Genomic DNA, 49,009 nt, shown 5'->3' with positions numbered 1-49,009 from the left:
GAGGCGTGCGGCGCTGTGCCCGCCGAGCGCGTTCCCGCGGTGCCGTATCCGGACCAGCGTTACCGGACCGTCCCGCTGTGGTGGGACACTCGGAGTTACCCCGCATTCGCCGAGGAATCGCAGCGGTCTCTCACGCAGGCCGAACAGGATGCGCTCGGCCTGCCCGCCGCGGCCGCGCCCGGCACGCGGTGCGGAATCGGCCGGGGGACGGAGGGTCGGCGCGGACATGGACGATGACCGGCCCCGAGTGGCGGACCACCGGCCACTGATCCTCGATCCGGCGGATCCGGAGGACGCTCGGATACTCGCCGCACTGCGCGCGGACCCGCACATCGAATTCCTCGACCTGCGTGCGTCGTTGCGCGCCGAGCGCGGCAAAATGGTTGCCGCGCCGGACATTCCGGAGGGGCCCGAAGCGGATCGCTGGATCTACTACCCGTGGCGTGCCGCGGTGGTCGGATTGCCGGGGCCGCGAACTTTCCGGGCGATTCGGCTGGACCGCAATCGGAACAAACTGACCAGAGCCGAACAGGATCGTCTCGCCGAACGCACCATCGGGATCATCGGGCAGAGCGCGGGGCATGCGATCGCGCATCTGCTCGCGCTCGAGGGCGTTTGCGGTGAATTACGCTTGGCCGATCTCGACGAAATCGAGTTGTCCAATCTGAACCGGGTCCCGGGAACGCTGTTCGATATCGGCGTCAACAAAGCGGTGGCAACCGCGCGCCGTATTGCCGAGTTGGATCCCTATCTGCCGGTGCAGGTCTTCGAAGCGGGTGTCGACGAGAATTCGGTGGACGATTTCTTGGACGGTCTCGCGATCGTCGTCGAAGAATGTGATTCGCTGGATATGAAGCTGGTGATCAGGAAGGCGGCGGCTCGGCATCGTATTCCGTTGCTCATGGAGACCAGTGACCGCGGTTTGCTGGACGTCGAGCGTTTCGATCTCGAACCCGAGCGCCCGGCGTTTCACGGACTACTCGGCGACATCCGCGCGGCGGATCTGCGCGGGCTCACCTCCAGGGAGAAGGCGCCGTTCGTGGTGAAGCTGCTCGGCGCCGCGGGGCTGTCGCCGCGGCTGGGCGCGAGCCTGGTCGAAGTCGGCGAGACGGTGACCAGCTGGCCGCAACTGGCCGGTGACGTCGCGCTCGGCGCCGCCGGTGTGGTCGCCGCCGTCCGCCGCATCGGACTGGGGACGAAGCTGGATTCCGGCCGCGTCCGGGTCGACGTGGAACGGCACCTCGACGAGCTGGCCGACCCGCCGCCGAACGACGAGCCGATCTGGGCGCAGGCCCCGCCCGAGCCCGCCGGCGGACCGATCGAAAGCATCCTGGCCTGCGCGCAGCGGGCTCCGTCCGGCGGAAACATGCAGCCGTGGTCGCTGCGAGCCGGGGAAAGTGAGATCTCGATCGAGCTGGCGCCGGAGCACAGCACGGCGATGGACATCGGCTATCGCGGCAGCGCCGTCGCGCTCGGCGCGGCTGTGTACAACGCGCGGGTCGCCGCGGCCGCGCACGGGATTCTCGGCCCGCACGAGTTCGTCGAGGGCGCGCCGGGGTCCGGTCGCCTTCTCGCCCGCTTGCGGCTGGGGAACGCCCGCAGTGCCGATCTGGCCGCCGACTATCCCGCTGTCCTGCGCCGCGAGAGCAACCGCAGGGTCGGCACCGGGGCCGGGCTGGCCGACGGGGTGCTCGACGCGCTCGATGCGGTCGCCGAATCGGCAGGCGCGCGGGTGCGCGCGGTGGTATCCCGGCTGGGCATTGAGGAAGCTGCGTGTTTGCTGGCGGATTCCGATCGCATTCGCTATCTCACGCCCCGGTTATACGAGGAAATGCTCGCCGAAGTTCGGTGGCCGGACGACGACCCGGACACCGGGATCGATGCCCGCAGCTTGGAGTTGACCGACGACGAATGGGCGGCGTTCGAGATCACCACCCGCGCCGACGTCATGGCGCAGTTACGATCTTGGTCGGGCGGCTCGGCGCTGGGGAAATACACCGCCGACCGGGTGCGGTCCAGCTCCGCCGTTCTGGCGGTCACCTTCCAGGCGACCGACCCGCAATTGACCGACTATGCCGAGGCGGGCGCGGCCGTCGCGCGGGTTTGGGTGCGGGCCGAGCGCCTCGGATTGTGTGTGCAACCGATTTCTCCGGTATATCTCTACGCCCGACGCCATGCGGAACTTGCTGCGATTTCTCCCGACTTCGTGGATACACTAGCGTCACTTCAGGGCCGTTTCCTGGACCTGCTGGAAGTGCCTGAGCATGAGACCATGGCGTTGGTGCTTCGCCTGAGCTACGCCTCCGCCGCCACCGTGCGCAGCAGGCGGCGTCCGGTGCTCGGTGTGGACACCAGTAGTTAGCGCGATCGGAGACAATGTGCCACGGCGGACACTCGACTCGTTGGTGACCCAGGTCGCCTCTGAGCTCATGGGTGTGGACGCCACGACCATGGTCGCCGCCACCGAACGCGTGCTCGCACAACTGGTCGCGTACTTCGACGTCGATTTCAGCTACGTGCGACACACCGACCGCGAACGTCGAGCGACCGTGCTCATCGCGGAGTGGCCGCACCGGCAGAACGTGCCCGATCCGGACCCGCTCGGCGTGATCTACTTCGACGGCGCCGACCCGGTGTTCCGGGCGCTGGAGAACGCCACCGAGCCGATGGTCGCGCGCCCGACCCCGGAATTCGCCGACTACCAGGAGACCGTCCGCCGCGGGTCCGGCATCGCCGGGGTGACCTCGGCGGCGGTGCCGCTGCTGTCGCGGGGCGAGCCGACCGGCGTGCTCGGGTTCGTCAAGTCGGGCGACCGCGAGTGGAGCAACCGCGAACTCAACGTGCTCACCGCCATCGCGGCGCTGTTCGCGCAACTACAGGCGCGGGTGGTGGCGGAGGAGCGGCTCCGATATATCGCGCTGCACGACGACCTGACCGGTCTGGCGAATCGACGCGCGCTGCTCGAGCACATGGAGGAGCGATTACGCTCCGGCAGCCCCGGCCCGGTGGCCGCCTTCTTCCTCGACCTGGACCGCTTGAAAGCCCTCAACGACTTCCTCGGTCACACCGCCGGGGACAACTTCATCCGCACGTTGTCGACGCGGTTGCGGGAGAACCTGGACCCGAACGACATGATCGCCCGCCTGGGTGGCGACGAATTCGTCATCGTTCCGGCCAAGCCGATGGACGCGGTGGCCGCCGAATACGAGGCCAACCGCATCCAGCAGTTGATCGCCCGGCGGGTCACCGTCGGCGGCGAGTCCGTCAGCCGGGGCGCCAGCGTCGGCGTGGCGCTCGGCTTCCCCGGTGAGACCACCGTCGCCGATGTGCTGCGCCGCGCCGACCATGCACTGCTGTCGGCGAAATCGGGTGGCGGCAACGGCGTCGCGGTGTTCACCGACACCATGCGCGCTCAGTTCGAACTCCAAGACGACGTGGAGCTCAATCTGCGCGGCGCGGTGTCGGACGGCTCGCTGCTGCTGCACTTCCAGCCCGAGGTGGACCTGCGCACGGGCCGCATCGTCGCGTTGGAGGCGCTGGTCCGCTGGCTGCATCCGACCAGGGGCCTGCTGCCGCCCGCCGCGTTCGTCACCGTCGCCGAGGCCACCAACCTGGCCGGTGAGCTGGGGCGCTGGGTCATCCGCTCGGCGTGCGCGCAGTTCGCCGAATGGCGCCGCCGCGGGCTGGCGGGCAACGTGGTGATGCGGATCAACGTGTCACCGGTGCAGCTGGTCAGCTTGGATTTCGTCGAGCGCATCGAGGACATCCTGCGCCTGTTCGGCATCGACGGCAGCTCGGTGTGCCTGGAGATCACCGAGCACGTCGTGGTGCAGGATCTGGCCCGCACCCAGGTCACGCTGCGCGGGCTGAAGCGGATGGGCGTGCAGATCGCCATCGACGACTTCGGTACCGGCTACAGCTCGCTGTCGCATCTGAAGGCGCTGCCGGTGGACGCGGTGAAGATCGATCGCGGGTTCGTGCAGCGGCTCGGCGCCAGCACCGACGACCTGGCCATCGTGAAGTCCATCATCGGCCTGGCCGGCTCGTTCGGGCTCGGCGTGGTCGGCGAGGGCGTCGAGACGGCGGTCGCCGCGCGCACGCTGGTGGGCCTCGGTTGCTACCGCGCACAGGGCTTCCTGATCGCGAAGCCGATGCCCGCCGAGCAGGTCGAGGCGCATCTGGCCGCGGGCCGGATCCCGCTCGACCTCGATCTGCCGAGGGCCGGGCGCGGGCTGCCCGCACACTGAGAGCGCGGCCGCAGCCGCCGGTTATCCGGTTCTTTCACGGCCGTTCACGCACCGTTGGGCGCGGGTAACCCGATCCGCTGCACGATCGGCCACGTGCGCATAGTTCAGCTGGCGAACTTCTACGGCCCGCGTTCGGGTGGGCTGCGCACGGCGCTGCACCACCTGGGTGAGGGGTATGTGTCCGCCGGACACGACGTGGTGCTGATCGTGCCGGGTCCGCGCCGCTCGGAGGAGATCCTGCCCACCGGGGTCGCGCGGATCACGCTGCCCGCGTTGGCCATCCCGGGGACCGGGGGCTACCGTGCCGCGGACCCACGCCGGGTGGCCGACGTCCTGAACGGCTTGCGTCCCGACGTGCTGGAGGTGTCCGACCGGCTCACGCTGCGCGGCTTCGGTCGCTGGGCGCGGCGGCGCGACGTGACCGGCGTGATGATCTCGCACGAGCGGCTCGACCGGCTGCTGGGCCAGGTGCTGCCCGGCCCGGTGGCGCGCCGCTGCGCCGACGTGGCCAACCGGCGCACCGCCACCGACTACGACATGGTCGTGTGCACCACCGAGTTCGCCCGCGAAGAGTTTCTGCGCATCGGCGCGGAGAACGTGGAGTTGGTCCCACTCGGGGTGGACCTCGACCTGTTCAATCCGCATCGACGCGATCGCAGGCTGCGCGCCGATCTCGGCGTGCCAGGTCATCCGCTGCTGGTGCACTGCGGCCGGTTGTCGGTCGAGAAGCGGGTGGACCGCAGCATCGAGGCGGTCGGCGCGTTGCGCGAGGCGGGGATCGAGGCGCGATTGGTCGTCGCCGGGGACGGACCGCGCCGTGACGCGCTGCAGCGGCGGGCTCGCGCGCTGTCCCCGCTGCCGGGCGGGGTGCCCGCCGTGCATTTCACCGGGTTCATCTCCGAGCGCGCGATGGTCGCCAAACTGCTTGCCACCGCGGATGTCTCGCTGGCACCCGGCCCGCACGAGACCTTCGGCCTCGCGGCGCTGGAAGCGCTCGCGGCGGGCACGCCGGTGGTGGCGAGCCGATCCTCGGCGCTGGCCGACATCGTGACCGCCGACTGCGGCGCGGTCGCCGCCGACCATCCCTCCGCGTTCGCGCGCGCGGTCAGCGACGTGCTGGCCATGCCGCAGGCCGGCCGGCGCCGAGCCGCACGCAGCCGCGCCGAGCAGTTCACCTGGCCACGGGCCGTCGCGGGCATGCTCGCGGTGCTGGGTCGTTAGCGGCGGCGCGGTCGGCGGCCGTCGGCTGGACTACCCTGCGGAGAACCGATTCGGCGATTCGAGATGGGATGCGCAGTGCTGGGTAGAGGTCGCGGGCGAGCGGGTCGAACAACGGTGCGCGAGGCGACGGTGCTGGTCACCGGGGCGGCGAGCGGCATCGGCCGGGCCACCGCGCTGGCCGCCGCCGGGCAGGGCGCCGAACTGGTGCTCACCGACATCGATGCCGAGGGCTTGGACGCCACGGTGAGCGACATCCGCGCCTCGGGCGGCCGCGTCGCCCTGGCCGATGCGCTCGACATCACCGATTACGACGCGGTGCGCGCCTTCGCCTACCGAGTGCACGCCGAGCTCGGCAGCCTGGACATCGTGATGAACATCGCGGGCACGTCGGTCTGGGGCACCGTGGAGAACCTGGAGCACAAGCACTGGCGGCGCATGGTCGAGGTCAACCTGATGGGCCCGATCCACGTCATCGAGACCTTCGTGCCGCCGATGGTGCGCGCGGGCAAGGGCGGTGCGCTGGTGAACGTGTCGTCGGCGGCGGGCCTGCTCGCGCTGCCCTGGCACGCGGCCTACAGCGCGGCCAAATACGGCATCCGGGGTGTGTCGGAGGTGCTGCGCTTCGATCTGGCGCAACACGGCATCACGGTGCACCTGGTGGCGCCGGGCGCGGTCAACACGCCGCTGGTGCGCAGCGTCGAGCTGGTCGGAGTGAACAAGGAGGACCCGAAGATCAAGCGGCTCACCGCGGCATTCGCCGAGCACGCGGTGCCGCCGGAGCGGGTGGCGTCGGCCATCCTGCGCGGGATCGAACGCAACCGGTTCCTCATCTACAGTTCGTTCGACATCCGCTTCGGCTACTGGTGGGCGCGCAAGTTCGCGTTTCCCTACGAGTTCGTCATGCGCCGCACCAGCGCGCGCTTCAGCAGGCTGCTGGCTTCGACGGGCAGTTGAGCTGCACATCCAGCACGCGGGCGCCGGGGCCCTCGGCGCCGAGCCGGTCGTGCTCGTTGACCAGGCGGCAGCTGCCCAGCGACAGGCAGCCGCAGCCGATGCAGCCGGTGAGGCTGTCGCGCAGGCGGATCAGCTGGGTGATGCGGTCGTCGAGATCGGCGCGCCAGACGGTCGAGAGGCTCTCCCAGTCACGCCGGGTGGGAGTGCGGCCCTCGGGCAGCTGATCGAGGGCCGCCCTGATCTCGCTCAGCGGTATGCCGACGCGCTGGGAGATGCGGATGAAGGCCACGCGCCGCAGTGTCTCGCGGGCGTATCTGCGCTGGTTCCCGCTGGTACGTCTGCTCGTGATGAGCCCTTCGCGTTCGTAGAAGTGCAACGCGGAGACCGCGACTCCACTACGCTCGGAGAGCTGCCCGGGGGTCAGCTCTTTCGCCCGCCAATCAGCTGCTGTCGACATGCACGCTCCTCCCTATCACCTAAACAATACTTCAGGTTAGGGTGTGCGGGGGCCGGATTCGGTGATCGGCATCCGAAGCCGGGAATCGCGTGCCCTCCGGGCCGTGGCGCACTACGGTCTGATCATGGGAGCAGATGCTGTGTCCGCGCAGGAGGGTGCGCGTTTGGCCGTGACGTCCGAAGTCGGCACGCTGCGCACGGTGCTGTTGCACCGGCCCGGCAACGAGCTGCGCAGGCTGACCCCGCGCAACAACGATCAGCTGCTGTTCGACGGGATCCCGTGGGTGGAGCGCGCTCAGCAGGAGCACGACATGTTCGCCGACGTCCTGCGCAGCCGCGGCACCGAGGTGCTGTTGCTGTCGAAGCTGCTCGCCGAGACGCTGGAGGTCAGCGGCGCGGCCCGGATCCAGGGCATCTCCGCCGCGGTCGACGCGCGCAGGCTCGGCCACGCGCTGGCCGACGAGCTGGCCGCCTTCCTGCGCGGGGTGCCCGCCGTAGAACTGGCCGAAATCCTGATGTCGGGTATGACCTTCGACGAATTGCCGTTCGGGCCCAACGCCACCTCGCTTGTCCGCCGCATGCACCACGGCGGCGACTTCGTCATCGATCCGCTGCCCAATCTGCTGTTCACCAGGGACTCTTCATTCTGGGTCGGGCCGCGTGTCGCGATCACCTCCCTCGCGTTGCCCGCGCGCGGCAGAGAGACCTCGCTGACCGACCTCATCTACGCCTTTCATCCCCGTTTCCTCGGGGTGCGCCGCGCTTACGAATCGCATACCGCTCCGATCGAAGGGGGTGACGTGCTGCTGCTGTCGGAAGGCGTGGTCGCGGTGGGCGTAGGGGAGCGCACCTCACCCGCGGGCGCGGAAGCCTTGGCGCGCAGTCTGTTCGACGACGACCTCGCGCACACCGTGCTCGTGGTGCCGATCGCGCAGACCCGCGCCACCATGCACCTGGACACGGTGTGCACCATGGTCGACGCGGATGCCGTCGTGATGTACCCAGCGGTGCGGGAGTCGCTGTGCGCCTTCACGATCCGCAAGGAGGCCGACTACGGCGGACGGCTCGGCAGCGGCCGGGTCAGCATGCGCGGGCCCGATCCGTTCCTGCCGGCGGCCGCGGAGGCGATGGGCATCGGCAAACTACGGGTCATCGACACCGGGCTGGACGGCGTCACCGCGGAACGGGAGCAGTGGGACGACGGCAACAACACCCTCGCCCTCGCTCCGGGCGTGGTGGTGGCCTACGAGCGCAACGAGATGACCAACGCCAGACTGGAGGACGCGGGTATCGAGGTGCTGCGCATACCCGGCTCCGAATTGGGTTCCGGCCGAGGCGGGCCCCGCTGCCTGTCCTGTCCGCTGTCCCGAGACGACGTGTGAGTCCGCCATGTTCACCATCACGGTCTCCCATGAATCGGCTGTGCCGCCCTACGAGCAGCTACGCCTGGGCATCATCGCGCAGGTGCGTTCCGGCGAGCTGACCGCCGGAACCAAGATCCCGACCGTCCGCGCCCTGGCTGCCCAGCTCGGCCTGGCCCCCAACACGGTGGCGCGGGCCTACCGCGAACTGGAGACCGACGGCGTGGTCGAAACCCGCGGCAGACAGGGCTCGTTCATCGCGTCGTCCGGCGACCCGACCCGCGACGTGGCAGGTCGCGCGGCCACCGCCTATGTCGCGACCGTGCGCAGACTGGGCTTGGACGACGCCACCGCCCTGCACTACGTGCAAGCGGCGCTGGAAGGTTGACCCCTTACTACCTCCAGCTGGGCAGCCAGAGGTGGTCGTGCCAGTTGCTCGGGGTGATGGGGAGGGCGGTGAGGATCGGCCAGAGCCAGATGAAGTTGGCGATCACCAGGCCCAGGTAGAGACAGACCGCGAGCAGTCCGAGGCTGCGTCGTTCGTTCGGCGGGGCGGGGAGGTAGGTCCCGGCGGGGCTGCGCGGGATGGTGCTGGGGCGCGCCGGGCCCAGCACGTCGCCGAGCGCAAGCGCCACACCCATCACCAGGAACGGGGCGATCGGTACGGCGTAGAAGTAGTACATCTGCCGGTCGAGGGTGGCGAACCAGGGCAGCAGCGCGGCGCCGTAGCCGACCAGCACCGTGCCGTAGCGCCAGTCGCGGCGCACCACGGCGCGCCACAGCATCCAGGCCAGTACCGGACCCGCGACCCACCAGATGGCGGGCGTGCCGATCAGCATCACGGCCTTCACGCATTGGGTCTGGCCGCAGCCGGTGACGCCGCCGTCGGCGTAGTAGTACAGCATCGGGCGCAGGCCCATGGGCCAAGTCCAGGGTTTGGATTCCCAGGGGTGGTGGTTGCCCGCCGAATTGGTCAGTTCCGTGTGGAATTCCAGCGACCTGGCGTTGAAGTACCACAGCGAGCGCAGCGCGCCCGGCGCCACATGCGACCAGAATCCGCCGGTGCCGATCGGGTCCGTCGGCGCCGACGGATTGCCCGGCATGTACCGGTACACGCCGGTCTCGCTGGCGAACCAGGCCCAGTAGCTCGCCAGATAGACGCCGAGGGGGACGAGCACCAGCGCGTACAGCGCGGGACCGACATCACGCAAGGCCACGCCGAGCCAGGGGCGGCGCACACCGTAGGTCCGCCGCGCCGAGAGGTCGAAGTAGACGCTCATCAGGCCGAAGGCGGCGATGAAATAGACGCCGGACCATTTGGTTCCGCAGGCCAGGCCGAGCAGCACGCCCGCGCCGAAACGCCACCAGCGCACCCCGAGGCGCGGCCCCCAGTCCGTCACGCCGATCCGGCCGTGGGCGTCCGCGCGCGCGAACCGGGCGCGGATCTCGTCACGGTCGACGATCAGGCAGCCGAACGCGGCGGTGACGAACAGCGCCATGAAGATGTCGAGCATGCCGATGCGCGAGGAGACGAAGGTGAGCCCGTCGGCGATCAGCAGGATGCCCGCTATCGCGCCGATCAGGGTGGAGCGCGCCAGCCGCCGCACGATCCGGATCACCAGCAGCACCAGCACCGTTCCGGCGACCGCCGCGGTGAAGCGCCAGCCCCAGCCGTTGTAGCCGAACATCGCCTCGCCGAGCGCGATGAACTGCTTGCCGACTGGTGGGTGCACCACCAGTCCGTAGCCGGGGTTGTCCTCCACCCAGCCGCCGGTGAGCATCTGCCAGGCCTGCGGCGCGTAGTGCTTCTCGTCGAACACCGGAGTGCCGGCGTCGGTTGGGTAGTTGAGCATCGTGAAGCGCGTCACCGCCGCGATCGCGGTGAGGAAAGCCGTCACCAGCCAGCCGCGCAGTCGGTCGGTGGGGCCGAAGTCGGGCGTCGGCCGCAGCGGTCCCGGACTCGACCAGGATGGCACGGTTCCGAACCGTGCGGTCGCGCGCTGGTCGGTCACCTGGGTCACGCCCCGATCGTATGCTGTGCCGCTTCTCCGAGTATTCAGGCCGTACGCGTTGGGCGGTCGCACGAGTCGCGTTCAGGTCCTGCGCACCCGGCCCATGGCCGGACCACGAGACCCGCCCGTAGTCGTCGCTGACACCGGAATACGCTACGAACCGGTTTCGTAAGTACATGGGCAACTCATCGGGTACGCCCAGAACTCGGGCGCACCCCGACGCAGGACCTGAACGCAGATCCTTCGGCGCCCGACTTGTACGGCCTGATCACTCCGGAGAGGTGGGACAGCGACAGTGACGACGGGCAGGCTGGTGCTCGCGGCGACACCGATGGGCGACATCGGGGACGCCTCGCAGCGCCTGCGCGAGGGGCTGGCCACCGCCGACGTGGTGGCCGCCGAGGACACGCGGCGCACCAGGTCGTTGGCCAAGGCGCTCGGTGTCGAGATCTCCGGCCGGGTGGTCAGCTTCTACGACCATGTCGAGACCGCGCGGATCCCGATGCTGCTCGACGAGATCGCCGAGGGCCGCACGGTGCTGCTGGTGACCGACGCGGGGATGCCGTCGGTGAGCGATCCCGGCTACCGCATGGTGGCGGCGTGCGCCGAGCGCGACCTCCCGGTGACCTGCCTGCCCGGCCCCTCGGCGGTGACCACGGCGCTCGCGCTGTCGGCCTTGCCGGTGGAACGGTTCTGCTTCGACGGATTCTCGCCGCGCAAATCCGGCCAGCGCCGGGAATGGTTGCGCACCTTGGCCACCGAGTCACGCGCCTGCGTGTTCTTCGAGGCGCCGCACCGGCTCGCCGATTGCCTGGCCGACGCGGTCGAGGTGCTCGGCCCGGACCGCCGCGCCGCCGTCTGCCGGGAGCTGACCAAGACCTACGAGGAAGTGGTTCGCGGCACCCTGGCGGAACTGGCCGCGTGGGCCGTCGAGGGCGCGCGGGGCGAGATCACGGTGGTGCTCGCGGGCGCCCAGCCCGCCGCCGCCGATCCCGCGGATCTGGTCGGCGCCGTCGAATCGCTGACGGCCGCCGGCGCTCGTCTGAAGGACGCCTGCGCCGAGGTCGCCGCCGTCCACGCCGTCTCCCGCCGCGAGCTCTACGACGCGGTTCTCACCGCGCGGCGCACTTCGTAGCGGCGCACCTCCCCGGGCCCGTGCGGTGCGGCTCCGCCGTGGGTGTTCGACCCGAGGTGGTGCGACGGGCATGATCAGCGGTATGACTTCTCTGGAGAGCAAGGCCACGACGTTTCTCGGATTGCACGTGCCGGGGAATCCGGGCGTCTTCCCGACGGTGTGGGATGCCTGGTCCGCGAAAGTCGCCGTGGCGGCGGGCTTTTCGGCCTTGACGGTCGGCAGTCATCCGCTGGCCGACTCGATCGGCCGCGGGGACGGGGAGCAGATGACGTTCGACGAGTCGATGACCCGGGTGCGGCAGATCACAGCGGCCGTGGACGTCCCGGTGTCGGTCGACATCGAGTCGGGCTACGGGCAGGAGCCCGCGCGGCTGATCGACGGGCTGCTGGAAGCGGGCGCGATCGGGCTGAACATCGAGGACACCGTGCACAGCGAGGGCAGGCGCCTGCGCGCGGCGCAGGAGCACGCCGACCTCGTGCACGGCCTGCGCAAGGCTGCCGACGCGGCGGGCGTGCACTTGGTGATCAACGCGCGCACCGACCTGTTCCTGCGCCGGGACGGCGACGACGCCGATCGCCTCGACCGCGCCATCGAGCGACTGAAGCTGGCCGCCGAGGCGGGCGCGGACGTGCTGTTCCCGGTGGGCCGCCACGCCGAGGCCGACATGCGCCGCCTGACCGGCGAACTGCCGCTGCCGATCAGCGCCACCGTGGCGCCGGATCAGGCCGACAAGGCGGCTCTCGCCGATCAGGGCGTCGCGCGGATCACCTTCGGCCCCTTCCTGCAGGCCGTGCTGACCAAGGAGATCGAGACCCTGCTCGGCCGCTGGAAGTGAGACGCGGCCGGTGCCCTACCGGACCACCCGGTGGGGTACCGGCCGCCCACGGTGAAAGGCCCTACGGCAGTCGCGGCCGGAACGCTGTCGCGGTGTTCAGGAGGGAACGGATAGCCCCAGGGCGGTCATGACGAACTGGACGAAGAGCGGCGCCATATCCGGCACCCGCGCGGGTCCGTCGGAGATGATGACCCGTCGCGTCCGCTCGCCGATCGCGTCCGGGATCAGGGCGATCAGCCCGTCGGAGACCTCCGGCAGCGTCGGGTCCGCCGCGCGAGCCTGGTCGTAGAAGATCCGATACAGCTGGGCGAAGCGGTCGACGGCGAGGTCGCGGTAGCCGACGGCGGCCTGGTTCACCTTGAACGACTCCACCAGAACCAGCCGGGCGAAATCCGGCTCGGTGGCGACGGTCCGGCAGAAGGTGACCACGATGGACTCGATCTTCGCGTAGGCGTCGGCGTCCGACGGCAGCTGGGCGAGTTCGTCCGCGATCCGGGTCGCCATGATGTCGACACCGGTGTGCACCGCCTCGGCGAAGCACTCTTCCTTGTTGGCGAAATGGTCGTAGAAGGTAGTGCGCGAAACCCGCGCGCGGCCGACGATGTCGGTGAGCGTGGTCGCCGGATAACCCTTGGTGTCCACCGACTCCACCATCGCCTCGACCAGCCTGCCGCGCTGCGACGTGAGCACGGCTTCGCGTGCCGCCCGATGCCGCTCGGCGAAGCCGGACCGCTGAGCGGATGCCGTCGCGTGCTGCTGGCCCATGTGTGCCCTCTCTGTGCCGGAACCGATCCCGAACGGCAGCGTCGTCGTACCGATCGCACACGGTCCGGGCGTCGCAGGGCCGCGAACCGGTGTTTCATTATCCGACAACGCATTCCACGACGGAAAGGCAGGTACGGCCCACCCCTGGGTAGCCCGGGACGCAAGACGGCGAAAGCATTGTGCGCCTTATGGTTCCGGCCCGCCGCGCGGCGGGCCGGACGGGTCATTCCTTCGGTTCGACGTACTTGGGGAACACCGGTTCCGGCGCGGGCAACGCCAGGCCGGGCTCGATCGGTGTCGCGATGTCGGCGAAAGTCCTGTGCTGTTGCCCCAGCTGGTCGAGGATGCGGCCGGCCGACCCCGGCAGCACCGGCTGCACCAGGATCGCGACGATGCGCAGCACCTCCAGCGTCACGTACAGCACGGTCGCCTCGCGGGCGACATCCTCCGGCGTGCCGGACTTCGCCAGCGCCCACGGAGCCTGCGCGGAGAAGTACCGATTCGTCTCGCCCAGCGTCAGCCAGATCGCCTCCAGCGCCAGATGCATCTGCTGCGCGTCGAATTCGGCGCGGCAGCGCTCCAGCAGGCCGCCCGCCAGGTCGAGCAGGGCTCGGTCGTCGTCGGTGAACACGCCTGGCGTCGGCACCGCGCCGCCGCAGTCCCGCGCGACCAGCTTGGTGCTGCGCTGCACGAGGTTGCCGAACTCGTTGGCCAGGTCGCTGTTGATCCGGCTCACGATGGCCTCGTGGCTGTAGCTGCCGTCCTGGCCGTAGGAGATCTCGCGCAGCAGGAAGAAGCGCACCGCGTCCAAGCCGTAGTTCTCGACCAGTTCCAGCGGGTCGACCACGTTGCCGACCGACTTGGACATCTTCTCGCCCTTGTTGTACAGGAACCCGTGCACGAACACGCGTTTCGGCAGCTCCACGCCGGCCGACAACAGGAACGCGGGCCAGTACACCGTGTGGAACCGGGTGATGTCCTTGCCGATGATGTGCACGTCGGCGGGCCAGAACCTGCCGAACGCCTCGGACTCGGTGTCCGGGAAGCCGACGCCGGTGATGTAGTTGGTCAGCGCGTCCACCCACACGTACATGACGTGGTCGGGATGGTCGGGCACCGGGACACCCCAGTCGAAGGTGGTGCGCGAGATGGACAGGTCCTTCAGACCCGCCTTCACGTAGCTGACGATCTCGTTGCGCCGGGTGGCGGGCGCGATGAATTCCGGATGCTCCTCATACAGCGCCAGCAGCTTGTCCTGGTAGGCCGACAGCCGGAAGAAGTAGTTCGACTCCTCGGTCCAGGTGACCGGCGTCCTGGACTCGGTGGAGACGCGGGTGCCGTCCTCCAGCACCGTGGTCTCCTCGTCGGTGTAGAACGCCTCGTCCCGCACCGAGTACCAGCCCGAGTAGTTGCCCAGGTAGATGTCGCCGCTGGCCAGCATCCGCTCCCAGATGGCGACGCAGGCGGCGTGGTGGTCCTCGTCGGTCGTGCGGATGAACCGGTCGAGGGAGATGTCGAGCGTCTTGTCCAGCGCCTCGAACACATCGGAGTTGCGGGCCGCGAGCTCTTCCACCGGGATGCCCTCGGCGGCCGCGGCCTGCTGCATCTTCTGGCCGTGCTCGTCGGTGCCGGTCATGAAGAACACGTCGTAGCCATCGAGGCGCTTGAAACGGGCGATGGCGTCGGCCGAGATGTACTCGTACGCATGCCCGATGTGCGGCGCGCCGTTCGGATAGGCGATGGCCGTGGTGATGTAGAAGGCGGGGCGGTCAGCTTCGCTCATGGTGTGTCTACTGTAATGCGCGTGCATTCTGTCGCTCGCGTGAATATGCCCGTCGCCGATTCGCGGACCGTGTGGTCCGTGCCGCGTGGTGGCCGCCGATGAGCGCCGGACGTCCCGCGCCGGAGTTGCCCGAGCCGCTGTCGCCGATCGTGGACGCGCACACCCACCTGGACGCCTGCGGGGCGACCGACGCGGCGTCCACCGCGGCGATCGTGGACCGCGCCGCTTCGGTCGGGGTCGGCCGGGTGGTCACCGTCGCCGACGACCTGGCCGCCGCTCGGTGGGCGGTGCGGGCCGCGCACTGGGACGATCGGGTGTTCGCCGCCGTCGCGCTGCACCCGACCAGGGCGAACGCGCTCGACGACGAGGCGAAGGCCGAGCTGGAGCGATTGGCCGACGACCCGCGGGTGGTCGCCGTCGGCGAGACCGGTCTGGACTACTACTGGCCGGGCAAGCTGGAGGGTTGCGCCGACATCGAGACGCAGATCGAGGGGTTTCGCTGGCACATCGACCTGGCCAAGCGCATCCGCAAGCCGCTCATGATCCACAACCGCGAGGCCGATCACGACTTGCTGACGGTGCTGCTGGACGAGGGCGCGCCGGACACCGTGATCTTCCACTGCTTCTCCTCGGACACCAACATGGCGCTGTCGTGTGTGGCCGAGGGTTACGTGCTGAGTTTCTCGGGCACCGTGAGCTTCAAGAACGCGCACGAGCTGCGGGAAGCGGCCAAGGTCGTGCCCGACGATCAGATCCTGGTCGAGACGGACGCGCCGTATCTGACCCCGCACCCGTTCCGCGGCGCGCCGAACGAGCCGTACTGCCTGCCGTACACCGTGCGCGCGCTGGCCGGATTGCGCGGGCAGGATCCGGTGGAGTTGGCGAAGATCACCACCGCCAACGCGCGCCGGGTCTACCGCATCTGAGCCGGGTGCGCGCGTACCCGAGGGCCACAACGGATGCCCGCAATATGCCGGGCTATGCGAAATGTGTGCTATGTCACATTTGCCGTTCCGTTTTGTGATTTACCTGCGGGGTCGATATTTGATCGTGATATTGAAAAGGCCCTGTTCCTGAGCTTGCTGTTGTCGGCGCCCGGCTCCCTCGTTATCGTGCTGTGACCATGTCCCCCTTCACGCGGATCAACCAGTCGCGTTCGCCGCTGCTGTATATCGCGGTCGCCGCGCTGCTGCTGACGCTGATCGTCGGCGCCGGGCTCGCGATCGTGAACCGCAAGACGGTGGCCGTCGTCGTGGACGGCGAGAAGCTGTTCCAGACGACCATGTCGCGTGACGTACGCGGTGTCCTGAAGGCCGCGGGCTTCGCCGTGACCGACCGGGACAAGGTGGCGCCCGCCCTGGCCGCGCACATCACAGACGGCGCGACCATCACGCTCAACCGCGCCCGCGAAGTCGATCTGTCCGTCGACGGGATGACGCAGAAGGTGTGGACCACCGGCGTGACCGCGGGGGAGGCGCTCGAGCAGCTGAAGATCCCGAAAGAGGTCTACGTCTCGCCCACCCGCGACGAGCGGCTCCCGCTGCAGGGCGCCACGCTGCTGATCGCGACACCGCGCACGGTCTCGCTGGTCGACGGGATCGGCAATCCGGTGGACGTGCGCGCCGCCGCCCCCACCGTCGGCAAATTCCTCGAGGTGTCCGGTATCCCGCTGGTCGAGCAGGACACCGTGGAGCCCGCCGCGTCCACGCCGCTGACGAACGGTCTGCGCGTCACGGTGACGCGCAAGCGGGTCGAACAGCACACCGAGACGTTGCCGCTGGATCCGCCGGAGAACGTCATCGAGGACCCGACTCTGAACATGAGCCGCACGGTGGTGGAATCGCCCGGCGCGCCCGGCGTGCAGAACGTCACGTTCGCGGTCACCATGGTCAACGGCCAGGAAGTGGACCGTCAGGCCGTCGGTTCCACGGTGACCGTGGCGGCGCAGCCGAAGACCGTCCGCAAGGGTGCCAAGCCGGGCACCGAGGTGCCGCCCGTACGCGACAGCGCGATCTGGGACGCGCTGGCCCGCTGTGAGTCCACCGGCAACTGGTCGATCAACACCGGCAACGGTTATTACGGGGGCGTGCAGTTCGACCAGGGCACTTGGGAGCGCCAAGGCGGCCTGCGGTACGCGCCGCGCGCCGATCTGGCCACCAGGGAAGAGCAGATCGCCATCGCGGAGATCACCCGGCAGCGGCAGGGCTGGGGCGCCTGGCCGGCGTGCACCGGCCGGCTCGGCATCAGCTGACGTTCACCGGACCCGGGGGCCGCCGCGGCGCGGTTGATAGATTCTCGAGGTGTCCGAACCTGAAATCTCCGCTCGTGGGAGCGCGGCCCTGCTCGGGCCCGCCGAGGTGCGGGTACTGGCCGAGCGATTCGGCGTGCGGCCGACCAAGCAGCTCGGTCAGAACTTCGTGCACGACGCGAACACGGTGCGCCGGATCGTCGCGGCCGCCGGGGTGGGGCGCGGGGACGTGGTGCTGGAGGTCGGGCCCGGTCTCGGTTCGCTGACCCTCGCGCTGCTGGACGTGGTGGACTCGGTGGTCGCGGTCGAGATCGATCCCGTGCTGGCGGGGCATCTTCCGGCAACCGTCGCCGACCGAGCGCCGGAGCTGGCGCAGCGTCTGTCGGTGGTCGAGGCGGACGCGCTGCGGGTCGCGGCCGCGGACCTGCCCGCCGAACCCACCGCGCTGGTGGCCAATCTCCCGTACAACGTGGCGGTGCCGGTGCTGCTGCATCTGCTCGCCGAATTGCCCGGCATCGCGGTCGCTTTGGTGATGGTGCAGGCCGAGGTGGCCGATCGGCTCGCCGCCGAGCCGGGCAACCGCACCTACGGCGTCCCCAGTGTGAAGGCGGGTTTCTTCGGCACCGTCCGGCGTGCGGGCGCGGTCGGCACCCAGGTGTTCTGGCCGGTGCCACGGGTCGAGTCGGGTCTGGTCCGGATCGATCGCTTCGACCAGCCGCCGTGGCCGATGGACGCCGGGCACCGCCGCCGCGTCTTCGAGGTCGTCGACGCCGCCTTCGCGCAGCGCCGCAAAACCCTTCGCGCGGCGCTCGCCGGCTGGGCCGGGTCGCCCGCCGAAGCGGAGCGCCGCCTGCTCGCCGCGGGCATCGCCCCCACCGCGCGCGGTGAAACGCTCGACACCGCCGCCTTCGTCCGGTTGGCGGCCCAGGCGTAGTGCTGCCCATAAAGCAGCGGCTCCGCGCATCGGCATCGGCCGGTGCGCGGAGCCGCGCTGGTGCGCGAAGGCCGGGTCAGACGGCGACTTCGTAACCGGCTTCGTCGACGGCGGCGACGATGTCGGCCTCGGCGATCGGCGCGGTGCTGTCGACCCGGACCGCGCCGCTGGCGAGGTCGACGTCGACGCTGGTCACACCGTCGATCTTGCCGATCTCGGTCTTGACGGAGCTGACGCAGTGCCCGCAGGTCATCCCCGTGACGGTGTAGGTGGTAGTGGGCATGTCCGACTCCTTCGCATCCAGATTCTCATACGAACCGGGGTAACCCGACAGGGGAAACATACCCCCTACGGGTATTGGTGTGCAAGGGTGGCGTGGCAGCGACCGACGGCGCGGCTCACACGCCGTCGGCCAGTTCCAGCCAGCGCTCTTCGGCCGTCTCCTTCTCCGCGAGCACCTGCTTGAGCTCCGCGCCCAGAGTGACCAGCTTGTCCGGGTCGGTGGCCGCGTCGGCCAGCGCGGTGTGCAAGCGCTGCTCGCGCTCGGACAGCTTGTCGATGGCGCGTTCCAGGCGGGTCAGCTCTTTGCGGGCCGCGCGGTAGGCCGCGGAGTCGGTGGCGGGGGCGTCGGCGGGCTTGGCCTCGGGGGCCGCGGCGCGCGTGCGGCTCGCGGTGAGGGTCGCGCGTTCGGCGAGATACTCCTCGATGCCGCCGGGCAGATTCGTGAGTTTGCCGTCGCCGAACAGCGCCCAGGTCGAGTCGCAGATCCGCTCGATGAGGTACCGGTCGTGGCTGATCACGACCAGCGTGCCCGCCCAGTTGTCGAGCAGGTCCTCCAGCTGTTGCAAGGTATCGATGTCCAGGTCGTTGGTCGGCTCGTCGAGCAGCAGCACGTTCGGCTCGGACATGAGGATGCGGGTCAGTTGCAGACGCCGTCGTTCGCCGCCGGACAGGTCGCCGACCGGCGTGCGCTGGCGGGCGGGTGTGAAGCCGAGTCGCTCGGCCAGCTGTCCTGCCGAGACTTCCTTGTCGCCCAGCATGATTCGCTGGGCGACCTGCTGCACCGCCTCCAGCACGCGCAGCTGGGTCGGCAGGTCGTCGAGTTCCTGGCGCAACCAGCCGATCTGCACGGTCTGGCCTTGGACGCGCTTGCCCGCGGCGAGTGCCGAACCGTTCGGACCGGTGTCTCCGGCCAGCGCGCGCAGCAGCGTCGTCTTGCCCGAGCCGTTGACGCCCACCAGGCCGACGCGCTCGCCCGGCGCCAGCCGCCAGGTCAGGTCCCGCACCAGCTCCCGGCCATCCGGGGTGGTGAGCGTGGCGTCCTCCAGCTCGACGACCATGCGGCCGAGGCGCTTGCGCGCGAAGGCGGCCAGCGAGACGCTGTCGCGCGGCGGTGGCACGTCGGCGATCAGGGCTTCGGCGGCTTCGACCCGGTAGCGCGGCTTGGACGTGCGCGCCTGCGGGCCGCGCCGCAGCCAGGCCAGTTCCTTGCGGGCCAGGTTGCGCCGCCTGGCCTCGCTCGCGTCCGCCTGACGGGCACGCTCGGCGCGGGCGAAGATCCAGTCGCCGTAACCGCCCTCGTAGCTTTCGACCTTGCCGCCGACCACTTCCCAGGTGTTGGTGGCGACGGTGTCCAGGAACCAGCGATCGTGCGTCACCACGACCAGGGCGCTGCGGCGGTCGAGCAGGTGCTCGGCCAGCCACTGCACGCCCTCCACGTCCAGGTGGTTGGTCGGCTCGTCCAGCACCAGCAGGTCGAGGTCGCGCACCAGCGCGGCGGCGAGCGCGACCCGGCGGCGTTCGCCGCCGGAGAGGTTGTCCACCAGGGTGTCCATGCCCAGATCCGCGATGCCGATACCGTCCATCACCGACCGGATCCGCGGGTCGGCGGCCCATTCGTGCTCGGCGACCTCGTCGGTCATGGCGTCGTCGGCCAGGCCCGCCAGCACCACCGAACCGACCGTCGCGCCCGCGGGCAGCACGCCGCGCTGGGTTACCACGGCCATGCGCAGGCCGCCGATCCGGCTGACCCGGCCGCTGTCCGGTTCCTCGATGCCGGTGAGCACCTCGAGCAGGGTGGTCTTGCCGCCGCCGTTCAGGCCGACGACACCGATCCGTTCGCCCGCGTGCACGCCGAGCGAGACGTTGTCCAGCAGCGGCTTGATCCCGAAGCTCTTGTGGACCTGTTCGAGATTGATCAGGTTGGACATGGATCCTTCCGTGTCTTGCGGAGGCGGTCCGATGATCGCCCCGAGTCAGCGTACCGACCGGGGCCGAGCGGCCCTCGTTCCGGCGAACAGCGGGCAGGCTTGCGGGACGAACGTTGTTCGTTTAGATTCGTGTCGAACGAACACTGTTCGTTCCATGAAACCGAATCGGCGCTCCCCAGAAGTACAGCCGCAGAGTGGGACGCCCGCCTCGCATCGAGGTGTCGGCGGGCGGCCACCGTTCCCATTCCGCTTGTCCTCTGGAGGATTCCCATGCACGTCGGCCTCGGCCTGCCCATTTCCGATCCCGCCGCCCTGCTCGACTGGGCTCGGCGCGCCGACGCGGGCCCGTTCCGCACGCTCGGCCTGCTGGACCGGCTGGTCTACGACAATCCCGAACCGCTCATCGCGCTGGCCACGATCGCCGGTGCCACCACTCGCGTCAATGTCCAGACCGAAGTGCTGCTCGCGCCGCTGCGCGACCCGGTGCTGCTCGCCAAGCAGGTCGCCACGCTGGACCGCATGTCCGGCGGCCGCCTGGTGCTCGGCCTCGGCGTCGGCGGCCGCGCCGACGACCATCTCGCCTCGGGCACCGACCTGCGTACTCGGGGCCGCCGCCTCGACGAGCAGATCGCCCTCATGCGCCGCCTGTGGTCCGGGCAGCCCTTCAGCGACGAGTGCGGGCCGATCGGCCCCGCGCCGCTGCGACCGGAAGGACCAGAAATCCTGTTCGGCGGCTTCCAGCCGGCCGCACTCGAACGCGTCGGCCGGTGCGGCGGAGGGTTCCTCGCCGCCGCCCCGCCCTCCTGGGCGGGCAAGCTTTTCGACACCGTGCGCCGCTCCTGGACGGACAACGGCCGGTCGGGTGCGCCGAGAATCGTCGCCCAGGTCAACGTGGCCCTCGGCCCCGACGAGGTGATCGAGGACGCCCGCGCATCGATGGGCGCCTACTACGCGTTCAGCGGCTACACCGACGGCATTGTCGCCGGAATGCTCAGCACGCCCGCGCAGATCCGCACGACCGTCGCCGAATTCGCCGATCTCGGCGCGGACGAGGTGATGCTCTACTGCTACGGCCGCGATGCCGATCAGGTCGACCGGCTCGCCGACGTGCTTTCCTGAACAACGCTGTAGACCACCGGTGCGCGGGTTCGATGTCCGAGCGGCGAGCAGGCCGCGACCACGGGCGGACGGCCCGCGCGCCGAGAGGCGCGGGGACCGCGAACGGACTCCCGTTCGCGCCGCCGCGCTGCATGTCGCCGCCGTGCAGCGTTCGCCCCGGCGGTCAGTGCTTCCCGGATGGGTCGCCGCTGAGGATGCGCGCACCCGGCACGGGCCCGCTGGCCGTCCGCACGCTGCGGCACACGCCCGCGCCCGCGAGTTCGGCGGCCACCGAGATCGCCGATTCCTCGCTCTCGCAGAGGAACGCGCACGTGGGCCCGGAGCCGGACACCAGCCCGGCCAGCGCGCCCGCGGTCACGCCCGCCCGCAACGTGCGGCGCAGTTCCGGCTTCAGCGACAGCGCCGCCGCCTGGAGATCGTTGCCGAGCAGGGGCGCGAGCTGCCGCGGGTCCCCGGAGGCCAGCGCCTGCATCAGCTGCTGGGGCTCGCCGAGCCGAGGCGGGTCGCCGTGCTCGCGCAACCGGTCGAGTTCGGCGAACACCGCGGGCGTGGACAGGCCGCCCTTGGCGAAGGCGAGCACCCAGTGAAACGAATTGCGCGACAGCACCGGCAGCAGCCGCTCACCGCGACCGGTGCCGAGCGCGGTGCCGCCGTGCAGCGCGAACGGCACATCGCTGCCGAGTTCGGCGGCCACCGCGCCGAGTTCCTCCCTGGACAGGCCCAGGTCCCACAGCTCGTTCAACCCGACCAGCGCGGCGGCGGCGTCGGCGCTGCCGCCCGCCATGCCCCCGGCCACCGGAATACCTTTGGCGATGGCGATTTCCACCAGGGGAGCGCGGCCGCCCAGGTGCGCGAGCCGGACCGCCGCTTTCCATACGAGGTTCGTCCGGTCGGTCGGCACTTCCGCGGCGCCCTCTCCGGTGACCCGCACGGCCAGCGAACCGGACGGGGAGATCTCCAGATCGTCGCTCAGGGACAGTGCTTGGAACACCGTGGTCAGGTCGTGGTAGCCGTCGGCACGCAGGTCGCCCACTCCGAGATGGAGGTTCACCTTCGACGGCGCCCGCACGGTCACGGGACTCGGCACTACTGACAGCACGGTGCACAAGCCTAATGGGAGTCGCCGGGCGACGCCGGTCCGTAGGCGCCGAAGAGGAGCGGGCGCGGGCGGAGCATTCCCGGCGTGTCAGAGCAGCCCGCCGCCGGTGGCGTCGATCCACTGCCCGGTCACCCACCGCGACTCGTCGGAGGCGAGGAACCCGACGACGTCGGCCACGTCCGCGGGCTGACCCACGCGGTCGAGCGGTGACATCGCCGCCACCGCCGCCTGGGTCTCGGCGTTGCGCAGCCAGCCGGCGTTCATATCGGTGTCGATGATGCCGGGCGCCACCGCGTTTACAGTGATGCCGCGTGCGCCGACCTCTTTGGCGAGCACGCTGGTGAAACTGTCGATCGCGGCTTTGGTCATGGTGTAGGCGATCAGCTGCGGCATGTACGCGCCGTGGGTCAGCCCGGTGGAGATGTTGACGATCCGGCCGCCGGTGCGCAACCGGTCCAGGCCGAGCCGGGTGACGAAGAAGGGCGCCTTCGCGTTGATCGCGAAGACGCGGTCGAACGCCGCTTCGTCGGTCCCGGAGATCGGCTCCCGGAGGCCATCGGTGCCCGCGTTGTTCACCAGGATGTCCAGTCCGTCGGCATGCGCGTCGAAGGCCGCCCACAGCGCCTCGGCGTCACCCGGCACGCCCAGTTCGGCGCGGATCGCGAACGCCGCGCCGCCCGCTGCCTCGATCGCGGCGACGGTGGCTTTCGCCGCCTGTTCGTCGGCGTTGTAGTGAACCGCGACGCGCGCGCCGTCGCGCCCCAGCCGTTCGGCTATCGCCCGGCCGATGCCCCGGCTGCTTCCGGTCACCAATGCCGTTTTGCCCGTCAGTGCGCCCATCGCGGGCCCCTTTCTCTAGCGGTCACTACAGAAAGGAAGTTAGCACATTCTCTAGTGAGCGCTATAAAATTGAGCCATGACCACGACCCGCGGGCGGCCCCGTTCCTTCGACCGGGGCGCGGCGCTGGACAAGGCGATGCGGTTGTTCTGGGAGCGCGGGTACGAGGCCACGTCGATCGGTGATCTGACCGCGGCGATGGGTATCGGCGCGCCCAGTCTGTACGCGGCGTTCGGGGACAAGAAGACACTGTTCGCCGAGGTCGTCGCGAATTTCGGCGCGCGCTACGGCGGATTCGTCGCGCGGGCGCTCGCCGAGGAGCGCACTGCCGACGCGGCCGTGCGGCGCATCCTGCGCGAGGCGGCGACGGAGTACACCCGGCCGGATTGCCCGCATGGCTGCCTGGTGAACAGCGCGGGCGTCAACACCACCACCGCCGAGATCGCCGACCTGCTACGCGACATGCGCAATCGGAATATCGACGCGTTCGCCGCACGCATCCAGGCCGACATCGCCGCGGGGGTCCTGCCGCACCATCTGGACGCGCGCACGCAGGCCCGCTACGTCGGCACGGTGATGCAGGGCATGTCCCAGGCAGCGCGGGACGGCGCGAGCCGGGCCGAGTTGGAGCAGGTGGCCGAACTCGCGCTGCGGGGCTGGGGAACCTAGTGCCCCGAGGCCCGTCCGTCCTGCACCACCACCGGCAGGCAGGTGCGCACGAAGTCCGCGCCGAAGTCGGTGAGCACCACGCTGCGATAGATCACCTTGGTGCCGAAGCCGGACCGCTTCAGCATCTCCCGCACCGGTGACTGCGCCTCCAGCAGTTGGTACCGGTTCGGATTGCCGACCGGCTCGCGCGCGTGCTCGACCAGGCCGAGCCTGCGCAGGTTGATCAGGTACTGCTGGATCCGGTTCGGGAAGCGCAGGCCGGCGTGCTCGCCGATCAGCGTGAGCATCGAGCCGAGGCGTTCGGAGCCCAGTGCGCGCGGGCGCCCGGTGCGGATGTCGATCGAGGGCTGCGGCCCGTCCAGATGCAGGAAACGCAGGATGCGCGCCTCGTCCGGGGTCAGCTCGGCCAGCATGCCCGCGAAGGCCGGGTGGTTGTCGTCCTCGCCGTGCGGGCTGGCCGACAATCGCAGCAGCGCGGCGCCCTGCTCACGCAGCGTCGGCACGGCGTCCTGCGCGGTCGGTTCCCCCGCGACCGGAATACCGAGCGCTTTGCGCATCGCGTCGCGAACCTCGGACTCGGCCTCGGCCAACACCTCTCGCGGCGGCGCTCCCTCGATGCTGCGCCGCACGACGGTCGAGGTGACCCCGACCGCGGTGCCGACACCCCAGGAGGTCACCCCGGTGACGGCGGTCCACGCGACCCGGGCGACGCCCGTCGCGGCACGCACGGTGGCCACGGGAACCGTTACCCGTCTGGATAATTCGTCGGTGCGAGCGATGTCCGAAGCCGGCCGCCGGGCGATCTCCTGCGATGGCTCGGCATTCGCCGCCGCCGCGTCGAGGTGCTCGACGGCCTCGATATCGCCGCCGTCCGGACCCGCTACAGCCATGATGTCGCCACTCCCGTTCCGAAGATCAGGATATGAGCGTATCCGGCGAAGAGCCCCAACACGCCGCCATGGACGAAAAGGAGCCATTCATCCTGCTTGATGGCCGCGCGCAACATGTCGACGAAGTCCGGCGGCGACAACATCGCCATCTGCCTGGCGATGTATTCGTTGATCTGCCTGCCCTGACGGACGTTGAACTCCGGGTCGGCGAACGCGATCGGCGCGATGGCCATCGCTTCGCTGGTGAACGTCGATTGCAACGAGTCGTATTCGCGGCTGCCGAGCATGAACTTGACGGCGGGACGCGCCGGGCCGAGCGCGCGGTCGGCGGCGGGGCGCAGCGTGTCCTCCAGCATCTGCATGGTGCGATCCGAGCGCGGGCCGTTGAGCAACTCGTCACCGATATTCGCCACGGTGATCACCTGACTGGAAACCAATTCCGCGTAGCCGTCGGTGATTTCGGACTTGCGTTTGATCAGCAGGCCCTGCCGCCACGGAACCCACCACTTCGGATAGGCGGGCGCGAAGATCATATTGATGCCGATCCAGTTGACCACCCAGCCGATGATCACGCCGCCGAGCGGCAGCACGACCAGGCTGGACCATCCGGTCAGATGCAGGGCGGCGACCAGCACCACGCCCATCGGCGCGCCGAAGTAGAAACCGAAGTTCTGCATGAATCGCAGTTCCTTCGCGCCGAGCACCTGGAACAGCGTGTTGAGCAGATGCGGCCGGGCCTGGAAGTAGCGGATCACCATCTGCTTCACATCGAGCAGCTGATCGATATTCGCGCCCAATTCCTCGGTCAGCTCGCGCAGGATCTCCGGCAGTTGCTGGCGCACCCGGGCGTGCACCATGTCGCGCACCTGGGCGGGCAGGTTGTACCAGAGCTGGGGATGCTCGCGGCGCAGGATGTCCTCGACGATGTCCTTGATCTGCTCGTCGGCGATGCTCGCCAGATGCTCGGCCAGCTTGTCCGGCTCCAGTTCCCGGTAGAAATCGGCGACGCTGCCCAGTTTGGCCAGGCCCTTGTCGACCGCGATGCTGGCCATCTTGTCCGCACGGGAGGGGACGATGCCCTGCCAGCCGAATCGGCCGTCGTAGCTCAGCAGGGGAAGAACTTGAATTCGCTTGGGAAGGAACGGATACAGTGCGCGCAGACCGGGAACTCGGACGCCGTGGAAGGCGACCGGCTTGAACAGCATGAGCACGCCGGTCCAGTTGGTGATGTAGCCGATCACGCCGGTGAAAAGCGGTATCGTCACGAGCTCGAGGAGGATCGTGGGGTGGATTCCGAATACGCTCTCTAACACGACACCCTCCTGCCGATACACCGGTGCTCGCCGCCTCACCGGCACCCAAAACTAGCACCCCCTCGGCAAAGAAACCTTATTGTGCGCCGCGTGCCGGTCGGACTGTCCGAGTCAGGCGGTGCGAATGACCCACGACACAAGGGGAAGTAATCTGTGGAGCGGATTCGTTCCCCCGGCGATATCGGAGAAAACGTGGCAGACGACAGGACCGGACAGGATGTGGCCAGGCCAGGTCCCCGCGCCGTCGAGCGCAGTTCGGATGTCGAACAGCGGCAGATCAGCAACGAGGCCCGGCTGATCCGCGGCGTGTTCCGAGCGGCAGGCCTGGCCGCGGGCACCGTCGTGCGCGGAAGCCAGTGGGCGGTCGGCACGACCTACGAGGTCACCAAGGAGATCACCCAGGCCGCGCTGGACGGGGAGTCCTCGGCCGAGATCGCCGAGCGGACCGGAAACGCGTTGCGCTCTATCGCCCGCAGCGCGCTCGGCGTCACCGAGGGCTCGGTCCGGGAGATCGTCAGCTATGTCCCGACCTCCAACGGCCCCGCCTCGCAGCAGACGCTGCCGGTCGGCTCCTACTTCCGCTCGGCCACCAGCGAGGAACTGCGCCGCCGCGGTGACGCGCTGCTGGCCAGGTCCGCCGACGTCTACTTCACCGAGGACGTACACCCGGCCTACGACCGCATCCTCGACGAGCTCGCGCCCGACGAGGCGCGCATCCTGCGCTTCATGGCGCTCAACGGCCCGCAGCCGTCGGTCGACGTGCGCACCAACCGCCCGCTGGGGATCGGCTCGGAACTGGTGCAGGGCGATCTCACCTCGGTGCCCGATCAGGCGGGAGTGCGCTACCCGGACCGGTCGCGCTCCTATCTGATCAACCTCAACCGCCTCGGGCTGACGCTGACCTCGGACGATCCGGTGGTGTTGAGCCGGTACATGGTGCTCGAGGTGCAGCCCGTGGTGGAGGCGGCGCTGAAGAAAGCGGGCCGGGCGCCGAAGATCGTGCGCAAGAGTCTCCGACTGACCGAGTTCGGCGAGGACTTCTGCCGCACCTGCTTCACGATCGGATCCTGACGCCCGAGTTGATCTTCGCCGGCATGTTTCCCTACGCCGTGATAGCAATCTGATACAACTCTCCCAATCCGGCCTCCGGGATGGGATTGTTGAGGGTATGGATCAGCGAACCGGCGGGCAGGGGCGCGGCGACCCAGGTTTGGGCATCGCTGGGCAAGTGCGTAGTGACCGGGGTACGGGCTCCGGTGGTCAGCAGCGCGACGACCCGGAATTCCCTCCGGGCCGGCAAGGGCGCGGCGGGGTGGACATCGATTCCGGCGTACCGGAGCAGGAAGAGCGGGACGTCGATCCGGGCGGTTCGGGGCCGGGGCGCGGCCAGCGGGCGACGCCCACCGGTGAACGGGAACAGGACGACCGGCGCGCCGGTGGCGGCCGGTTGCGCTTCGACGCGGGACCGATCGACTTCGGCCAGGTGCGCGGCGATCCGCGCCCGGGGGGCGGCCAGGAGCGGGAGGTGGACGACGTCGCGGCGATCTCCCGGCTGAAGTACCGGTATCTGCGCACCCTCGACACCAAATCATGGGACGAGTTCGCGGACACCATGATCCCCGAGGCGACCGCGACATACAGCGAATATCTCCAGTTCGAATCGCGCGAGGCGTTCATCGCGTTCATGCGCAACACGCTCGGGCCGCACGTGATCACCGAGCACCGCTGCGATCATCCCGAGATCGATGTGGACGGCGACACGGCCGACGGCACCTGGTATCTCGCCGACACGGTCCTCATTCCGGGCCACAACATGCTGCTGCGCGGGGCGGCCTTCTACACCGACCGCTACGTCCGCTGCGACGACGGCCGTTGGCGGATCTCGCACACCGGCTACGAACGCACCTACGAGGTGGTGCTCTCGCTCAGCGACCTGCCCAGCCTGCGCCTGACCTCCAGCCGCTGGGGCCTGATCGCCAAAGAAGACGGCATCTCCTCGGTCGAGCGCGACCCCGGCGCTGCGCCGATGCGGCCGGAGTCCGAGGCCGGCTGACTCAGTCGGCGGTGGCGACCAGGGGCTCCAAGGTGAGCGCCGGGTGCTCCTTCTCGATGTATTGCAGCCGCCATTTGTCGCTGAACAGCGCGAGCAGCGCACCGTCTGAGCGGGTGAACACCTCCACGCCCCGCTGGCGCCCGAGTTCCTCCGCCGACGCGGCATCGGTGCGCCGGGCCAGCGTGTAGCCGAGGTGCTCCATGGTGGTCTCGACGTTGAACTCCGTCAGCATGCGCGCGGTGACCACCTCGAACTGCATCGGGCCGACGGCCGCCAGGACGGGGGAGGCGTCGCCACGGATGTCGTTGCGCAGCACCTGCACCACGCCCTCGGAATCGAGCTGGTCGACGGCCTTGCGGAACTGCTTGTACTTGCCCGCGGACCGCGCCCGCAGCACGGCGAAATGCTCCGGCGCGAACGACGGGATCGGCGGGAATTCCACCTTCTTGTCCACGAACAGCGTGTGGCCCGGCGCCAGGGCCGTCGCGTTGACCAGGCCGACGACGTCACCCGGGTAGGCGGTGTCGACGGTGGCGCGTTCGCGGCCGAACACGGTCAGCGCGTACTTCGTGGCGAACGGCCGCCCGGTCTGCGCGTGGGTGACCACCATGCCGCGTTCGAACTCACCGGACACGATCCGCATGAAGGCCAGGCGGTCCCGGTGTGCGGCGTCCATACCGGCCTGCACCTTGAACACCACCGCGCTGAACGGCTCGCCGGTCTCCCTCGGCTTGCCCTCGACGTCACGCCGCGGCCCCGGCGGCGGAGCGAGCGCGACCAGCGTTTCCAGCAGTTGCCGCACGCCGAAGTTCAGCATCGCGGAGGCGTAGATGACCGGTGAGGTCTGCCCGGCGAGGAACAGTTCCTGATCGTGGTCCTGGCCGGTGGCCGAGAGCAGCTCGCTCTCCTCCGCGGCGGTGTTCCACGGCTCGCCTTCGCGCGCCTCGGCCGCCTCGGGCGTGAGCGACTCCTCCGGTGCGATGGTCGCGCCGCCCGCGGTACGGGTGAAGTGGATGTATTCCAGCGGGGCGCCGTCCGGGCCGCGGCGCAGGAGGCCGCGGAAGTCTCCCGCGATGCCGACCGGCAGGAACAGCGGGGTGGGGGTGAGGCCGATCCGCTCATCGATCTCGTCGAGCAGCTCCAGCGGCGCCCGGCCCGGCCGGTCCCACTTGTTGATCACGGTGATCACCGGGATGCCGCGGTGCCTGCACACCTGGAACAGCTTCAGGGTCTGCGGCTCGAGGCCCTTGGCGGCATCGATCAGCATCACCGCGGCGTCGACGGCGGTGAGTACCCGGTAGGTGTCCTCGGAGAAATCGGAGTGGCCGGGGGTGTCGACCAGGTTGATCACGTGGTCGACGTCGGAGCCCGCGGCGCGGTAGTTGAACTGCAGCGCGGTGGAGCTGACCGAGATGCCGCGCGCCTTCTCCATCTCCATCCAGTCCGAGACGGTGGACTTGCGCCCGGCCTTGCCGTGGATCGCGCCCGCCTCGGAGATCATCCTGGCGTGCAGGGCGAGCGCCTCGGTGAGCGTGGACTTGCCCGCGTCGGGATGGGAGATCACCGCGAACGTGCGCCGGCGGGCTACCTCGGCGGGTAACCCGCGGGGTGCGGGCGCGACAACACCCTCAGGGGAGGCGCTCAACGCAAGACAACCTTTCGCAGATGACCGATCGGCAACCCCGCCAGCGTACGCGACGCGCCCGAGCGCGAGCCGAACCGCGGGTGACCACCCGATTCAAAGAGCGCTCGTGCGCTGAGGTATGGTGTTCGGGTTGTCTCGGCGAGGGTGACCGCAGACCAAGTTTGCGACACCGTGATCGACGCGGCGCGGCTTCCGGCCGTCCTCGTTCGGTCTTCGCCCCGACGAGTAGACCACCCCGTCAGGTGTGCCGAACCCCTGACGTGTAATTGCCAGCCCGGAAGAGCCGTAGGAGTAGATCCAGTCATGTCCGACGTCAACCTTCTCGAAGCATCCGTACGCACCGAGTTCGGCAAGGGCGCCGCCCGCCGCACCCGTCGTTCGGGCAACGTCCCGGCCGTGCTGTACGGCCACCAGTCCGACCCGCAGCACCTGTCGGTCAACGCCCAGGCTTTCGCCGCCATCCTGCGCGAGCACGGCACCAACGCGGTGCTCAACCTCGTCATCGACGGCAAGCAGCAGCTGGCGCTGACCAAGTCCGTTGTGGTGCACCCGATTCGCCGCTACATCGAGCACGCCGACCTGCTGATCATCAAGCGCGGCGAGAAGGTCACCGCCGACGTGAACGTGGCCATCACCGGCGACGCCGCCCCCGGCACCCTGGTCACCCAGGAGGCCACCACCGTCTCCATCGAGGCCGACGCCATGAAGCTGCCCGAGGCCATCGAGGTCTCGGTCGAGGGCGTCGAGGCGGGCACCCAGATCACCGCGGGCGCGCTCGAACTGCCCGCCGGTGTCACCCTGGCCGTCGATGCCGAGACCCTGATCGTCAACGTCATCGCCGCCCCGGCCGCCGAGCCCACCGAGGGCGAGGCAGCGGCCGAGGCCGAGGGCGAGAGCGCTGAGTAGCACCGAATCGTCCGCCGGGCCCGCGCTCGTCGTCGGACTGGGTAACCCCGGTCCCGAGTACGAGCGCACCCGGCACAATGTCGGTTTCCTGGTCGCCGACGTGCTCGCCGAGCGCGTCGGCGGCCGTTTCGGTGTGCACAAGAAATCCGGCGCCGACCTGCTGCAAGCGCGGCTGGACGGGCGCCAGGTGCTGATCGCGAAGCCGCGATCTTTCATGAACGTGTCCGGCAGGCCGGTGGCCGCGCTGGCGAAGTTCTTCTCGGTGCCGCCGACCGAGGTGATCGTCGTGCACGACGAACTCGACCTGCCGTTCGGCGCGATCCGGCTCAAGCGCGGTGGCGGTGAGGGCGGGCACAACGGCCTCCGCTCGGTCTCCAGCGCCCTGACCACCAAGGACTATCTGCGCACCCGCATCGGCATCGGCCGCCCGCCGGGCCGCCAGGACCCGGCCGACTACGTGCTGAAACCGTTCTCGGCGCCGGAGCGCAAAGAGGTCCCGGTGATCGTCGAGCAGGCCGCCGACGCGGTGGAGCTGCTGCTGCGCGTCGGGCTGGAGACCGCGCAGAACCAATTGCACTGAGCCGCACCCGCGCTCGGCCCGCCGGGACGGTCAGCCCCGGGGCAGATGCATCGCGGTCGCGGCCCTGCGCAGTTTGCCGGAGGAGGTCTTCGGCAGTGCGCCCGGCCCGAGCACGGCGACGGTACGCGGCCGTGCGCCGACCTCCGCGAACACCGCGTGCACGATCTCGCGCTCGATGCGCTTGACCTCCTCGTGGTTCTGGTGGCTGCCGCTCTCCACCACCACGGCGAAACTCTCCCGCTTCTGGCCCGCGTCCAGCCGTACCGCCACCGCGTTGCCGGGGCGGACACCGTCCACCCTGGTCGCCGCGCGCTCGATGTCGGTGGGGTAGATGTTGCGGCCGCCCATGATGATGACGTCCTTCATCCGGCCGCACACCACGATCAGTCCCTCGTCGGTGAAGTAGCCGATGTCGCCGGTGTCCAGCCAGCCCTCGTTGTCCTGGGCGGGCTGGAACCCGTCCATCGTCACGTACCCGGAAGTGACGGCGGGACCGCGTAATTCGATCACGCCGACCGACCGGGTCGGCAGCGGTTGCCGTTCGCTGTCGACGATCCGGCCCTCCAGCTGGTCCACCAGGTAGCCGAGGGTGGGCAAACGGCGGATGTTGGCGGGATGGCCGTGCTCCTCCGGCACGGGCACCGCCTTGCCGAGCGCCTCGAGCAGATCGGCATCGATCACGTCGAGCACCTGACCGTGGCCGGGATCCGGGATGGATACCGCGAGCGTGGTCTCGGCCATGCCGTAGACCGGCGTGAGCGCCATGGGGTTGAGGCCGAAACGCTTCCCGGCCGCGGCCAAGGCGTCCATGGTGTCCGGGTCCACCGGTTCGGCGCCGTTCCACATGTAGCGCACGCTGCTGAGGTCGAACGCGCCGTCGTCGGCCTGCCGCAGCCGCCTGGCCAACAGCGAATAGGCGAAATTGGGTGCGGCGGTGACCGTTCCGCGGTACTTGCTGATCAGCTCCGCCCACAGCAGCGGCCTGGTGAGGAAGTCCAGCGGCGTCACGCATACCACTTCGGCGCCGAATTGCATGGGGACACTGAGGAATCCGACCATGCCCATGTCATGGAACAGCGGCAGCCAGCTGACCATCACGTCGTCGTCGAGCTGGAATTTCACCCGGTCGAACATGGCATGGGCGTTGACGAAGAAGTTCTCGTGCGTGATCCGCACCGCCTTGGGCGAACCGGTCGAACCGGAGGTCAACTGCTGCAAAGCGATATCGCCCTCGGCGGTGGGCACCGGGTCGATGTCGGGGCCGTCGGGCAGCTGGTCGATGCGCACCACGGTGATGCCGCGTTCGCGCAGCAGCGGTTCGGCCGCCTCGAACGGCGCGCCGAGCACGACCGCGCGCGCTTCGATCATGGTCAGCACGGTCTCGGTGTCGCGCGCCCAGACCACCAGGTCGGTGCGCGGAGTGGGCTGGTGCAGCATGGTGATCGACGCGCCGCGCATCCAGACGGCCTGGCAGGCCGGGGCGATGTCGACCGGCATGCCGGCGAGCACGCCGACGGCGTCGCCGTGCCCGATCCCGGCTGCGGCCAGCCCGCCCGCCATCCGTCGAGCGATACGGTGGATTTCGGCCCAGGTGCGCCGCAGCGGGGCGCTCGGCTCGCCGGTCACGAGTCCGCGCTCGGAGGTCCGCGCCGTGGCATACATCTCGTCGGTGAACCTGCTCAATGTTCATCTCCTAACCACCAGCTGTCGCCGGGAATCGGCCTCCCCCAACTATCCCGCCATCGCGGTGCCGCGTTAACCCCCTTTCTGGGGGCGCAGGTCAGCGCCGGGACGCGGGCGTCCGAAAGGTAGCCGCGTAGCGATCGACATAGTGCCGGCCCGAGCGCGCGGCCATCTCGCGCATCAGCTCGTCGGTGGCGGCGCGCACCAGGTGACGCTGCTCGGTCGCCGGGTAGCGGCGCGGGGCACCGAACTCGATGCGCACCTTGCCGAAACGCGGCAGACGGCTGCCGCGCGGGTTCACCCGGTCGGTGCCCGCGAGCGTCACCGGGACGACCGGCGCGCCGGTGGCCATGGCCACCCGCAAGGTGCCGGTGCGGCCGCGATAGATCCGCCCGTCCGGGGATCGGGTGCCCTCGGGATGAATGGCCCAGACGCCGCCCGCCGCCAGGATGCGGGTAGCGGCGGCGAGCGCGTCCGCGGCCGCGCTGCCACCGGTCCGATCGACCGGGACCTGTCCGGAGACCGAGTAGAACCACCGGTTGAACCGGCCGCGCAGGCCCTTACCGGTGAAGTACTCCTGTTTCGCCAAGAACGTCACGCGTCGCGGGACGACCAGCGCGAGATACAGCGAATCGATCACGGCGAGGTGATTGGCCGCGATGATGACCGGTCCGGTGCGCGGGATGTTGTCCAGCCCGGTAACTGCGGGTCTGCCGAGCAGCCGCAGCGCCGGGCCGAGCAAGACGTACTTGAACAGCGGATACCACACGGGAACCTCCAGAAGACGAGTGCGTAGACAATGTCTACCCGATTGAGTAGACACTGTCTACTCGCGTGACCCGGCGGCCCCGGCCGTAGACAATGTCTGCATGGTGGAGAGCGAATCACTGCGGGACCGACTGGTCGACGCGGGCGTCGACCTGCTCGAAGAGGTCGGTGCGGCGCAACTGGGACTGCGGGCCATCACCCGGGCCGCGGGCGTCTCCCACGGTGCGCCGCGGCGGCACTTCCCCACCCACCGCGCACTGCTGGCCGCCGTCGCGGCACGCGGGTTCGCCGACCTCACCGACCGGTTCACCGAGGCGGATACCGGGTCCGCGCGCGAGCGGCTCGCACGGATGAGCGCCGAGTACATCGAGTTCGCCGGGCACCGGCCGGAGATGTTCGGCTTGATGTTCCGGCACGACCTGCTCGAGGGCTCCGGCGAGAATCTGCGGTCGGTCACCCTGCCGCTGTTCGCGCGCTTCGCCGACCTGGTCGGTGCGGCGGCGGCCTCCGGCGCGATCGATCCGCGCGCTCGCGCCCTCGCGCTGTGGACCAATCTGCACGGCATCGCCACCGTGCGGGCCAATCGCAGCTTGCGTCTGGTCGAGCCGGGTGTCGACGTGGCGGCTCTGGTGGCCAGGGCACTCGAAGTACACCTGGCCTGAACCGCTGTTCGGGCAGGTTTCCGCGTCCGGCGCTCAGGCTCGCAGTGCTGCCACCGCGGCGACGAATCGGTCGAGTTCGTCGAAGCCGACGAAGCAGTGCGGCGAGGCGCGCACGACCGACCGCAGACCGCGCCCGGTCATGTCCAGCAGGGTCGAACCGGCGTGGCTGACGGTGACCGTGATGTCCTGCGCCAGCAACCGGTCGCGCACCTCGACGGAGTCGACGCCGTCGACGGTGAAGGACACGATGCCGCTGTGCCGGATGCCGAGGTCGCGCACCGTCACGCCGGGAAGCTCCGGCAGCGCCTTGCGCAGGTGTTCGGCGCGGGCCGCGATCGCCGCGTAGACCTCGTGCGGACCCAGCTCCAGCAGGTATCGCACCGCCGCGCCCAAGCCGAGGCGCCCCGCGACGTCGCACTCCCAGAACTCGAAGCGGCTGGCATCGGGCGCGAGCCGGTAGTCGTCGGGGCCGGTCCATTCCGCGCCGTGCAGGTCAAGGCGCGCGGGTTCCATCGACCGCGCCAATTCCGGCCGCAGGTACAGGAACCCGGTGCCGCGCGGGCCGCGCAGCCACTTGCGGCCGGTCGCCGACAGCGCGTCCACACCGAGTTCGGCCACGTCGATGGGCAGCTGTCCGGCCGACTGACAGGCGTCCAGCAGCACCAGCGCGCCGACCGAGTGCGCGATCCTGGTCGCCTCGGCGGCGGGGTTCACCAGCCCGCCGTTGGTCGGCGCGTGCAGCACCGAGACCAGCTTGACCCGTTCGTCCACCAGCGCGGCCAGCGCGTCGAGATCGATCTGCCCGCTGCCGTCGCTGGGGATCTTCTCCACCGTGGCGCCGGTGGCGCGGGCGCGCTGCAAGGCGGCGATGGCATTGCTGGCGTAGTCGGCCTCGGAGACCAGGATGCGGTCGCCCGCGGCGAGCGGGACCGAGTAGAAGAAGTCCGCCCAGGAGCGGGTGGCGCTGTCGCTGAGCGCGATGCTCTCCGGCGCGGCGTTGATCAGCGCGCCGATCGCGGTCTTGACCGCGGCGAGGTCGTCGAACCGCTCGTTCGCCGCGCGATAGCCGCCGATCTCCGATTCCCGCCGCAAATGGGCGACGACCGTGTCGGTGACGACCCGCGGCGGAAGCGACGATCCGGCGCTGTCGAGGAAAACGGGGCCGGGTCCGGGCCCGGATACGCACCCGGGCGTGTCGGCGCGTACGCGATCGTCATCCAGCATGCAGCCGACCTTATCCGGTGGAATGTTCGGCTTCATGTCGGTTTCTTGTCGGGATGCGTGGCTACGCTGGATGGGTCGCCGCATGCGATTTCGGCCGGGGAGTGGAATAACGCCGCGCCGAACGGCGATAACCGAACAGCAGCGGACTATGTCCCGGACGCCTACTGGAGGTTGGCATGGCGGTCACGCTCGAAAGTCCTGAGTCGGCCGGTTGTGCCACCGAGCAGGGGGAACTGTCCTCCCGAGCGGCGGCGGAGGCGTATATCGGCGGGGTGTGCTTCAAGCTCGGCCCACCCGCCTTGATCGGCGCCGAACTGGAGTGGCTCACGGTGCACGGTGAGTGTTCGGCGTCCGGTCCCGCGGCCGCTCCGCGCCCCCAGCTGTCCGCCTTGGCGGACGCGCTCGGACCGTACGCACCACGGTCCATCGCCCCCGATTCACCGGCGCTCGCTCTGCCGGGGGGCAGCCGGGTCACTCTCGAACCCGGCGGTCAGATCGAACTCTCCAGCGCTCCCTACGACGCTGCCGCGCAGCTGTGTGATCGGCTGCGCGATGATGCCCGCCTGTTGCGGGAACTCCTCGAATCCCGGTCCATCCGTCCGGTTTCCGTCGCCGCTGACGCCGACCGCCGCCCCAAACGCCTGCTCCAGCTCCCGCGCTACCGCGCGATGGAGCGAGCCTTCGGCGGCATCGGGCCGTTCGGCAAGCTGATGATGTGCAATACCGCGGCCACCCAGGTCAGCGTGGACGCGGGCGCCGACCACGCGGACGTCACCGCACGCTGGACCGCACTGTACGCCGTAGGCCCCGCGCTGGTGGCCGCCTTCGCCTGTTCCCCCGCCCTGCGTGGCGCGCCGCCCGGAACCTGGGCGTCCCAGCGCATGCGAGCCTGGCTGCGCCTGGACAACACCCGGACCCGCCCGCCGGTGCTCGACTGGGCCGACCCGGTGGCCGCGTACGGCAAGTGGGCACTGGACGTGCCGCTGCTGTGCGTGCGCCGGCCCGAAGGGGTCGCGGCACCCGGTGACGGCCACGCGGAGGGATGGTTCGCGCCGCACGGCGCGACATTCGCCGACTGGCTGTCCGGCGCTCTGGACGACGAGGTGGGCCGCCGCCCCGATATCGGCGATCTCGACTATCACCTGACCACGCTGTTCCCGCCGGTGCGCGCCTCGGGCCACCTGGAAGTCCGCTACATCGACGCCCAGCCCGGCGACGGGTGGACCGTCCCGGTGCACGTGATCGACGCGCTCATGTCCAGCCCCGCGGTGGTCGCGGAGGCGAACTCGATCGCCGCGCCGCTGGCCGGGCGCTGGGTCGACGCCGCCCGCTACGGATTGGCCGACCCGGATCTGCGGGCCGCCGCGGTCGCCCTGCTGCGGCTCGCGGCCGCGCACACCGCGACCGACGAGGCGGCCCGCGCCGTCGAATCCGCCGCCGAACGATGTCACCGTGGTCACGCCCCGACCGAGGAGGACACCGAGCACGGCCTCGACGCGCAGCCTCCGGGAGCCGCCACGTGACCAGGAATCAGCCGCGCTTCCCCGACGGCGCCCCGGTCGACCAGGCCGGCGTGCGCCGAATCGCCCGCAGCCGCACCGAGTCCGGCGGCCGCGCCGACGCCGATCATCACGAATCTCGGAGACGTTTCCCGTGACCATTTCGCATTCCGCCCCAACCGACAACTCCGGCACCGAACAGCTGCGCGACCGGATCGCCGAGGTCCTCACCCGCGCCAGGCAACGCACTCACACCCTCACCGACTGCGTCGACGAAGCCGAACTGGTGGCCCAGCATTCACAACTGATGAGCCCGCTGGTCTGGGACCTCGCGCACATCGGCAACCAGGAAGAACTCTGGCTCGTGCGCGATGTCGGCGGCCGCGACCCGGTGCGCGCCGACATCGACGAACTCTACGACGCCTTCAAACACGCCCGCGCGAACCGGCCCGCGCTGCCGTTGCTCGATCCCGCGCAAGCTCGCGGTTACGTCGGCACCGTGCGCGACAAAGTGTGGGATGTGCTCGAGCGCAGCGACTTGCGCGGCCGTCCGCTGGTCGACGGTGGTTTCGCGTTCGGCATGATCGCCCAGCACGAGCAGCAGCACGACGAGACCATGCTGGCCACCCATCAGTTGCGCACCGGCTCGGTGGTGCTCTCCGGGGCGGCCGCGCCGACGTCGGCGGCGCCGGTCACCGGGGAGGTCGTCATCCCGGCGGGCGAATTCACCATGGGCACTTCGACCGAGGCGTGGGCACTGGACAACGAGCGTCCCGCCCATCGGGTCGTGGTGCCCGGGTTCGCGATCGACGCCGCGCCGGTGACCAACGAGCAGTACCTGGCCTTCATCGATGACGGCGGCTACGAGCGCCCTGAGCTGTGGTCCGCGCGGGGTTGGGCGCATCGCACCGAGGCGGGTCTGGTCGCGCCGCAGTTCTGGGAGCGCGATCCGTCCGGACGCTGGTGGCGGCGGGTGTTCGGGGTGATGACCCCGCTGCGTCCGCACCAGCCGGTCGTGCACGTGTGCTGGTTCGAGGCCGAGGCGTACGCGAACTGGGCGGGCAAACGCCTGCCCACCGAAGCGGAATGGGAGAAGGCGGCCAGGTTCGACCCGGCCACCGGCGCGTCGCGGCGATTCCCCTGGGGCGACGCCGATCCCGATGCCGTCACCGCGAATCTCGGGCAGCGTCATTTGGAACCGGCGGAGGTCGGCGCTTATCCGGCGGGCGCGTCTCCGGCGGGTGTGCATCAGTTGATCGGTGACGTGTGGGAGTGGACAGCCTCGGGTTTCGAGGCGTACCCCGGTTTCCGCGCGTTCCCGTACCGGGAGTACTCCGAGGTGTTCTTCGGCGGGGACTACCGGGTGCTGCGCGGCGGCTCCTTCGGCACCGATCCGGTGGCCTGCCGCAGCACGTTCCGCAACTGGGACCACCCCATTCGCCGCCAGATCTTCGCGGGCTTCCGCTTGGCGCGGGACCTGCGCGCGGGAGAAGGCGAGTGAGCGACGCTCGTCCCGCCGGGCGGCGGGACCGCGGTGACGCGGCGTGCAAGCCGCACCCCGCGGAGGCGGCCTCGGCGGGTGCCGATGTGTAGACACCTGGGTTATGTCGGCCCGCCGGTGCGGGTGGGCGAGATGTTGACCCTCGGCTCCCATTCACTGCGCACCCAGGCGTGGGCCCCGCGCGATATGCGCCATGGCGGCACCATCAATGCCGACGGCTTCGGCGTCGCCTGGTGGCGCGTCGCGGAGAACGACGCGGTCACCGCCAGCCGTTACCGCAACGCCGCACCGATCTGGACCGACCCGGCGGTGGACGAGGTGCTCGGGCAGCTGGAGTCCGCCGCGGTGCTCGGCGCGGTGCGCTCGGCCACGGTCGGCATGCCGATCGAGCGGTCGGCGTGCGCGCCGTTCACCCGCGACCGCTGGGCGTTCAGCCACAACGGCGTGGTGCCGGACTGGCGCCGCACGCTGTCCGGCGTAGCCGCCGAGTTCGCGCTCATCGCGGCCGAGCTCGGCGCCGAGGATCTGTTCACCCCGGCCCGGCTGCTGGAGGCGGAGTCGGCCACCGACGCGGCGACGCTGTGGGTGCTGCTGTGCGATCTGCTGGCGACCAGCTCGCCGGACGGCGAGTGGTCGGCGGCGCCCGCGGCGCTGCGGCTGCTCGTGTCCGCGATCCTCGATCGGGCGCCGGAAGCACGACTGAATCTTCTGCTCTCCGACGGTGCGCAGCTGTGGGCGACCACCTGCCACCACTCGTTGTCGGTGCTGGTCACCGACGAGTTCGCGCTCATGTCCTCCGAACCGTTCGACGACGACCCGCGTTGGCGGTCGATCCCGGACCGCTGCCTGGTGAGCGCCCGGCCAGGTGCGCTGTCCGTCGACGCCCTCCTCTGACCCGAAAGGCCCGTGCCATGACCGCAGCCTCGCTGGACATCCACCTCACCGAAGACGACCTCGACGCGGCGCTCCGCTCGGACGCCCGGCTGGGGCTGTCCGCCGACCCGAAATGGTTGCCGCCCAAATATTTCTACGACGCCAGGGGCAGCGAACTGTTCGAACAGATCACCGAGCTGCCCGAGTACTACCCGACGCGCACCGAGCGCGCGCTGCTGGAGCGCGTGGTCGACGAGATCGCCGACGCGGCGCAAGCCGAGGTGCTGGTCGAGCTCGGCGCGGGATCGGCGGCCAAAACGCGTCTGCTGCTCACCGCGCTCAGTGCGCGCGCACCCTTGAAGAAGTACGTCCCGCAGGACGTTTCGCCCGCGGCGCTGCGAGCCGCCGCCGACGAGGTCGCCGCCGAGTTCCCCGGCCTCGCCGTGCACGGTGTGGTCAGCGACTTCACCGACACACTGGACAACTTGCCGCGCGGGGGACGCCGGATGATCGCCTTCCTCGGCGGCACCATCGGCAACCTGATCCCCGAGGAAAGGGCCGAATTCCTCGCCCGGATCCACGCCGTGCTCGAGCCGGGCGAGCACCTGCTGCTCGGCGCCGGGTTGGTCATCGACCCGGCGGTGCTCGTCCCCGCCTACGACGACGCGGCGGGCGTCACCGCCGAGTTCAACCGGAACGTCTTGCACGTGTTGAACTCTCGCTTGCACGCCGACTTCGCGCCGGAGAAGTTCCGGCACGTCGCGGTCTGGGACGCGGCGCGCGAGTGGATCGAGATGCGGCTGGAGGCGAGCGAGGACATGACCGTCACGGTGGCGGACCTCGACCTCACCGTGCGCTTCGGCCGCGGCGAACAGATCCGCACCGAGATCTCGGCGAAGTTCCGGGTCGAGAGCCTCGACGCCGAACTCGCCGCCGCGGGCTTCGCCACCGGACACGTGTGGACCGATTCCGACGACCGCTTCGCCCTGGTGCTCGCCCAGCGGCGCTGACCGCGTGCCGGTCGGCGGCGGTCACCGCGAGGGTGCGCCGCCGACCACCGCCGCGAGCCATTCGATCAGCGGCCGCATCGTCTCCCACGCGGCGCGGACCTCCTTCGCCGCCCGGGGCGTCTCCAGCCAGGCGGGCGCGCCGAAGTCCCGGCCGCACGTGATGGACTTGTGCCGCAGCAGGTCGATGCGCGGGTGGTCGGCATCGTAGCCCTTGGGTTTGGTCTTCAGCTTCTCGCCGCCGATGGTGAAACCCGCCGTGGCAAGCTTCGCGAGGATCGCCGCCAGCTCGGGTCCGCGCAAATCGTCATCGATGGTGGCGCGCAGTTGCGCGCGCTGGTCGGGGGAGCCCTGGTAGAAACCGCCGCCGACGTACAGGCCACCGGCGTTGATCTGGACGTACCAGCCCGCGCCCGGCGCGGCCCGCACCACGGCGCCCTGCGCGGTCTTGTACGGCGACTTGTCCTTGGCGAAGCGCACGTCCCGGTAGGGCCGGAAGATCTTGGCCGGCCCGAAGTCCGACTCCAGCTCGGCGACGAGCGCCTTCATGGGCGCGAGCACCGCCTCGTCGTAGATCTGCTTGTGCGCGGTCCAGAACGCCTTGGAGTTGTCGGCCTCCAGGTCCTCGTAGAAGTCCGGTCCGGCCAGCGGGAAGCCCGTGAATCCGGTCATGCTCGCGCACCCGTCGTGCCGGTGCCATCGAAAAGACGCATACCGAAAATCTACGTCGACAAGTCTCCGCCGAACACGGCGAATCCCACGATGAAGCCGATCACCATCCCGACGGCCGACGCGATCGCTGCCCATTTGCCGAGCGATTCGCCCTTGTTGTGCCCGATTATCCCCAGGATTATCCCGGCCGGGCCGAACAGGAACGGGCAGAACAGCAGCGCAGTGACCGCGCAGACGAACCCGATGATCGAGTACACCTGGCTACCCGCCTGCTTCGGCTGGGTGGCGTAGGGCTCGTACCCCTGCTGCGGGTAGGACGGATAGCCGTACTGCGGCGGCTGCTGCCCCGACGGCGGATAGCCGTACACCCCGCCCGCCGGATATCCGGGTTGACCGGTCGGCGGATACAGCTGCTCGGCGTCGGCGGAGTGCCCGGTCGGCGGATAAGGCGGTTGCCCAGCGGAGCCGAATCGCGTGTGCTCGTCCGGCGTGAACCGGTGCGTCGATTCGTCGGTGGGCTGCGGCGCGGAGCCCGGCAAGGGGGTTCCCGGCGCGGCGGGTTCGGCGCCCCAGGACTGCCTGCCACCCGGGCTGTCGGCGCCCCAAGGCTGCGGCTCGGCCGGCTGGCCGCTGGGTTCGGCGCCCCACTGGCCGCCCAGCGGTCCGGCGGGCGGCGTTCCGGTCGGCTGCCACCACTGATCCGGTGGAACCGCCTCGCTCTCCGGCGGTCGCGCGGCCGCCGGGTCGTGCTCGGTAGGTTGTGCGCTAGGTGTCTGGGCCGGAGCGGCACCGGTCAGGGGCTGGGCAGGCTCCTCACCGGAGGTGTCCCCGGTCTGCTTCGACAACGAGGGCGACTCCGACGGCCGCTGCTCGTCGTCTGTGTGCTCCGGATCCTTCGGCGTGCTCATCGCACCCTCCTCGTATCGTCCCGGTCAGCAACCTATGCCTACCACGGTGAACGCGTCGTCGTACCCGATTGCGCCAGCGTGGCGCGTCGGGGGAAGCGCGTCTCAGAGGTCCTGATCGTCGATGATCTCGATCGCGGCGACCTCGGCCGACCGGTCGTCGGCCTCCTCGTCTCCGGCGCGGCCGTCGTTCGGCGTCCACTCCTGGTCCAGCTCGTCGCCGATGCCCAGCCTGCCGTCGTCCTCGTCCTCGTGGTAGCGGATGCGCAGATCGTCGGGCGGATCCTCGATGTTGCGCTGATACTCGCGGATCTCGTCCTCTTGGTCGTCATCCCCCATTTCGGTTTCCAACGGGTCACGGTCCATACCCCCAGTATCCCCACCGATCGCCGCGCCTAACGCGGATACGAAAACGGCGGCCCGAACCGGAGTCCGAGCCGCCGTCTGCGTGGTGTGGATCTTACGCGTTTCCGTTGAAAAGTCCGGTTACCGAGCCGTTTTCGAAGACCTCGCGGATGGTGCGGGCCAGCAGCGGCGCGATGGACAGCACGGTCAGCTGCGGGAACTTCTTGTCCTCCGTCAGCGGCAGGGTGTTGGTCACCACTACCTCCTTGGCGCCGCAACTGGTGAGGCGCTCGGCGGCGGGCGGGCTCAGCACGCCGTGGGTCGCGGCGATGACCACGTCACCGGCGCCGGCCTCCTTGAGCACCTTGACCGCGCCCGCGATGGTGCCGCCGGTGTCGATCATGTCGTCGATCAGGATGCAGGTGCGGCCCTCGACCTCGCCGACCACGCGGTTGGACTTCACCTGGTTGGGCACCAGCGGGTCGCGGGTCTTGTGGATGAAGGCCAGCGGCGAGCCGCCCAGCGAGTCGGCCCACTTCTCGGCGACGCGCACGCGGCCCGAATCGGGGGAGACGACGGTGATGTGCTCGAGGCTGTAGTTGGTGCGGATGTACTCCGCCAGCTGCACCTGGGCGTGCATGTGATCGACCGGGCCGTCGAAGAAGCCCTGGATCTGGTCGGTGTGCAGGTCGACGGTGATGATCCGGTCCGCGCCCGCGGTCTTCAGCAGGTCCGCGACCAGACGGGCCGAGATGGGCTCGCGGCCGCGGTGCTTCTTGTCCTGGCGGGCGTAGGGGTAGAAGGGCAGCACCGCGGTGATCCGCTTGGCCGAGCCGCGCTTGAGCGCGTCGATCATGATGAGCTGCTCCATCAGCCACTGGTTCAGCGGCGCGGGGAAGCTCTGCAGGACGAAGGCGTCGGAGCCGCGGACCGACTCCTCGAACCGGACGAAGATCTCGCCGTTGGCGAAGTCTCGTGCGATCTGCGGCGTGACGTGGACGTCGAGTTCCTTGGCGACCTGCTCGGCCAGCTCAGGATGGGCGCGTCCCGAGAAGAGCATGAGGTTCTTCTGGTTGTCGATCCATGACGCGGTCACTGCTGATTGCCATCCTTTTGCTCTATTGCCTGACTCGACATCTCCTTGGCCGCGATGGCTTCCGCCGCCGCGCGGGCCGCGTCCGTCCCTGGACGGTGTCGCTGCACCCAGCCCTCGATGTTCTTCTGCGGACCACCGGAGACCGCGAGAGCTCCGGGCGGAACGCTTCTGCGCAGTACAGTACCCGCAGCCGTATATGCTCCGTCACCCACCGTCACCGGCGCGACGAACATGGTGTCGCTGCCGGTGCGCACGTGCGAGCCGACGACGGTGTGGTGCTTGGTCACGCCGTCGTAATTGACGAAGACGCTGGACGCACCGATGTTGCTGTGCTCGCCGATGGTGGCGTCGCCGACATAGGTGAGGTGCGGCACCTTCGAATGCGCGCCGATCGAGGCGTTCTTGGTCTCGACGAACGCGCCCAGCTTCCCCTCGTCGCCCACGACAGTGCCGGGACGTAGGTAGCTGAACGGGCCGATGGTCGCCTTCGGGCCGATGGTCGCGCCCTCGCCGTGGGTGCGGATCACCTTCGCGCCGTCACCGACGACCACATCGGTGAGCGTGCTGTCCGGGCCGACCTCGGCGTCCTCGCCGAGGATCGTGTTGCCGAGCAGTTGTACGCCGGGCCGCAGCACCGCGTCCCTTCCGATGCGCACGCCGGCGTCCACCCAGGTGGAGGCGGGATCCATGATCGTGACGCCCGCGCGCATGTGGCGCTCCAGGATGTAGCGGTTGAGCGTGCGTGCCGCCGCGGCCAGCTGCACCCGGTCGTTGACGCCGGTGACCTTGGCCGCGTCGACCAGCCGTGCGCCGTGCACCGGGTGACCGGCTTCGCGGGCCAGGCGCAGCACGTCGGTCAAGTACAGCTCGTGCTGGGCGTTGGCGGTGGACAGCCTGCTGATCATGGTGCGCAGCACCGCGGCGTCGAACGCGTACACACCGGAGTTCACCTCGGTGATCGCGGTCTGCTCCGGGGTGGCGTCGGCGTGCTCGACGATCTCGGCCAGCTGGCCCTCCGCGTCGCGCACGATGCGGCCGTAGCCGTTCGGGTCCTCCGGCACGAAAGTCAGCACGGTGACGGCGGGGCGTTCGGCGTAGCTGCGGTGCTCGTCGAGCAGCGCGGCCAGGGTGTGCCCGTCCAGCAGCGGCACGTCGGCGGAGGTTACCAGCACGTCGCCGGTGAATCCGACCGGCAGGGCGTCCAGCGCGCACTGCACCGCGTGCCCGGTGCCGAGCTGCTCCTCCTGGATCGCCGGGGTGATCTCCCGGCCCAGGTCATCGGCGACCGCGGTCACGGCCGCGCCGACTTGCTCACGGTCGTGCCCCACCACGGTGATGAGGTATGCGGGGTCGATCTCGTTCGCCGCATGCAGCGCGTGCGCGAGCATGCTCCGACCGGCCAGCGAATGCAGCACCTTGGGGGTCTTCGACCGCATTCGCGTCCCGGCACCGGCTGCGAGAACGACGACGGCGGTCTGCTGTGGCATGGATCTCCCTCGGCTGCCTGTCCTCGTGCGGGGCGTCGTCGTGCTTGGTCAGCGATGTGCGGGCCAACGATAGTCATCGTGCTCTCGAGCTCCGCCGCCAGGACTCGAACCTGAACTCTCTGAACCAAAATCAGATGTGCTGCCATTACACCACGGCGGATTGCCACACCGGCGGTTGGCGAACCCCCGCCGCTGTGCCACGGCACGAGATGAATCCTCGCATACTCGGCCGCCTCCCCGCGAATTGTTGGGCGGAGGGTCGAGCGGTCGCGTCGCCGAGCTGTCTGGAACAGTGGTATGCGAACGTCGGCGTCCTGCGTCGGAGCCCCGATGCGACGCCGTCTCGCACGCACACGGGTAACTCGCCGGGCACCCCCACGGCTGTGCCGGGCAGGCGACCGGCGGGCCGGAGGGTGAACCGCCGATGTACTCGGGTCGGCGAGAACGCGGAGAGGCGGAGGAGTGTCAGTGTCTTCGGGTGAGTCACATCGAGTGTCCCGGCCGCGCATGACCGGCACCCAGCGGCGTCAGCAGCTGATCGAGATCGGGCGCGCGCTGTTCGCCGAACGCGGCTACGACGCGACCTCCATCGAGGAGATCGCGCAGCGCGCCCAGGTCTCCAAACCCGTGGTGTACGAACACTTCGGCGGCAAGGAGGGGCTGTACGCGGTCGTCGTCGACCGCGAGATGTCGATGCTGCTGGACATGATCACCTCCTCGCTCACCCAGAACCGATCGCGGATCCGGCTGGAACAGGTCGCGCTGGCGCTGCTGACCTACATCGAAGAACGAACCGACGGGTTTCGAATTCTCGTGCGCGATCAGCCCGCTGCCGCCGCCGAGGGCCGGTACTCCAGTTTGCTCAACGAGGCGACCAATCAGGTGGCGCACATCCTGGCCGGAGATTTCGAGCGCAGGGGATTCGACACCAGCCTGTCCACCCTCTACGCCCAAGCGCTCGTCGGCCAGGTCGCCACGGCCGCGACCTGGTGGCTGGACGAGCGCAAACCGTCGAAAGAGGTTGTGGCGGCACACTTGGTGAACCTGTGCTGGAACGGGCTGAGCCATCTCGAAGCCGAGCCGCAACTGAGCTCGGAGTGGCGCGCAGGCGCCGGTGAGTGACCCGGATTGTTAACTAGCAAATTGCGCGGCAGGTCCGGCCGAATGCGCGAATTGGCTGCCGGGCGCGCGCCTGGTGGTACGGTTCACCCATCCTTTGGGTGCTGTTCGGGCGGTAAGTCGGTCAACTTCGAGATGTCGGTCTACTTCAGGATGGCTGGTTTTTGGGATGACAGGCGGATCTGATGGCTAGGCAAGCGCGCGCGGAGATCACCCGCGATTCCGTCCTGGCGGGCGCTGCCGATGTCTTTCTGCGCTTGGGATATGCGAATGCGAGCCTGAGCGAGATCATCGCGCAGTCCAATGTGACCAAGGGCGCCTTGTACTTTCACTTCGGCTCGAAGGAAGAACTGGCGCGCGCCGTGGTCGACCAGGGCAACGAGCGACTGACCAGCTCGTGTCAGGGCTTCTTCGATCCCCGGGTGCCCGCGCTGGAAGCGTGCATCGGCATCACCTACGTCGTCGCCGATCTATCGATGAACGACCCGATGGTCGGCGCCATGCTGAAGCTGACCCATCAGATCGGCGACTATCGCGGCGCCCAAGGCGACAACATCGCCAAGAACTGGGGCGACACCTACCGCCTGCTCGCCGAGCGAGCCATCGCCCAGGGCGACCTGATCGCCGATCTGGACGCGGAGGTCATCGGCCTGCTGTGGCAGGAGATGGCCGCGGGCGTGCACATCATCGCCGTCGGCACCGAATCCATCGACGAGATGGCGGTCCGGATGGAGCGCGCCTGGTACTTCCTGCTCCCGGCCCTCGTCCCGGCGGAAAAGCTCTCGTACTTCCGGGAATTCGCGGCCCGGCGGCTGCGACGCTACGTGCCGTAATTTTTTGCCGCGCCTTCGCGCCGCGAACGGCGCATGCTCGGTCTCGCTTCGCTCGAAACCTGGGGTTGGGGTGCGGGAGCGCGTTGGTTCCCGAACTCAGGATCTAGTGCGCGCGGCTCGGGCTGGCGTAGTTGGGTCGACCGGTATTCGCTGATCGCGTGTGCGTCGTGATCGCGACGCTAGTGTGGTCCGGGTTCGATTCGCTCGTCCGATCGGAGTTGCGCATGCCCGCTTACGTCATCGTCGAAGCCGAAGTGTCGGACGAGGAAGTCGGATCGGCGTACTGGCGGCTGGCGGAGCCATCGATCCGGCAGTACGGCGGGCGTTACCTCGTCGCTACCGTGCCCGAGGTTATCGAGGGGGCCTGGCCCGCGGCCCGGCGCGCGGTGGTGCTGGAGTTCCCCGATCTGGACCGGGTCCGAACCTGGTACGACTCGCCGGAGTACTCGAAGGCGCGGGAGGTGCGTAAGTCCGGGGTCGAGGTGCGGATGGTGTTCGCGGACGGCCTCCTGGGCTAGACCCTCCACAGTGCTCTTGATCAGCCAGTCGGAGCCGGAGCGCATCCAGGTGGTCGCCGCGTTCGAGACGGAGTCGCCCGACGGTGGTCGCCGCGGCGCACACCGAAAGCGGCCGCGAACACGCGTCGCCGCAGGCGCTGCAAAAACGGGACACCCGCTTCACTAGACTCGGTTGGCCGCTCGAACCGTCTCGCCTGCGCTCAGGAGTTGTCGATGTCCACCCACCGCCCGCCGTTGGCGGGACTGGCCGCCGCGGCCGGTGCCGATACCTCGCTACGGACCGTCGCGGAGCTGATCGGCACCTCATCGGTCGAGTTGGTCGCGCCGTCGGCGGTGCGCCCGTTCGTCGCGGCGCGGGTGGCGGCCGCGCGGCCGCTGGTGGTGGTGACGGCGACGGGGCGGGAGGCCGACGATCTGACCGTCGAGCTGGAGGAGATGCTGGGCCCCACGGTCGCGCAGTTCCCCTCCTGGGAGACGCTGCCGCACGAGCGGCTCTCACCGGGCGCGGACACGGTGGGGCGCAGGCTGGAGGTACTGCGCCGGATCGCGCACCCCGCCGACCCGCATTTCCCCGCGCCGCTGCGCGTGGTGGTCACCACCGTCCGGTCGCTGATGCAGCCGATGGCGGACGGGCTCGGCGACATCGAACCGATCGTGCTGCGGGTCGGCGCCGAGCTGGACTTCGACGAATTGCTCACGCGGCTGGTGGAATTCGCCTACACCCGGGTCGACATGGTGGGCAAGCGCGGCGAATTCGCGGTGCGCGGCGGGATCCTGGATTTGTTCCCGCCCACCGCCGACCATCCGGTGCGGGTGGAGTTCTGGGGCGACGAGGTCACCGAGCTGCGGCCGTTCGCCGTCGCCGACCAGCGCTCCCTGGCCGACGTGACGGTGGACCTGGTGGTCGCGCCGCCGTGCCGGGAACTGCTGCTCACCCGGGAGGTGCGCGATCGGGCGGCCGAGGTCGCCGCCGCCAACGCGGCCGACGCGGCGCTGGTGGAGATGCTGGAGAAACTGGCACAGGGTATCCCGGTCGAGGGCATGGAGGCGCTGTTGCCGGTGCTGCGGCCCGGCCAACTGCGCCTGCTCACCGAGGTGCTGCCGGAGGGCACCCACGTGCTGCTGTGCGATCCGGAGAAGATCCGCACCCGCGCCGCCGACCTGGTGCGCACCGGCGAGGAATTCCTGGAGGCCTCCTGGACCGCGGCGTCGTTCGGCGGCGCCGCGCCGCTCGGCGGGCACGGACTCGACCTGGCCGCCTCCGCCTACCGCCCGCTGCCGGAGGTCCATGCCAGCGCCGATCGGCAGGGTCTGCCCTGGTGGACGCTGAGCCCGCTCGCCTCCGGCGCTGCGTCCGAGGTCGCGCTGCCGGTGCTGCCCGGCCCGGCCGCGCGCGGCTCCGACGAATTGGTGGCGACCCTGTTCGCCTCGCTGCGCGCCCACGTCACGACCGGCGGCAGGGCTGTCGTGGTCGTCGCAGGTCACGGCACGGCGCAGCGCATCCTGGAACGGCTGGCGGACGCGGACGTCCCCGCCGCGGCGCT

General features: G+C 69.7%; 45 protein-coding genes, 1 tRNA gene and 2 pseudogenes. 28 read left to right on the top strand and 20 right to left on the bottom strand.

Going from position 1 to position 49,009, the window contains the following annotated elements; translation table 11 throughout:
* From ON19_RS43360 to ON19_RS25190, 5 genes and pseudogenes are all read left to right on the top strand, one after another.
* A pseudogene (locus ON19_RS43360) lies at positions 1–237 on the top strand (hypothetical protein); the annotation flags it as partial.
* Complete coding sequence (locus tag ON19_RS25205; RefSeq protein WP_043697860.1) at positions 227–2,362, top strand: Rv1355c family protein; 2,136 nt, start codon at positions 227–229, stop codon at positions 2,360–2,362. The pseudogene ON19_RS43360 and the gene ON19_RS25205, both read left to right, overlap by 11 nt.
* 43 nt (positions 2,363–2,405) lie before the next feature.
* Entirely contained in the window at positions 2,406–4,247 is a 1,842-nt protein-coding gene (locus ON19_RS25200; RefSeq protein WP_280925715.1) for a putative bifunctional diguanylate cyclase/phosphodiesterase, read from the top strand.
* A gap of 93 nt (positions 4,248–4,340) precedes the next feature.
* Positions 4,341–5,468 carry a glycosyltransferase gene (locus ON19_RS25195; protein WP_043697902.1) on the top strand — a complete coding sequence of 376 codons (1,128 nt, stop codon included), beginning with the start codon at positions 4,341–4,343 and terminating at the stop codon, positions 5,466–5,468.
* Between the two features lie 63 nt (positions 5,469–5,531).
* Positions 5,532–6,422, top strand: a complete 891-nt coding sequence (locus ON19_RS25190) for an SDR family oxidoreductase (RefSeq protein WP_083899618.1) — start codon at positions 5,532–5,534, stop codon at positions 6,420–6,422.
* On the opposite strand, the gene soxR is transcribed toward ON19_RS25190, so the two are convergent.
* On the bottom strand, positions 6,391–6,879 hold the full coding sequence (gene soxR / locus ON19_RS25185) for a redox-sensitive transcriptional activator SoxR (RefSeq protein WP_043697852.1): 489 nt from the start codon (positions 6,877–6,879) through the stop codon (positions 6,391–6,393). The two genes, ON19_RS25190 and soxR, sit on opposite strands and share 32 nt — an antisense overlap.
* Positions 6,880–7,003: 124 nt before the next feature.
* On the opposite strand from soxR, the gene arcA reads away from it, so the two are divergent.
* On the top strand, positions 7,004–8,260 hold the full coding sequence (arcA, locus tag ON19_RS25180; protein WP_086006711.1) for an arginine deiminase: 1,257 nt from the start codon (positions 7,004–7,006) through the stop codon (positions 8,258–8,260).
* A 7-nt stretch (positions 8,261–8,267) separates the two neighbouring features.
* A complete protein-coding gene (locus tag ON19_RS25175) occupies positions 8,268–8,627 on the top strand; it encodes a GntR family transcriptional regulator (protein ID WP_043697851.1) in 360 nt (119 codons plus the stop codon).
* A 7-nt stretch (positions 8,628–8,634) separates the two neighbouring features.
* Here the strand turns inward: ON19_RS25175 and ON19_RS25170 are convergent, their stop codons facing one another.
* On the bottom strand, positions 8,635–10,260 hold the full coding sequence (locus ON19_RS25170; protein WP_043697848.1) for a dolichyl-phosphate-mannose--protein mannosyltransferase: 1,626 nt from the start codon (positions 10,258–10,260) through the stop codon (positions 8,635–8,637).
* A 286-nt stretch (positions 10,261–10,546) separates the two neighbouring features.
* Between ON19_RS25170 and rsmI the strand changes: the two genes are divergently transcribed.
* A complete protein-coding gene (gene rsmI, locus ON19_RS25165) occupies positions 10,547–11,386 on the top strand; it encodes a 16S rRNA (cytidine(1402)-2'-O)-methyltransferase (protein WP_227954612.1) in 840 nt (279 codons plus the stop codon).
* A gap of 82 nt (positions 11,387–11,468) precedes the next feature.
* Positions 11,469–12,221 (top strand): isocitrate lyase/PEP mutase family protein, encoded by a 753-nt coding sequence (locus tag ON19_RS25160; protein ID WP_043697893.1) that lies wholly within the window; start codon positions 11,469–11,471, stop codon positions 12,219–12,221.
* Between the two features lie 96 nt (positions 12,222–12,317).
* Here the strand turns inward: ON19_RS25160 and ON19_RS25155 are convergent, their stop codons facing one another.
* Both ON19_RS25155 and metG read right to left on the bottom strand, forming a co-directional pair.
* Positions 12,318–12,986 (bottom strand): TetR/AcrR family transcriptional regulator, encoded by a 669-nt coding sequence (locus ON19_RS25155; protein ID WP_043697845.1) that lies wholly within the window; start codon positions 12,984–12,986, stop codon positions 12,318–12,320.
* A 223-nt stretch (positions 12,987–13,209) separates the two neighbouring features.
* Positions 13,210–14,796 carry a methionine--tRNA ligase gene (gene metG, locus ON19_RS25150; protein ID WP_043697842.1) on the bottom strand — a complete coding sequence of 529 codons (1,587 nt, stop codon included), beginning with the start codon at positions 14,794–14,796 and terminating at the stop codon, positions 13,210–13,212.
* A gap of 71 nt (positions 14,797–14,867) precedes the next feature.
* On the opposite strand from metG, the gene ON19_RS25145 reads away from it, so the two are divergent.
* The 3 genes from ON19_RS25145 to rsmA all read left to right on the top strand — a co-directional run bounded on the left by ON19_RS25145 (position 14,868) and on the right by rsmA (position 17,951).
* Positions 14,868–15,695, top strand: coding sequence for a TatD family hydrolase (locus ON19_RS25145; RefSeq protein WP_043697839.1), 828 nt, complete (start codon positions 14,868–14,870; stop codon positions 15,693–15,695).
* A 197-nt stretch (positions 15,696–15,892) separates the two neighbouring features.
* Complete coding sequence (locus ON19_RS44415; protein WP_043697890.1) at positions 15,893–17,020, top strand: resuscitation-promoting factor; 1,128 nt, start codon at positions 15,893–15,895, stop codon at positions 17,018–17,020.
* Between the two features lie 49 nt (positions 17,021–17,069).
* Positions 17,070–17,951, top strand: a complete 882-nt coding sequence (gene rsmA, locus ON19_RS25135) for a 16S rRNA (adenine(1518)-N(6)/adenine(1519)-N(6))-dimethyltransferase RsmA (protein WP_043697837.1) — start codon at positions 17,070–17,072, stop codon at positions 17,949–17,951.
* Positions 17,952–18,027: 76 nt separating this feature from the next.
* On the opposite strand, the gene ON19_RS25130 is transcribed toward rsmA, so the two are convergent.
* A complete protein-coding gene (locus tag ON19_RS25130) occupies positions 18,028–18,234 on the bottom strand; it encodes a heavy-metal-associated domain-containing protein (protein WP_043697887.1) in 207 nt (68 codons plus the stop codon).
* 115 nt (positions 18,235–18,349) lie between these two features.
* The gene (locus ON19_RS25125) at positions 18,350–20,161 is read right to left on the bottom strand and encodes an ABC-F family ATP-binding cassette domain-containing protein (protein WP_043697835.1); all 1,812 of its coding nucleotides are present in this window, start codon (positions 20,159–20,161) and stop codon (positions 18,350–18,352) included.
* A gap of 270 nt (positions 20,162–20,431) precedes the next feature.
* Between ON19_RS25125 and ON19_RS25120 the strand changes: the two genes are divergently transcribed.
* Positions 20,432–21,280 (top strand): LLM class flavin-dependent oxidoreductase, encoded by an 849-nt coding sequence (locus ON19_RS25120; RefSeq protein ID WP_043697833.1) that lies wholly within the window; start codon positions 20,432–20,434, stop codon positions 21,278–21,280.
* Between the two features lie 163 nt (positions 21,281–21,443).
* Here ON19_RS25120 and ON19_RS25115 read toward each other — a convergent pair whose 3' ends face one another.
* On the bottom strand, positions 21,444–22,379 hold the full coding sequence (locus ON19_RS25115) for a 4-(cytidine 5'-diphospho)-2-C-methyl-D-erythritol kinase (protein ID WP_043697884.1): 936 nt from the start codon (positions 22,377–22,379) through the stop codon (positions 21,444–21,446).
* An 87-nt stretch (positions 22,380–22,466) separates the two neighbouring features.
* Positions 22,467–23,219, bottom strand: a complete 753-nt coding sequence (locus ON19_RS25110; protein WP_043697830.1) for an SDR family oxidoreductase — start codon at positions 23,217–23,219, stop codon at positions 22,467–22,469.
* A 76-nt stretch (positions 23,220–23,295) separates the two neighbouring features.
* On the opposite strand from ON19_RS25110, the gene ON19_RS25105 reads away from it, so the two are divergent.
* Complete coding sequence (locus ON19_RS25105; protein WP_043697828.1) at positions 23,296–23,886, top strand: TetR/AcrR family transcriptional regulator; 591 nt, start codon at positions 23,296–23,298, stop codon at positions 23,884–23,886.
* Here the strand turns inward: ON19_RS25105 and ON19_RS25100 are convergent.
* Complete coding sequence (locus ON19_RS25100) at positions 23,883–24,776, bottom strand: Abi-alpha family protein (protein WP_043697825.1); 894 nt, start codon at positions 24,774–24,776, stop codon at positions 23,883–23,885. The genes ON19_RS25105 and ON19_RS25100 overlap by 4 nt on opposite strands.
* Positions 24,767–26,089, bottom strand: a complete 1,323-nt coding sequence (locus ON19_RS25095) for a DUF445 domain-containing protein (RefSeq protein ID WP_051169284.1) — start codon at positions 26,087–26,089, stop codon at positions 24,767–24,769. The genes ON19_RS25100 and ON19_RS25095 overlap by 10 nt, the downstream gene beginning before the upstream one ends.
* 192 nt (positions 26,090–26,281) lie before the next feature.
* Between ON19_RS25095 and ON19_RS43965 the strand changes: the two genes are divergently transcribed.
* The gene (locus ON19_RS43965) at positions 26,282–27,160 is read left to right on the top strand and encodes an Abi-alpha family protein (RefSeq protein WP_083899617.1); all 879 of its coding nucleotides are present in this window, start codon (positions 26,282–26,284) and stop codon (positions 27,158–27,160) included.
* Positions 27,161–27,614: 454 nt separating this feature from the next.
* Positions 27,615–28,142 (top strand): nuclear transport factor 2 family protein, encoded by a 528-nt coding sequence (locus ON19_RS25080; RefSeq protein WP_043697876.1) that lies wholly within the window; start codon positions 27,615–27,617, stop codon positions 28,140–28,142.
* A 1-nt stretch (position 28,143) separates the two neighbouring features.
* Here the strand turns inward: ON19_RS25080 and ON19_RS25075 are convergent, their stop codons facing one another.
* Positions 28,144–29,787: a peptide chain release factor 3 gene (locus tag ON19_RS25075; protein ID WP_043697819.1), complete on the bottom strand. Its 1,644-nt coding sequence runs from the start codon at positions 29,785–29,787 to the stop codon at positions 28,144–28,146.
* Positions 29,788–30,090: 303 nt separating this feature from the next.
* Here ON19_RS25075 and ON19_RS25070 point away from each other — a divergent pair, with 303 nt between their 5' ends.
* Both ON19_RS25070 and pth read left to right on the top strand, forming a co-directional pair.
* On the top strand, positions 30,091–30,693 hold the full coding sequence (locus ON19_RS25070) for a 50S ribosomal protein L25/general stress protein Ctc (RefSeq protein WP_043697816.1): 603 nt from the start codon (positions 30,091–30,093) through the stop codon (positions 30,691–30,693).
* Positions 30,686–31,273, top strand: coding sequence for an aminoacyl-tRNA hydrolase (gene pth, locus ON19_RS25065; RefSeq protein WP_043697814.1), 588 nt, complete (start codon positions 30,686–30,688; stop codon positions 31,271–31,273). The genes ON19_RS25070 and pth overlap by 8 nt, the downstream gene beginning before the upstream one ends.
* Before the next feature lie 30 nt (positions 31,274–31,303).
* Here the strand turns inward: pth and ON19_RS25060 are convergent, their stop codons facing one another.
* Both ON19_RS25060 and ON19_RS25055 read right to left on the bottom strand, forming a co-directional pair.
* The gene (locus ON19_RS25060; RefSeq protein ID WP_043697812.1) at positions 31,304–32,956 is read right to left on the bottom strand and encodes a fatty acyl-AMP ligase; all 1,653 of its coding nucleotides are present in this window, start codon (positions 32,954–32,956) and stop codon (positions 31,304–31,306) included.
* 97 nt (positions 32,957–33,053) lie between these two features.
* Entirely contained in the window at positions 33,054–33,725 is a 672-nt protein-coding gene (locus ON19_RS25055; protein WP_043697809.1) for a lysophospholipid acyltransferase family protein, read from the bottom strand.
* Between the two features lie 100 nt (positions 33,726–33,825).
* Between ON19_RS25055 and ON19_RS25050 the strand changes: the two genes are divergently transcribed.
* Complete coding sequence (locus ON19_RS25050; protein ID WP_043697807.1) at positions 33,826–34,386, top strand: TetR/AcrR family transcriptional regulator; 561 nt, start codon at positions 33,826–33,828, stop codon at positions 34,384–34,386.
* 33 nt (positions 34,387–34,419) lie between these two features.
* Here ON19_RS25050 and ON19_RS25045 read toward each other — a convergent pair whose 3' ends face one another.
* The gene (locus tag ON19_RS25045; RefSeq protein WP_043697874.1) at positions 34,420–35,610 is read right to left on the bottom strand and encodes an aminotransferase class V-fold PLP-dependent enzyme; all 1,191 of its coding nucleotides are present in this window, start codon (positions 35,608–35,610) and stop codon (positions 34,420–34,422) included.
* Positions 35,611–35,786: 176 nt separating this feature from the next.
* Between ON19_RS25045 and egtA the strand changes: the two genes are divergently transcribed.
* The 5 genes from egtA (at position 35,787) to egtD (ending at position 40,493) form a co-directional block, all read left to right on the top strand.
* Entirely contained in the window at positions 35,787–37,133 is a 1,347-nt protein-coding gene (gene egtA / locus ON19_RS25040; RefSeq protein WP_051169283.1) for an ergothioneine biosynthesis glutamate--cysteine ligase EgtA, read from the top strand.
* Positions 37,130–37,267: a hypothetical protein gene (locus tag ON19_RS42205; protein WP_157229834.1), complete on the top strand. Its 138-nt coding sequence runs from the start codon at positions 37,130–37,132 to the stop codon at positions 37,265–37,267. Before egtA ends, ON19_RS42205 begins: the two co-directional genes overlap by 4 nt.
* Positions 37,264–38,610, top strand: coding sequence for an ergothioneine biosynthesis protein EgtB (gene egtB, locus ON19_RS25035; RefSeq protein ID WP_051169282.1), 1,347 nt, complete (start codon positions 37,264–37,266; stop codon positions 38,608–38,610). Before ON19_RS42205 ends, egtB begins: the two co-directional genes overlap by 4 nt.
* Before the next feature lie 84 nt (positions 38,611–38,694).
* Positions 38,695–39,504 carry an ergothioneine biosynthesis protein EgtC gene (gene egtC / locus ON19_RS25030; RefSeq protein ID WP_043697806.1) on the top strand — a complete coding sequence of 270 codons (810 nt, stop codon included), beginning with the start codon at positions 38,695–38,697 and terminating at the stop codon, positions 39,502–39,504.
* 17 nt (positions 39,505–39,521) lie between these two features.
* Positions 39,522–40,493, top strand: a complete 972-nt coding sequence (gene egtD / locus ON19_RS25025) for an L-histidine N(alpha)-methyltransferase (protein ID WP_043697804.1) — start codon at positions 39,522–39,524, stop codon at positions 40,491–40,493.
* Positions 40,494–40,514: 21 nt separating this feature from the next.
* On the opposite strand, the gene ON19_RS25020 is transcribed toward egtD, so the two are convergent.
* The 6 genes from ON19_RS25020 to ON19_RS24995 form a co-directional block, all read right to left on the bottom strand.
* Complete coding sequence (locus ON19_RS25020; protein ID WP_043697802.1) at positions 40,515–41,162, bottom strand: DUF2461 domain-containing protein; 648 nt, start codon at positions 41,160–41,162, stop codon at positions 40,515–40,517.
* A 50-nt stretch (positions 41,163–41,212) separates the two neighbouring features.
* Positions 41,213–42,070 carry a DUF4190 domain-containing protein gene (locus ON19_RS43355; RefSeq protein ID WP_051169281.1) on the bottom strand — a complete coding sequence of 286 codons (858 nt, stop codon included), beginning with the start codon at positions 42,068–42,070 and terminating at the stop codon, positions 41,213–41,215.
* Positions 42,071–42,172: 102 nt separating this feature from the next.
* Entirely contained in the window at positions 42,173–42,433 is a 261-nt protein-coding gene (locus ON19_RS25010) for a hypothetical protein (RefSeq protein ID WP_043697800.1), read from the bottom strand.
* Positions 42,434–42,527: 94 nt separating this feature from the next.
* Complete coding sequence (locus ON19_RS25005) at positions 42,528–43,508, bottom strand: ribose-phosphate diphosphokinase (protein WP_043697798.1); 981 nt, start codon at positions 43,506–43,508, stop codon at positions 42,528–42,530.
* Positions 43,505–44,995, bottom strand: a complete 1,491-nt coding sequence (glmU, locus tag ON19_RS25000; protein WP_043697796.1) for a bifunctional UDP-N-acetylglucosamine diphosphorylase/glucosamine-1-phosphate N-acetyltransferase GlmU — start codon at positions 44,993–44,995, stop codon at positions 43,505–43,507. The genes ON19_RS25005 and glmU overlap by 4 nt, the downstream gene beginning before the upstream one ends.
* 89 nt (positions 44,996–45,084) lie before the next feature.
* Positions 45,085–45,155, bottom strand: a tRNA-Gln gene (locus ON19_RS24995).
* Between the two features lie 347 nt (positions 45,156–45,502).
* On the opposite strand from ON19_RS24995, the gene ON19_RS24990 reads away from it, so the two are divergent.
* The 4 genes and pseudogenes from ON19_RS24990 to ON19_RS24975 form a co-directional block, all read left to right on the top strand.
* A complete protein-coding gene (locus ON19_RS24990; protein WP_043697794.1) occupies positions 45,503–46,117 on the top strand; it encodes a TetR/AcrR family transcriptional regulator in 615 nt (204 codons plus the stop codon).
* 182 nt (positions 46,118–46,299) lie between these two features.
* Positions 46,300–46,947 (top strand): TetR family transcriptional regulator, encoded by a 648-nt coding sequence (locus ON19_RS24985; protein WP_043697792.1) that lies wholly within the window; start codon positions 46,300–46,302, stop codon positions 46,945–46,947.
* 167 nt (positions 46,948–47,114) lie between these two features.
* Positions 47,115–47,465: a DUF1330 domain-containing protein gene (locus ON19_RS24980; protein WP_227954613.1), complete on the top strand. Its 351-nt coding sequence runs from the start codon at positions 47,115–47,117 to the stop codon at positions 47,463–47,465.
* A 213-nt stretch (positions 47,466–47,678) separates the two neighbouring features.
* Positions 47,679–49,009: pseudogene (locus ON19_RS24975) on the top strand (transcription-repair coupling factor); the annotation flags it as partial.

Source organism: Nocardia abscessus NBRC 100374, from assembly GCF_000308455.1.
GTDB classification, from domain to species: Bacteria; Actinomycetota; Actinomycetes; order Mycobacteriales; family Mycobacteriaceae; genus Nocardia; species Nocardia abscessus.
Note: the sequence above shows the minus strand (reverse complement) of the source record. Positions and strands in the feature narration are given on the sequence as shown.

What these genes read in the sequence shown, in the direction of transcription:
- ON19_RS43355 (WP_051169281.1), bottom strand. Translation starts at nt 42,070, where the DNA reads ATGAGCACGCCGAAGGATCCGGAGCACACAGACGACGAGCAGCGGCCG.
- ON19_RS25105 (WP_043697828.1), top strand. Translation starts at nt 23,296, where the DNA reads ATGACCACGACCCGCGGGCGGCCCCGTTCCTTCGACCGGGGCGCGGCG.
- soxR (WP_043697852.1), bottom strand. Translation starts at nt 6,879, where the DNA reads ATGTCGACAGCAGCTGATTGGCGGGCGAAAGAGCTGACCCCCGGGCAG.
- glmU (WP_043697796.1), bottom strand. Translation starts at nt 44,995, where the DNA reads ATGCCACAGCAGACCGCCGTCGTCGTTCTCGCAGCCGGTGCCGGGACG.
- metG (WP_043697842.1), bottom strand. Translation starts at nt 14,796, where the DNA reads ATGCACGCGCATTACAGTAGACACACCATGAGCGAAGCTGACCGCCCC.
- ON19_RS25050 (WP_043697807.1), top strand. Translation starts at nt 33,826, where the DNA reads ATGGTGGAGAGCGAATCACTGCGGGACCGACTGGTCGACGCGGGCGTC.
- ON19_RS25205 (WP_043697860.1), top strand. Translation starts at nt 227, where the DNA reads ATGGACGATGACCGGCCCCGAGTGGCGGACCACCGGCCACTGATCCTC.
- ON19_RS25145 (WP_043697839.1), top strand. Translation starts at nt 14,868, where the DNA reads ATGAGCGCCGGACGTCCCGCGCCGGAGTTGCCCGAGCCGCTGTCGCCG.
- ON19_RS25190 (WP_083899618.1), top strand. Translation starts at nt 5,532, where the DNA reads ATGGGATGCGCAGTGCTGGGTAGAGGTCGCGGGCGAGCGGGTCGAACA.
- ON19_RS25100 (WP_043697825.1), bottom strand. Translation starts at nt 24,776, where the DNA reads ATGGCTGTAGCGGGTCCGGACGGCGGCGATATCGAGGCCGTCGAGCAC.
- ON19_RS25120 (WP_043697833.1), top strand. Translation starts at nt 20,432, where the DNA reads ATGCACGTCGGCCTCGGCCTGCCCATTTCCGATCCCGCCGCCCTGCTC.
- ON19_RS25070 (WP_043697816.1), top strand. Translation starts at nt 30,091, where the DNA reads ATGTCCGACGTCAACCTTCTCGAAGCATCCGTACGCACCGAGTTCGGC.
- ON19_RS25125 (WP_043697835.1), bottom strand. Translation starts at nt 20,161, where the DNA reads ATGTCCAACCTGATCAATCTCGAACAGGTCCACAAGAGCTTCGGGATC.
- ON19_RS25155 (WP_043697845.1), bottom strand. Translation starts at nt 12,986, where the DNA reads ATGGGCCAGCAGCACGCGACGGCATCCGCTCAGCGGTCCGGCTTCGCC.
- ON19_RS25175 (WP_043697851.1), top strand. Translation starts at nt 8,268, where the DNA reads ATGTTCACCATCACGGTCTCCCATGAATCGGCTGTGCCGCCCTACGAG.
- egtC (WP_043697806.1), top strand. Translation starts at nt 38,695, where the DNA reads ATGTGTAGACACCTGGGTTATGTCGGCCCGCCGGTGCGGGTGGGCGAG.
- ON19_RS25010 (WP_043697800.1), bottom strand. Translation starts at nt 42,433, where the DNA reads ATGGACCGTGACCCGTTGGAAACCGAAATGGGGGATGACGACCAAGAG.
- ON19_RS25110 (WP_043697830.1), bottom strand. Translation starts at nt 23,219, where the DNA reads ATGGGCGCACTGACGGGCAAAACGGCATTGGTGACCGGAAGCAGCCGG.
- arcA (WP_086006711.1), top strand. Translation starts at nt 7,004, where the DNA reads ATGGGAGCAGATGCTGTGTCCGCGCAGGAGGGTGCGCGTTTGGCCGTG.
- ON19_RS25045 (WP_043697874.1), bottom strand. Translation starts at nt 35,610, where the DNA reads ATGCTGGATGACGATCGCGTACGCGCCGACACGCCCGGGTGCGTATCC.
- egtD (WP_043697804.1), top strand. Translation starts at nt 39,522, where the DNA reads ATGACCGCAGCCTCGCTGGACATCCACCTCACCGAAGACGACCTCGAC.
- ON19_RS44415 (WP_043697890.1), top strand. Translation starts at nt 15,893, where the DNA reads ATGTCCCCCTTCACGCGGATCAACCAGTCGCGTTCGCCGCTGCTGTAT.
- egtA (WP_051169283.1), top strand. Translation starts at nt 35,787, where the DNA reads ATGGCGGTCACGCTCGAAAGTCCTGAGTCGGCCGGTTGTGCCACCGAG.
- ON19_RS24985 (WP_043697792.1), top strand. Translation starts at nt 46,300, where the DNA reads ATGGCTAGGCAAGCGCGCGCGGAGATCACCCGCGATTCCGTCCTGGCG.
- ON19_RS25130 (WP_043697887.1), bottom strand. Translation starts at nt 18,234, where the DNA reads ATGCCCACTACCACCTACACCGTCACGGGGATGACCTGCGGGCACTGC.
- ON19_RS25160 (WP_043697893.1), top strand. Translation starts at nt 11,469, where the DNA reads ATGACTTCTCTGGAGAGCAAGGCCACGACGTTTCTCGGATTGCACGTG.
- ON19_RS25020 (WP_043697802.1), bottom strand. Translation starts at nt 41,162, where the DNA reads ATGACCGGATTCACGGGCTTCCCGCTGGCCGGACCGGACTTCTACGAG.
- ON19_RS24990 (WP_043697794.1), top strand. Translation starts at nt 45,503, where the DNA reads ATGACCGGCACCCAGCGGCGTCAGCAGCTGATCGAGATCGGGCGCGCG.